40 protein-coding genes and 2 pseudogenes (1 of these 42 running past the window's edge) are annotated in these 57,671 nt (G+C 35.0%); 35 read left to right on the top strand and 7 right to left on the bottom strand.

Annotated elements, in window-relative coordinates; translation table 11 throughout:
* The first annotated feature begins 154 nt into the window (after positions 1-154).
* Complete coding sequence (locus tag VZL98_02705; protein ID WVH63883.1) at positions 155-1,372, top strand: IS256 family transposase; 1,218 nt, start codon at positions 155-157, stop codon at positions 1,370-1,372.
* 591 nt (positions 1,373-1,963) lie between these two features.
* Here VZL98_02705 and VZL98_02710 read toward each other — a convergent pair.
* Positions 1,964-3,151, bottom strand: coding sequence for a glycine C-acetyltransferase (locus VZL98_02710; protein WVH63884.1), 1,188 nt, complete (start codon positions 3,149-3,151; stop codon positions 1,964-1,966).
* Positions 3,152-3,471: 320 nt separating this feature from the next.
* On the opposite strand from VZL98_02710, the gene rodA reads away from it, so the two are divergent.
* Positions 3,472-4,575, top strand: a complete 1,104-nt coding sequence (gene rodA / locus VZL98_02715; protein ID WVH63885.1) for a rod shape-determining protein RodA — start codon at positions 3,472-3,474, stop codon at positions 4,573-4,575.
* Positions 4,576-4,593: 18 nt separating this feature from the next.
* Positions 4,594-5,649, top strand: a complete 1,056-nt coding sequence (locus VZL98_02720) for an asparaginase domain-containing protein (protein WVH63886.1) — start codon at positions 4,594-4,596, stop codon at positions 5,647-5,649.
* Positions 5,650-5,693: 44 nt separating this feature from the next.
* On the opposite strand, the gene VZL98_02725 is transcribed toward VZL98_02720, so the two are convergent.
* From VZL98_02725 to VZL98_02740, 4 genes are all read right to left on the bottom strand, one after another.
* On the bottom strand, positions 5,694-6,041 hold the full coding sequence (locus tag VZL98_02725) for a phage holin family protein (protein WVH63887.1): 348 nt from the start codon (positions 6,039-6,041) through the stop codon (positions 5,694-5,696).
* Between the two features lie 9 nt (positions 6,042-6,050).
* A complete protein-coding gene (locus VZL98_02730) occupies positions 6,051-6,722 on the bottom strand; it encodes a GH25 family lysozyme (GenBank protein WVH63888.1) in 672 nt (223 codons plus the stop codon).
* On the bottom strand, positions 6,712-6,945 hold the full coding sequence (locus tag VZL98_02735; GenBank protein ID WVH63889.1) for a GH25 family lysozyme: 234 nt from the start codon (positions 6,943-6,945) through the stop codon (positions 6,712-6,714). The genes VZL98_02730 and VZL98_02735 overlap by 11 nt, the downstream gene beginning before the upstream one ends.
* A gap of 71 nt (positions 6,946-7,016) precedes the next feature.
* Entirely contained in the window at positions 7,017-7,910 is an 894-nt protein-coding gene (locus VZL98_02740) for a DegV family protein (GenBank protein WVH63890.1), read from the bottom strand.
* Positions 7,911-8,042: 132 nt separating this feature from the next.
* Between VZL98_02740 and VZL98_02745 the strand changes: the two genes are divergently transcribed.
* The 4 genes from VZL98_02745 (at position 8,043) to VZL98_02760 (ending at position 16,885) form a co-directional block, all read left to right on the top strand.
* The gene (locus tag VZL98_02745) at positions 8,043-8,789 is read left to right on the top strand and encodes a ZIP family metal transporter (GenBank protein WVH63891.1); all 747 of its coding nucleotides are present in this window, start codon (positions 8,043-8,045) and stop codon (positions 8,787-8,789) included.
* Between the two features lie 250 nt (positions 8,790-9,039).
* Positions 9,040-10,650 (top strand): hypothetical protein, encoded by a 1,611-nt coding sequence (locus VZL98_02750; protein WVH63892.1) that lies wholly within the window; start codon positions 9,040-9,042, stop codon positions 10,648-10,650.
* 209 nt (positions 10,651-10,859) lie between these two features.
* Entirely contained in the window at positions 10,860-12,377 is a 1,518-nt protein-coding gene (locus VZL98_02755; GenBank protein ID WVH63893.1) for a cell wall-binding repeat-containing protein, read from the top strand.
* Between the two features lie 296 nt (positions 12,378-12,673).
* Positions 12,674-16,885: a leucine-rich repeat protein gene (locus VZL98_02760; protein ID WVH63894.1), complete on the top strand. Its 4,212-nt coding sequence runs from the start codon at positions 12,674-12,676 to the stop codon at positions 16,883-16,885.
* Between the two features lie 202 nt (positions 16,886-17,087).
* On the opposite strand, the gene VZL98_02765 is transcribed toward VZL98_02760, so the two are convergent.
* Positions 17,088-18,119: a P1 family peptidase gene (locus VZL98_02765; GenBank protein WVH63895.1), complete on the bottom strand. Its 1,032-nt coding sequence runs from the start codon at positions 18,117-18,119 to the stop codon at positions 17,088-17,090.
* Between the two features lie 380 nt (positions 18,120-18,499).
* Here VZL98_02765 and VZL98_02770 point away from each other — a divergent pair, with 380 nt between their 5' ends.
* The 18 genes and pseudogenes from VZL98_02770 to VZL98_02855 all read left to right on the top strand — a co-directional run bounded on the left by VZL98_02770 (position 18,500) and on the right by VZL98_02855 (position 37,432).
* A complete protein-coding gene (locus VZL98_02770) occupies positions 18,500-18,751 on the top strand; it encodes a DUF503 domain-containing protein (protein ID WVH63896.1) in 252 nt (83 codons plus the stop codon).
* Between the two features lie 6 nt (positions 18,752-18,757).
* Positions 18,758-19,405, top strand: coding sequence for an endonuclease III (gene nth / locus VZL98_02775; protein ID WVH63897.1), 648 nt, complete (start codon positions 18,758-18,760; stop codon positions 19,403-19,405).
* On the top strand, positions 19,405-20,883 hold the full coding sequence (locus VZL98_02780) for a VanW family protein (GenBank protein WVH63898.1): 1,479 nt from the start codon (positions 19,405-19,407) through the stop codon (positions 20,881-20,883). The genes nth and VZL98_02780 overlap by 1 nt, the downstream gene beginning before the upstream one ends.
* A 130-nt stretch (positions 20,884-21,013) precedes the next feature.
* Complete coding sequence (locus VZL98_02785) at positions 21,014-22,417, top strand: VanW family protein (GenBank protein WVH63899.1); 1,404 nt, start codon at positions 21,014-21,016, stop codon at positions 22,415-22,417.
* Between the two features lie 19 nt (positions 22,418-22,436).
* The gene (locus VZL98_02790; protein ID WVH63900.1) at positions 22,437-23,258 is read left to right on the top strand and encodes a Cof-type HAD-IIB family hydrolase; all 822 of its coding nucleotides are present in this window, start codon (positions 22,437-22,439) and stop codon (positions 23,256-23,258) included.
* Positions 23,255-23,719, top strand: coding sequence for a tRNA (cytidine(34)-2'-O)-methyltransferase (locus tag VZL98_02795; GenBank protein ID WVH63901.1), 465 nt, complete (start codon positions 23,255-23,257; stop codon positions 23,717-23,719). The genes VZL98_02790 and VZL98_02795 overlap by 4 nt, the downstream gene beginning before the upstream one ends.
* A 389-nt stretch (positions 23,720-24,108) precedes the next feature.
* Positions 24,109-25,044, top strand: coding sequence for a thioredoxin-disulfide reductase (gene trxB, locus VZL98_02800; protein WVH63902.1), 936 nt, complete (start codon positions 24,109-24,111; stop codon positions 25,042-25,044).
* 53 nt (positions 25,045-25,097) lie between these two features.
* Complete coding sequence (locus tag VZL98_02805; protein WVH63903.1) at positions 25,098-26,384, top strand: glycine/sarcosine/betaine reductase component B subunit; 1,287 nt, start codon at positions 25,098-25,100, stop codon at positions 26,382-26,384.
* Between the two features lie 42 nt (positions 26,385-26,426).
* Positions 26,427-26,903 (top strand): glycine/sarcosine/betaine reductase complex selenoprotein A, encoded by a 477-nt coding sequence (gene grdA / locus VZL98_02810; GenBank protein ID WVH63904.1) that lies wholly within the window; start codon positions 26,427-26,429, stop codon positions 26,901-26,903.
* Between the two features lie 35 nt (positions 26,904-26,938).
* On the top strand, positions 26,939-28,255 hold the full coding sequence (gene grdB / locus VZL98_02815) for a glycine reductase complex selenoprotein B (protein ID WVH63905.1): 1,317 nt from the start codon (positions 26,939-26,941) through the stop codon (positions 28,253-28,255).
* 89 nt (positions 28,256-28,344) lie between these two features.
* The gene (grdC, locus tag VZL98_02820; GenBank protein ID WVH63906.1) at positions 28,345-29,886 is read left to right on the top strand and encodes a glycine/sarcosine/betaine reductase complex component C subunit beta; all 1,542 of its coding nucleotides are present in this window, start codon (positions 28,345-28,347) and stop codon (positions 29,884-29,886) included.
* Between the two features lie 10 nt (positions 29,887-29,896).
* Positions 29,897-31,060, top strand: coding sequence for a glycine/sarcosine/betaine reductase complex component C subunit alpha (gene grdD, locus VZL98_02825; GenBank protein ID WVH63907.1), 1,164 nt, complete (start codon positions 29,897-29,899; stop codon positions 31,058-31,060).
* Positions 31,061-31,237: 177 nt separating this feature from the next.
* A complete protein-coding gene (locus VZL98_02830; protein WVH63908.1) occupies positions 31,238-33,052 on the top strand; it encodes a glycerophosphodiester phosphodiesterase family protein in 1,815 nt (604 codons plus the stop codon).
* Between the two features lie 268 nt (positions 33,053-33,320).
* Positions 33,321-33,884, top strand: coding sequence for an HD domain-containing protein (locus VZL98_02835; GenBank protein ID WVH63909.1), 564 nt, complete (start codon positions 33,321-33,323; stop codon positions 33,882-33,884).
* Between the two features lie 2 nt (positions 33,885-33,886).
* Positions 33,887-34,657: a hypothetical protein gene (locus VZL98_02840; protein ID WVH63910.1), complete on the top strand. Its 771-nt coding sequence runs from the start codon at positions 33,887-33,889 to the stop codon at positions 34,655-34,657.
* 117 nt (positions 34,658-34,774) lie between these two features.
* Positions 34,775-35,596 (top strand): annotated as a pseudogene (locus tag VZL98_02845) (aldo/keto reductase).
* A gap of 698 nt (positions 35,597-36,294) precedes the next feature.
* On the top strand, positions 36,295-36,912 hold the full coding sequence (gene pcp / locus VZL98_02850; protein ID WVH63911.1) for a pyroglutamyl-peptidase I: 618 nt from the start codon (positions 36,295-36,297) through the stop codon (positions 36,910-36,912).
* A gap of 2 nt (positions 36,913-36,914) precedes the next feature.
* Positions 36,915-37,432, top strand: a pseudogene (locus VZL98_02855) (adenine phosphoribosyltransferase).
* Positions 37,433-37,547: 115 nt separating this feature from the next.
* Here the strand turns inward: VZL98_02855 and VZL98_02860 are convergent.
* Positions 37,548-38,864 (bottom strand): ISL3 family transposase, encoded by a 1,317-nt coding sequence (locus tag VZL98_02860; GenBank protein ID WVH63912.1) that lies wholly within the window; start codon positions 38,862-38,864, stop codon positions 37,548-37,550.
* 485 nt (positions 38,865-39,349) lie between these two features.
* Between VZL98_02860 and VZL98_02865 the strand changes: the two genes are divergently transcribed.
* From VZL98_02865 to VZL98_02910, 10 genes are all read left to right on the top strand, one after another.
* The gene (locus VZL98_02865; protein ID WVH63913.1) at positions 39,350-40,561 is read left to right on the top strand and encodes a ZinT/AdcA family metal-binding protein; all 1,212 of its coding nucleotides are present in this window, start codon (positions 39,350-39,352) and stop codon (positions 40,559-40,561) included.
* Between the two features lie 10 nt (positions 40,562-40,571).
* On the top strand, positions 40,572-41,879 hold the full coding sequence (locus VZL98_02870; GenBank protein ID WVH63914.1) for a zinc ABC transporter substrate-binding protein: 1,308 nt from the start codon (positions 40,572-40,574) through the stop codon (positions 41,877-41,879).
* An 8-nt stretch (positions 41,880-41,887) separates the two neighbouring features.
* Positions 41,888-42,565: a metal ABC transporter ATP-binding protein gene (locus VZL98_02875; GenBank protein WVH63915.1), complete on the top strand. Its 678-nt coding sequence runs from the start codon at positions 41,888-41,890 to the stop codon at positions 42,563-42,565.
* Entirely contained in the window at positions 42,552-43,376 is an 825-nt protein-coding gene (locus tag VZL98_02880; GenBank protein WVH63916.1) for a metal ABC transporter permease, read from the top strand. Before VZL98_02875 ends, VZL98_02880 begins: the two co-directional genes overlap by 14 nt.
* A gap of 172 nt (positions 43,377-43,548) precedes the next feature.
* The gene (locus VZL98_02885; GenBank protein ID WVH63917.1) at positions 43,549-43,746 is read left to right on the top strand and encodes a hypothetical protein; all 198 of its coding nucleotides are present in this window, start codon (positions 43,549-43,551) and stop codon (positions 43,744-43,746) included.
* Positions 43,743-44,555 (top strand): D-alanyl-D-alanine carboxypeptidase, encoded by an 813-nt coding sequence (locus VZL98_02890; GenBank protein ID WVH63918.1) that lies wholly within the window; start codon positions 43,743-43,745, stop codon positions 44,553-44,555. The genes VZL98_02885 and VZL98_02890 overlap by 4 nt, the downstream gene beginning before the upstream one ends.
* A gap of 13 nt (positions 44,556-44,568) precedes the next feature.
* Positions 44,569-45,396: a class I SAM-dependent methyltransferase gene (locus tag VZL98_02895; GenBank protein ID WVH63919.1), complete on the top strand. Its 828-nt coding sequence runs from the start codon at positions 44,569-44,571 to the stop codon at positions 45,394-45,396.
* 13 nt (positions 45,397-45,409) lie between these two features.
* Entirely contained in the window at positions 45,410-46,021 is a 612-nt protein-coding gene (locus VZL98_02900; GenBank protein ID WVH63920.1) for a hypothetical protein, read from the top strand.
* Positions 46,022-46,258: 237 nt separating this feature from the next.
* On the top strand, positions 46,259-47,785 hold the full coding sequence (locus VZL98_02905; protein WVH63921.1) for an IS1182 family transposase: 1,527 nt from the start codon (positions 46,259-46,261) through the stop codon (positions 47,783-47,785).
* 14 nt (positions 47,786-47,799) lie between these two features.
* Positions 47,800-57,671: the 5' portion of an isopeptide-forming domain-containing fimbrial protein gene (locus VZL98_02910; protein ID WVH63922.1), read on the top strand. The gene runs 5,791 nt beyond the window's last position; 9,872 of the gene's 15,663 nt are visible here — the first part of the coding sequence; it begins with the start codon at positions 47,800-47,802; its stop codon lies off the right edge, out of view.

Here is a 57,671-nt window from a genome sequence, read left to right on the forward strand (position 1 = left end):
GTACCATTTTTTAGAACCCTTATCAATGGTCCCCTTCGGTGGCTCCTCTTATTATTTACCTCAGGCTCTGCGAGACTGCGAAAAAAAAGTCTGTAAATATTGAATAGCTTCCTATGATTAGTTAAAATAAAAATAACATAGGAGGCTTTTTAAAATGGCAAGAAGAAAAAAATTAAGTGAAGGAAAAAAAGAAATCATATCTTATCTAATCAATGAGTATGAAATTGAGTCAGCAAAGGACATACATGATGCTATTAAGGATTTACTAGGAGATACTATAGAAAGCATGTTAGAAGCCGAAATGGAGCACCATTTAGGATATGAAACAAACCAAAGAAGTGACAATGAAAACTCTAGAAATGGATACAAAACTAAAAGAATACGATCAAGTATGGGTGAATCTGAAATATCAGTACCTCAAGATAGAGACTCAAGCTTTGAACCTCAAATTGTAAAAAAGAGACAAAAAGACATATCTGAGATAGAAAATAAGGTAATAGGAATGTATGCAAGAGGTTTGAGTACTAGACAAATATCTGAACAAATCTATGATATCTATGGATTTGAAGTTAGTGATGGACTGGTTTCAGACATAACCGACAAAATTCTGCCGGAAATAGAAGACTGGCAAAAAAGACCACTGTCAGAGACTTATCCTGTAGTGTTCATTGATGCTATTCACTTTTCTGTTAAAGAAGAGGGTTTAATATCAAAGAAAGCAGCATATATAATACTCGGAATAAACGAAGATGGGCTTAAAGAAGTATTAGGAATATATGTAGGACAAAACGAAAGTAGTAAATACTGGTTAGGAGTCCTAAATAGCCTAAAAAACAGAGGAGTAAAAGATATCTACATTATCTGTTCAGATGGACTAATAGGTATAGAAGAGTCCATATCAGCGGCATATCCAAAAGCTGAGTGGCAAACCTGTATAGTTCACATGGTAAGAAACACATTAAAATACGTATCGTACAAAGATAGAAAACAATTTGCAAATGATTTAAAAACAATATATCACGCACCTGACGAAGAAGTAGCAAATAAGAATCGTTTGAAAGTAGCTGAAGCATGGGATAAAAAATATCCAGGATCAATGGATAGATGGGAAAGGGAGTGGAATTCAATAACGCCAATCTTTAAGTATTCTAAGGAAGTTAGAAAAATAATATATACTACGAATGCTATAGAGAGTTTAAATAGCTCATACAGACGGTTAAACCGTAATAGATCAGTATTCCCAAGTGCTACGTCACTGATGAAAGCACTATACTTAGCTACAAATATAATTGCAAAGAAATGGAATATTCCATTAAGAAGTTGGGGATCAATAGTAGGAGAATTGAGAATAATGCATGATTTAGAGAACTAACACACTCCGCCACCATTGACAAAGAACCTAAAAAATGGTGCAAGGTAAATACCGAAGGCGAAGCAAAGACTGATAAGTATGTATTTTGCCTTCGTCGGCTTAGTGTACCATTTTTTAGAACCCTTATCAATGGTCCCCTTCGGTGGCTCCTCTTATTATTTACCTCAGGCTCTGCAAAGAAAAAATTGACAATATATCAAGCTTGATATATAAATAAATAATGAGGGCAGTAAAATCCACCCTCATAAACATTAACTAATTATAGGAAATAAATAATTTACAGAGATTATTTCGCACTGCCGGCTCTGCAAAGAAAAAATTGACAATATATCAAGCTTGATATATAAATAAATAATGAGGGCAGTAAAATCCACCCTCATAAACATTAACTAATTATAGGAAATAAATAATTTACAGAGATTATTTCGCACTGCCCCCAAAAATAATGGTGTTTTAAGAAAAATATTGAACTTTGCTAATAGATTTGTCAAAATAGAGCAAACCCTGATTTTTAATCAGGGTTTGTCTTCAGTCTGAGTGGATACAAGTACATTGTACTTGTATCCACTTTTATTATTTTCAAATACGTGCTTAGATTAAGCCCATTTCCTTACCGACTTTTTCAAATACAGCTACAGCTTTGTCAAGTTCTTCATAGCTATGTGCTGCTGATAGCATACATCTTACTCTTCCTGTTCCTAGTGGAACTGTTGGGAATACGATAGCTGAAGTAAATACTCCGTTTTCTTTAAGTTTTCTTGAGAATTCCATCGCATCTGCTTCTTTACCGATGATTACAGGAGTAATAGGTGTTTCACTATTTCCTGTATTGAATCCTAATTTACCAAGTTTTTCTTTGAAGTATTTAGCATTGTCCCAAAGTTTCTTTTGGTATTCATCTGTTTCAAGTAGTATATTTATAGCTTCAGTGGCAGCTGCAGTATCTGCAGGTGTTAACATCGTACTGAAAAGAATTGGTCTTGCTCTATGGCTTAACCATTGGTATGCTGTTTCGTTACATGCAACGTATCCACCGATTACGCCGATTGCTTTTGAAAGAGTTCCGATAACGAAGTCAATTCTTCCATGTAGTCCAAAATGGTCTACTGTTCCTCTTCCGTTTTCGCCAAGTACTCCTGATCCGTGAGCATCATCTACATAGGTCATACAATTGTATTTTTCAGCTAATTCAACAATTTCAGGAAGTTTTGCTAGGTCTCCGTCCATTGAGAAAACACCGTCAGTTATGATCAAGCAGTTTTCATAATTATCTCTATTTTCTTGTAGTACTCTTTCAAGATCAGCCATATCGCTGTGCTTGAAGATCTTCTTATCAGCTCTACTTAATCTAACTCCGTCTATTATTGAAGCGTGGTTAAGTTCATCAGATATAATAAGGTCACCCTTAGCTGTTATAGCTTGAATGGTTCCTGCATTACAGTTGAATCCTGATTGGAATACAAATGCTCTATCTTCTCTCTTGAATTCAGCAAGTTTCTTTTCAAGATTTTCGTGAATATCCATATTACCTATGATTGTTCTTACAGCACCTGCTCCAACTCCATATTTTTCAATAGCATTGATGGCAGCTTTTTTCATTCTTTCGTTTGTAGCAAATCCAAGATAGTTATTAGCTGAAAGGTTTATAACTCCTTCTTTACCGTCTAGTGTAACTTCGGGTTTATTTGGACCACCAAGTACAGGAAGAACTCTGTAAACTCCATCATCCTTTAATTGTTGAACTTGTGCCTGTAAATTCTTTAATTCATGTACGCTCATGAAAGCCTCCTAAGTTTTAGTAATATTGTTTTACGATTTTGTAGGATTTTCTAAAAATCGTTTGATTTATTAGCTAATTGTTATTATATATAAAAATCTTCACTTTGTAAACATTTTAAACAATTATTTACAACTCGTAAATCGCTATTTACACCGTTTTCGTAGTATTCAGTTAACCTGTTAAAGCAATTAAATCTTTACTCTCATCTAAATATTTACACCTTTTTTATAGTCTATAAAACTGGCATAGAGTGACCGGCTCTGTTATAATGAAAGCGATACATAAATTTTTAATTAGCTTCTAAACTTTGGAGGTTACTATGATAAATCTAAGAAAGAAAAACTTTTTGAAATTGGATTTACCGCTATTGGGACTAGTGGTAACTCTTTGTATATTTGGGCTTATAATACTGTATAGCGCAAGCCTCAGTCTAAGTTATAATCCGGTACGATCGCAAATAATTGCAACAATCCTAGGTTTCGTGCTTATTTTGCTAATATTGTTTATAGATTACGACTTTATTAAAGACTTATATATGCCAATTTACCTGGTTTCATTGTTTCTGATGATTCTGGTGACTTTTTTTGGAACCGGAGCTGAAGAATGGGGTGCAGACAACTGGCTAAAACTTGGTCCCATACAGTTTCAACCATCGGAATTCGTAAAGATTGGACTTATTATTTCACTAGCCCGATATATTGAACTCAATATCAAAAATCTAAATAAACCTCTGGTTTTATTAAAAGTACTTTTCGTGGCTCTCTTACCTGTTGCTCTGATAGCTAAGGAAGACTTTGGAACAGCAGGGGTAACGGTTTTTATAATCGGCGTCATGCTTTTCACTGCCGGTATGTCCTATAAATATATAATAGGAATTGTTGCGACAGGACTCATTTCAGCACCAATTGCCTATCCTTTTCTGGACCAATATCAAAAAAATCGAATCTTGGACTTTTTAGATCCGACGAGGGATGTTACCGGTTCAGGTTTCCAGTCTCTTCAAGGTAGGATTGCTATAGGTTCAGGTCTTTGGACCGGTAGGGGACTATTTAAAGGTGTTCAAACACAGAACAATTTCATCCCGGAAAAACAAACCGACTATATATTCCCGGTACTTGCTGAAGAAACCGGATTTATTGGTGCTTTTATATTAATAGTCCTCTATGGACTGATGCTTCATAGATTTATTATTATTGCAAAAAACAGTAAAGATTTATATGGCTCTCTCGTTACAATGGGTGTTGCAGGAATGCTCCTTGCACATATTTTCGAAAATATCGGCATGACCATCGGTATAATGCCGGTTACCGGGATTCCATTGCCTTTTATGAGCCATGGTGGTACATTCCAGCTAATCAACCTGATTGGTATAGGTTTGGTTTTGGCTGTGAGCATAGAAAGACAAAAACTCGATTTTAGTTAATATCTGAAAGGAGCTTTTATGAAGGAAATTTTAGTTATTGAAACAGGTGGTACTTTTGCCACAGGTGCAATGGGTGAAATTAGATCCCTTAATGCGGTAAATGAGAAAAAGGTATACGATTATGAAATAGTTGCAACTAGGATTAAGAAATACAATCATTCATTAACCGTAGAAAGACCTATGTATACTTTGTCCGAAAATATGACCATTGAGAACTTAAATAGTCTTTTGGACTTTCTATATACAGTTAATTTTTCCAAATACGACGGTGTTGTACTTATACATGGTACTGATACTCTTGCCTTTACAGCTAATCTCTTAAGCATGATTTTTGGGAACTGCGGTGTACCCATTGTAATGGTGTCAAGCAATCATCCGCTATCCAATCCTATGGCTAACGGGATTTCAAATTTCCTGGCAGCACTTGACTTTATTGAAAAAGTTGGCACAAAGGGCGTATATGTTGTTTATAGAAATCACTCAGATGTGATGCAAGTACACTTGGGATCAAGGGTAAAACAGATGAACCAAGTTATAGATGCATATGAAAGCTTTAAGAATATCAATTTTGGTGTTATAGCGGACAGTGAATTCTATATTAATTCCTCAAGCTTAAACCCGAAGATTGAAGAAATCAACGCCAATGAATTTAAATACGATAAAAAGATAAAAATGGATAGTAGAGTAGTCCTAATTCATCCATATGTAGGACTGAGATACGATTATTTTAAAATAGATGAGAAAGTCGATGCTATAGTTTGTGGAGTTTATCATTCCGGCACCGTAAACTCACAAGATGTCTATATTGATCAGTCTATAAATGCACTTATTGAAAAAGCAGAAGAGTATGATATCCCTATATTTATCGGTGAGCTCACCTCAGGCGTGGAGAGATATGAGTCCATAGAAAAGATAAAAGATTCATCAGTCGTCTTCCCTGCTTATGACATCTCTCTAGAAAACCTATATATGAAAGTACATGTAGGATTGTCCTTGACCAATGACAATCTCGACCTGTTTGATTATGTAAACTGTGAGAATGTGTTTTTTGAGAAGATAAAAGAAACGAAATAAAAAAAGACGTTGTCTGATTTAAAATCCAGATAACGTCTTTATTATTATCCTCTTAATTTGCTCTGCGGAAGTATTCCTTGAACAATTCCAAGCACGATAGAGCCTATTAGAGATCCGAAAAGTGTAACTCTAAAACCCGGGATGATTTTTCCGGTTACATAAAGTACCACTGCTGAAACTAAAAATGCAGTTAGTCCTCTTTTAGTTGCTTCTCCACTTATATTTAAAATATCACTTAAGAAAGCGTGTAAGAATCCAACTACCAGACCGACAATAAGTGCCGTTTTAATTCCGCCATACATTCTGATTCCCGGTGTAAAAAAGGACACCAGTACTATCGCAACCATTGAAAAAAGCATTCTTACCAATAAGTCTTTAACATTAATATTCATGTAATCCTCCTATGTTTTATCAACTTCCTTCATCACCAATTTAATGGTGTCAAACCTGTCTCTTCCGGATATAACTTTTTTTATCCTCTTATTATTTCCGGTATATGATCCCACGTGCAAGGCACTCCCATAATTTACACCGTTTAAAGCACGGTTTTCATTATAATATAGTGGAACTCCTTTCGCACCCGAGAGTATTTCTGCAGCCATTCTGTCCATAGGATTAGAATAAATGATAAGATCTATATCTATTTCTGAATCCTTCACCTTATTAAATCCATTTAGACCTACACCTTTGATAATCTGAGGATAATCTAAGTAAGATTGGTTTAAATCTACATATCCTTCTATTCCATCTATACTGCCGGTAGAACTGTATTGCCAAATGCCGTAATTTCCGCTATACCCCGGATTATTACACCATTCTGCAAGCCAAACATCATAATCGGATAATCTATCCATAAGCAGATAATTATCAAACCAGTATCTAGAGCTATATATACCCACATAATAGCCTTTCCCTTCAATTATTTCCAGGAAAGTTTTTGCAATCTCGGTTAGCTTTTCACCTTTTAGATGTCCTTGAACTTTATCGTCTTCAATGTCCAAGATTACTGGATATTCAAACTTTTTACCGGCAATCCTGGAGAAAAAGAACTCTGCTTCTTTCTTAGCTTCCATACACAGATCTTGCATAAGAATAATGATAAACACCTCTTGCGATGCCGACATTCCCTGATTCGGCATAGTTGTACTCAAAGTTTTCATCTATACCAGTATTTATGAAATTAGAGCTGCCATCACCATAACTGGACCTGATCATCGCAAATCCTATTCCACTATCTTTAACTTTTTTCCAGTCAATTCTGCCATTCCAAATACTTACATCGATTCCTTTAATCATAAAAATCCTCCTTAAATTTAATCTGAATATAAATTACAAAGAGGATTTTTAATTACTATTGAATTTTCAGCTTAAAAATAATCTATTTCACTGTCAGGATTCGTGCTAAAGCATACACCTAGTATTTCCGGTCCGGTATGAGCTCCTATAACGGGTCCAATGAATGAAATCATAACATCCTCTTCCGCCATTCCTGCATTTTTTACCAGATACTCTTTTAATCTCAGTGCTTCCTCTTCCCAGTCACCATGACAAATAGCTATGGTTTGCTTTGGATTAAACTCACCATCCTTAGATAATCTATTCATATTTTCAAGTATTTTGCTGAATAGCCCTTTACTTCCCCTTGCTTTATCAATGGAATTAAGAGTTCCTTTCTCTTTCTCAAGTCCCAGAATAGGTTTTATATTTAACAGTCCGCCTACTACCTTGGATGCCTTCGAAACCCTGCCGCCTCTGTACAAGTACTCCAAGGTGTCAACTGAATATATATGCTCTTGATAATATCTGAGTTCTTTTGCCTTTTCAACAAGACTTTCAAATTCCATGCCCTTGTCTCTCAGTTTTGCCAATTTAATTGCAAGCATTCCCTCTCCAAAGGTCGCAGATAGTGAATCGACAACTTCTATCTTTGCGTCAGGAAACTTTTCCAACACATCGTTCATGGCAATCACAGCCGTACTATAAGTACCCGATATTCCTGAAGATAGCGGTAAGTATATGACAGGTACTCCCTCACTAGCGTATTTTGTAAATACTTCGATGAGTTTAGAAAGCGTAACTTGCGCGGTCTTATAGACCTTGCCCTCTCTCATTCCATTATATACATCGTCTTTTGTTATATTTACACCATTAAAAAATTCATGTTCTCCATCATTTATCGCTATCGGTAATATGTCCAAATTATACTGCTCGACATACCTTACAGGTACGTCTGCACCATCATCTGTAATTATCTTAATCATTTTTACCTCCAATTTATTATAAAATAATTATATATCACTTTTTAAAAAATTTCAGCAACTCAAGAATATTTTATTTTCTTTAAATTATGAAGTATAATGTTATTGGGTGATGATGTGAGTAATAATCTTATAATGTTTTTATCAATTGGTTTTGCAGGAATTGCAACCGGTCTTGGTGCAATCCCAATTCTTCTTACAGAAAATATCTCCAGAAGACTGCTTGATATTTTACTTGGTTTCGCAGCAGGTATTATGCTTGCGGCTACATCTTTTTCATTGATATTACCAAGTATTGAGTTTGGAGGAAAGGACTTTAAAGCTGTTATGATTACATCTGCAGGAATACTTGCGGGAGGAATCTTTTTAGACTTTATGGATAAGCACTCTCCTCATGTTCACTTGTTAAATAAAAAAGCAGAAGGTGGAGATTCCGGATCACTTCGTAAAATTTGGCTTTTTGTCATAGCAATTGCACTTCATAATTTTCCTGAGGGACTTGCTACCGGAGTAGGTTTCGGATCGGGAGATATAAGTAATGGAGTAACCATAGCAATGGGAATCGGAATACAGAATCTTCCTGAAGGATTGGCGGTTGCTTTAGCATTAAGAAGAGAAAGGTATTCAAAAGGATTTTCTCTCTGGGTAGCTGCACTTACGGGCTTGATTGAACCGGTCGGAGCACTTTTAGGACTCGTTTTAATAAGAACATTCCAGCCTCTGATGGGTTTCATACTGGCTTTTGCTGCAGGTGCAATGTTATTCGTAATATCGGACGAAATCATACCGGAGACTCATTCGGGTGGTTTTGAGAGAGAAGCTACCTATGGAGTGATGGTTGGATTTGTAGTAATGTTAATCCTCGATATCTTATTGGGATAAAAAGATCGCAAATAGTAAAACTATTTGCGATTTTGAAGGTTTACAATATGCAAAAAACCTAGAGTGGTTATCACTTGTCAACCAACAACCAAAAAGTCTAGATCCTATTGCTAGTTGTGAAAACTTAAAGTACTTAGATATAAGAAATAATACGACACTAAAAAGCATAGAAGCTTTAAAGAATCTAAGAAATCTTACTACTCTGGATATGCACGCCATTAAGGTAGGGAATTTGGATGCTCTTTCGAATTTGACTAAATTGGAATCATTGGTAGCTTATTCATGTGCCCTAACCGATATTAGCGGACTAAGTGAATTGGCTAATATGAGATACCTTGATTTAGGTCATAATGATTTAGAAGATATCAGTGCATTATCTAAAATGAATAAACTGGAGTATTTAGATATAAGTAGAAGCATGAAGTATGATTATGTAACCGGCACTAAAAAACCTACAATTAAAAATATTGAAGCATTAAAAGAAGCTGAGAATCTTAAGTTTTTAAGTATGCAATCACATGATATTAGCGATATAACACCGTTAAAAGACATGAGTCAACTAAATACATTATATGCAAATAACAATAAGATCAGTGATTGGTCACCTATTTCGGGTTTGAATATTAAAGATATTTTCTCTGCAGGAAATCCTGTTTTCCATACGGGAGAAGTAAATGAGTATTACTATGATTTCGATAATCCGGACCAAGATACTGAAATCAAATCGAAGGTAGTAGAAATAGAAAAGTTTGAAGATATTGAAGTTTTAAAAGGTACCAACGCACATGATTTTTTGCCTGAAACTGTCGGTGTCAGATTAGAAGATATAGAAGTTACAGAACCTGAAGACCCTGATACTCCAATAGATTTTGAGGGAGAATATGTTAACGATACTGAGATAAGGTTTAAAGTAGTAGATGAAAAAGGTAATTTGATTACAAAAGACTTGAATTTCACTAGATCATCCGATAACCAAGACGGATCAGTACCGGATATGGAATTCGTAGATGGTTACCTAAGTCTAAAAACCCATGGAGTACAGAGGATTATCAGCATAGGTCTTAATTCAGAAGAATACGAGATGGTAAATACTCATAAATACTATGAGAAGTATGAATGGCCAAGCGGGAACACCATAGATTATGTTGAAAAATCCAATAGAAGAGTTAAATTAAGTACAAAAGATGAGGATGGGAATTACATTTTAAATGATGCAGAAAAAGACGTACTTATTATTAATTTGAAGAAAATCGGTGAAACACCTGAGGAACCAGATGAACCTATAGTTGGAGAAGAATATGTTAACGATACTGAGATAAGGTTTAAAGTAGTAGATGAAAAAGGTAATTTGATTACAAAAGACTTGAATTTCACTAGATCATCCGATAACCAAGACGGATCAGTACCGGATATGGAATTCGTAGATGGTTACCTGAGTCTAAAAACCCATGGAGTACAAAGGATTATCAGCATAGGTCTTAACTCAGAAGAATACGAGATGGTAAATACTCATAAATACTATGAGAAGTATGAATGGCCAAGCGGAAATACCATAGATTATGTTGAAAAATCCAATAGAAGAGTTAAATTAAGTACAAAAGATGAGGATGGGAATTACATTTTAAATGATGCAGAAAAAGATGTGCTTATTATTAATTTGAAGAAAATCGGTGAAACACCTGAGGAACCGGATGAACCTATAGTTCCATCGGATAATAAGACTTACGCCAATCCTGAGAATATCGTATTTAAGGTAGTTGATGAACAAGGCGAAATAATTAAGAAGATATTGAGTTTAAACTACAAGGTGATTGCGAAGCTTGTACTGATTATGGATACGAATTTAAAGATGGTTATCTAAAAGTTAGTAATGCTGGAACCACCGGATCTGTTGAAATAAAAGTTGAATCCCAGAAATACGATCTCGTTAATAGACATTCTTACACTGAAGATTATGATTGGTCCGAAGGTAAAGCGTTTAAATATATTTACAAAAACTATAACAGAATACAACTAAAAGAAAAAGATTCTGACGGAAATTATATAATCCCTGAGGATAAAGAAGATTTCTTGATTATTACTCTTAAAGAAAAATCAGTTGATGAATCTAGCTCCATACCTATACATCTGAGCTCTATGAAGAGTTCAGGTAAAATAAGAGAAGAAAATAACAATAATGAATTCACGGAAAGATATCCCGTAACATGGGATGAGGGAACGCCGGAATACACAGCTACGACTGGAGAGTATGTATTTAAAGGAACATTAACTACACCTAAAGGCGTATCGAATCCGGATAATCTTCAAGCTCAGCTTAAAGTTATCATCAAAAAGACTAATGATGAAACGCCTAAAGAAGATATCATTAAGGTCGATAATTCGGATTCTCAGGTTCCTGAAGGTTATGCAGAAGTTATATTTAAAGCGGGAAGTAATGGAAAACTGAATGGTATAAGCAGATTTTTCGTTAAGATAGCGTCAAATGTAAAATTGAGTAGTATAGAAATTCCAAAGATAGTGCCCAATAAAGGTTATGCAATAGCCAAAACTCCATGGAATCCTGATTTAGATGCTGAGCATATTATTAAGCAGAATATTAGCTTTACAGCTCAATATAAAAAGGAATCTACTAATGGAACCGGAATAGGGAATGTAAATGACAGCAATTTAATAGATGACAAGGTGCAAGAACAAAAACCAAGTCGCGGATCTGAAGTAATTGCCGGCAAAGATAGGATTTTAACGGCAATAGAAGTTTCAAATAAATACTTTAGAAGTGCTGAAACAGTAGTTTTAGCAAGGGCTGATATCTATCCTGATGCATTATCGGCAAGTCTTCTTGCCAAGCTGAAATCAGCACCAATGCTACTTAATCCAAATGATAAATTAGATGATTCTGTAAGAAGTGAAATTGAAAGATTGGGTGCAGAGAAGATAATTATTGTTGGTGGATTAAACTCCATTAGTCAAGAAGTTGAAGACGAATTAAAAGCATTAGGGCTAGAGATTGAGAGGTTAAGCGGTTCTGACAGGTATAAGACTTCTGCGGCAATTGCTAAGAAAATTATTGAAATAAAAGGGTCTATCTCCAAAGCAATAATTAGCTCGGGTGAAGATTTTCCTGATGCACTGAGTAGTTCACAATTGGCTGTAAAAGAAGATATGCCTATACTCTTAGTTAAACTAAATGATATAGATGAAGAAGTGATGAGTATTTTAGGAAATGGCTTAAATGAAATTGTAATAGCCGGTGGAGAAAATAGCATCAGTACTTCATTACAATCTAAACTTATAGGGAATGTTACAAGGCTTTCAGGAAAAGATAGATATGAAACTGCAAAGGCAATTGCTGAATATACCTATAGCAGTACTAATAAAGCTTTTATTGCCTCAGGTGAAATATTTGCAGATGCGCTTGTTATTGGATCTGTAACTCACCTTGAAAATGCTCCTATATTGTTAACTAAAGGAACAAATGCTCCAAAAGTCACTTTAGACTACTTAAATGTGAAGGATGTTAAAAAAATTATGATTGTCGGTGGAACCAGCACAATCCGTAATTCAACTATATCAGAATTGGTAAAGTAGAAAGACTTTAATTAATTAGATAAATAAGCGCCTGGCGAGCCAGATTGGTTAGTCAGGCTTTTTATTGGATATTTTAATTATATGCCAGGGGGGATTATAAAGGTTTCTTATTAATAAGTGTATTGCATAAAAATAATTAATTGTTAATACTTATAACAAATGTATATAATTAGGTATGTAAAGAAATCAGTAATTAGCTATATTTGATAGTATTAATATCGCAAGCTAAAAGTAAAAGGGAGGTGAAAACTGGCATTTTAAATACTGATTGATAAAATAATAAATGGAGGGATAAAATGAAGAAGAACTTTTTAGCTCTACTATTATGCGCAATTATGATTTTGAACCCTATTATTGGAACTGCAGATATAATTGTAGAGACTGATACCATATCTGTACAAGGTGTAGATGCAAATGAATTTGAATATAACCCTGAAACACAAACTATTACAGGATATAAGGGAACAGATATTGATATAGAAATACCGGACAGTATCTATGGGACTGTTATTAAACACATAGGCAATGGAGCTTTTGGACGAAAAAGCCTCACATCAGTAATTATACCTAATGGAATCGAAACTATAGGTGACTCTGCATTTGCTAGCAATAATCTGGAAATGCTGGTTTTACCAGAATCCATAGTGAGAATAGGAAGAGCATCTTTTGGTGTCAATGTGAGATTAAAAGAGGTATATCTAAACGAGGGTCTAGAGTATATAGGACAACAAGCTTTCATAAGGAATTCCGCTTTAGTGGGGGCTGTTGAAATCCCTTCTACCGTTCACACTGTGATGACTACGGCTTTTGATAGAACAGGGATTACTACTTTAAAAATCAAAGGAGACAATAATTCTACACCAATTGTCCTAAAGTCTGTTCTATCAAGGACTTTGACCGATGTAGTATTAGAAAATCCATATAAAAAAGTAATAGTTCATTTTAATACTTTTGGTTGTGATGAAAAAACGAATACCATAAATCTAGGAACTGTAGAGACAACGAGCAATAATATTGATGCTTTAAGGACTGAAATAGAGGAAAATATTAAATCAACTATTGCTGCTACTTATGTAAATAAATCAGATAATACAGGAGAAAGCGATATTTTGATTGAGTTTCCTGTAATTTGGGACTATAGTAATGCAGATTTTACTCAGGACGAGTTCGAGATTATAGGACAATCGGAAAAACTATCCAATGATCTTTTTGAAACTATTGAAGGGTATACATCTCCACAACCTGATGCTTGTAAATCTAATAATATTTTTAAACTGAAAGTTAAAGTTCTAAATACGGAAATAGCAAATTGGGATGAAAAGGATTTTAATTATGATACCTTTGAATACAAAGGAAATATGCAAGTTCCAGTGACTAAATGGGGTATTTCGGGGTTATCAGAATCAGGACTTGAGAAACTTAAAACAAATCCGGATATGTTAATTCCTAAGACATTTAGCCTAGACAATGGCGAAGAACCTGAAGAAAAACCAGTTGAAGGCATCATTAATAATGCATTTTCAGATATTAAGATTAATTCCGTTGTATTTCCTCAAACGATAGGAGAATATGACTTTATAATCCAAGATGCTGCCTTTAGAAACTCAGGGTTAAAATCTGTGGTGTTAAGTGAAGGAGTTAAAGCCATAGGATCATATGCATTTTATGGTAATGAGCTTGATGAATTAGTGATTCCATCAACGGTGCTATCGATAGGTAACTCAGCTTTTCAAAACAATAATATTGAATCTCTAATCATTAGTGACGATGTAGATAAAATTCAAATAGATAATTATTCTTTTGCAAATAATAAGCTGAAAGAAGTTAAATTACCTTATTCTATATTTAAATTTTTAAAATATGTATTTAAAGGTAATCCGGGTTTAGAAAAACTTGATTCTGAGGATCTTGAAGAAAATGATCCTGAAGGTACCGGTGTGGTGTACTTATATACTAGAAATAAAGCTCATCTCGGAACTGAAACATATATTGCATTAAGTAAGTATCATAAAATAATAAATACCGCAGAGGGTGTTGATAGATCCACGCTTTGGGAAACGATAAGAAAAGCTAATGCTATAGATTTAAATGATTACAAAGAAGAGGCTGTTAATGAATTTAGTGATGTTTTAATAGCTTCTAAGAAAGTGTTTTTTGATTCCGAATCAACTCAAGATCAGATTGACAATGCAAATAATAGTTTAATGGAAGCTACTGGAAAACTAAGGGCTAGCAGTGCTGACAAAACAGCTTTAAGAGATTTGATTAATAGAGCTGAGGAATTTGTTGAAGAATTGTTTACTGTAGAGAGCTATGAAGATTTGAAAAATGCGGTGGTTGGAGCAAAAGAAGTATCTAAAAATATTGATGCCACTACTGAAGATGTAAATGATGCGATTTCAAAACTTCAAAATGCTATAGATAGATTAGAAATTTCGGAAAACGCGTATTATACAGTTACAGACTTTAGTTATGAAGGTAATACGATTACAGGATTTTCTGAATCAGGCAAGGAAAAGTTTAAAGTTAATAAAGATGTATATCTTCCTGATGAAAATGCCGATGGAACACCGATTGAAATAATTGGTGTTAGAGCATTTAGAATGGACGATCAGTATGTGGAATATGGAACTGATGTTGTAAGCTCACCATATGGAATTAAAAACCTTAGATTGCCAAAAGGTTTAAAAAGAATTGAAGAAGATGCTTTTAGGGTAAATAATCTAGGAAATGTAGAGCTTCCTAAGACTCTTGAATATATAGGAAACTCGGCATTTAACGGAAACCAACTTACGGAAATACTAATACCTGACAACGTTAAAGAACTAGGACTTGGGGCTTTTTCATTGAATTTGCTAAAAAAGGTTACATTATCCAAGAGCTTAACTGAAATAGCCGATGGAGCTTTCTCTAGAAATATTCATTTAAAGAATATAGACTTACATGAAGGATTAACAGTTATTGGAGCTTCATCTTTTATGGGCGCTCCACTGACAGAACTCCATATACCTTCCAGTGTAACAGAGATAAAATCAAGAGCATTCAGTTCACACAGACTTGAAAAATTGAAGGTGCCGGGGACTGTGAAAACTATTGGAAACTATGCTTTTGAACAAAATACTAAATTCAGAACATTGACTGAGGTCGACTTGAGGAATGGAATAGAAGAGATAGGAAACTATGCTTTTAGAAACGGATTGATTATCCAGACAGAACTTCCAAAATCACTAATAAAAATAGGTAACTATTCATTTAGGGGTAATCAAGATAGTAATAAGAATGAAGTAATAGTAAAACTCTATACCTCAAATGAAGAACATCTTAGTTTTAATAATGATAATTCACTAAAAGCACAAGAAGTAATCTACGACCCAAATGTACTCGATAAAAATCTATTGGATGAATTAGGGATTATATTGGAGAAAGCTAAGCTGATAGATAAGAACAAATACACAGCTAAATCTTATGAAGCTTTAAATAATGCAATAAATGAAGCAAATCAAATCTTAGGAGAAAAAACAACTGATGATGATATAAAAGCTGTAATAAACAGTATTAGTGATGCTATAAGCAAATTAGTCGAAAAACCAAAACCTAAACCATCAAAGGATATAGAGGAGGAAGATAAGGACCTGGATAATAGTGCAAAGATTACTCAAATTGCCGGTGAGAACCGATATAAAACAGCAATTGAAATTAGTTCTAAGAGATTTAACAAAGCTGAGAATATTATACTGGTTTCAGGAAAGGATTTTGCAGATGCGTTAACAGCACAGCCCTTAACTCAAGTTTATAATGGACCATTATTACTGAGTTCTTCAGGAGATGTTCAGGAAGATATATTAGCGGAGATACAAAGACTCGGTGCAAAAAATATAATCGTTGTAGGTGGAACTAATTCGGTTACAGAGGAAGAATTAGATAGCTATGATATGGGTATCAAAAGAATAGCTGGTATCGATAGATATGAAACAGCTGAATATGTTGCAAGATTAATTCTAGAGAACTTAGGCAATAAAGACAAGGTAATAATAGCAGATGGTAGAAATTATCCAGATGCACTAAGTATTGCCCCATATGCAACTAAGGAAGGGATACCGATTCTGCTTTCAAAAGGGAATGTTCTATCAGAAGGACAGAGAAGACTAATCGAAGAATACGGAATAAAAGAAGCTATAATTGTTGGCGGAATAAATTCAGTAGGTAATGAAATTGAGAGTTTATTTGAAAAGACAACTAGAATTGCAGGAACAGATAGATATGAAACGGCAGCCAAGATTGCAGGAACATATTTTGCTGATTCCAAAGAAGTCTTTATAGCAAGCGGTGAGAATTATCCTGACGCATTGGTGGTAAGTTATTATGCTTCATATAAGAATGCACCAATTTTACTTTCTGTAAAAGATTATATACCAATGACAACTAAAAATTATATTTTGGATATGCATATTCAAAATATAATATTAGTTGGTGGACAAAATACAATCAATAGCAAAATATATCAATAATATACTTTGGATTGTAAAAATAGAATTTAATTAAATGTTTTAATTCTTAAAACTAATGACCTCTAGTTCTATACCTGTTATGACAATAAAACTTTAAAAGGTCTGAAAATAGATTCAAATCATAAATGAAGTAAATAAATATAAAAGGTGCTGAATTGGCTATATATTGTCCAATGCAGTACCTTTTTAATTGACTATGAAGTTAGAAAATTTTTGACAATATATCCTCGATTGCATAACAAGTATACCCATTTCTACCGGTTACTGTTTCGGAGTTGAAAAGTGAACTTAAGACGCTTTCATAGACTGACTCGCTTACTGCTTGAAAAACTATATCGATTAAATCATCGCTAATTCTTTTTATGTCGATTATTTCCTTTGTTTCATGTAGAATGGTGTTCGCAGTAGAAAAAGAAATAACGAGTTCACCACTTCCGTTAGACACAAAGGAACCAGTCTTGCAAAGACCTACAATCGCTCTTTTTGAAATTCTAAGTAATTGCCTTTCATTTAGTGGAACATCAGTGGCTATAATGACTATTACAGAACCTTTATCGGGTTCGTTGATACTTTGGACCATGTATTTTTCGGATAAATTTTGACCATTAATTATGAGATCTTCATATCTTCCGTGATTGGTAAGGACTAATGTTCCTAATGTATATTCATTCTCGTCGATTTCAAAAATTCTGGAAGATGAACCGATACCACCCTTTAATCCATGACATCTCATACCACGTCCGGCACCGACAGATCCCTCTTCAAAAACTTTCTTTGAATCTTTTATCGCCTCAAAGACATCAGAATTTTTTATGCTAAGACTTCTTATATTATTCAATTTCATATCATTACATTCACAAACGAGAGGATTAACAGTGCCCGTTGTTTCGCCTATTGAAGGGTTTTGTTCCAACATGTATTCTACCAAAGCAGATGCTGCTGTTCCAACGCTTAGGGTATTAGTAAGAATTATCGGTGTTTCAAGAGTTCCGAGTTCATTAATTTGCATTAGGCCGATACTTTTTCCAAAACCGTTTATCACATGAGTTGCTGCCAATAGTTTCTTTTTAAATATATTTTCTTCGCGTGGTATGATTGCGGTTACCCCCGTTTGAATATCACCTGAAGCAAGAGTACAATGTCCGACCTTTATACCCTCTACATCTGAGATAAGGTTTAGATTACCATGTTTAAGCTTTCCTGTATCTATATTCAGTTCTTTAGTAAGTCCCATAATATGCTCCTTTTTATCAAAATAATTAAGAGTTTTCTATCCTACTTGAATTATAGCATATTTGGAATTTTATAAGTCCGTTATTAGAACTATTAAGTTTTATGTTTAAGCAATCTAGTTTTAAATTCTCGTAAAAAATCTAATTAATGTCGAGAAAAATTTATAATAGGTTGAAATAATTTATTTTTTCTCTGAGTAAGCTAAAAAAATTTTAATATAATAATAATGTACTATATATCAAGAAAACTAAATATTTGGGGCGAAAACTTAAAAAAGATTACAATTCAATCTCCAACATTACAATTTTGTGATATAATCATAGGGTATTTTATGTTAGTATAGTAGGTGAAGAATTGTTTTTCGCAAAATATATATATAGAATGAGATTATTTAATTCCAACTCTTTAAAAGATAAGAGGAGCTTAAGGAGCAGTATTATAAAGAAGATTCAGAATAGATATAATATTGCAATAGCTGAAGTGGGAGACCAAGATGTACATAATAGTCTCTTATTAGCATGTGCAAATGTAAGTTATGATCAGGTAAATTTAGAGAAAACATATTATTCGATACTGGATTTTATAGAAACATATGACCTGGAAGTATATGAAACGGATTATTTGGAGTATTGATTATAGATGAAAAGAAAATTAAAGAAAGCTGAAGTAAGTATAGCGCTCAAGATTTTAAGTGAACTATATCCCGATGCAAAAGCGGAACTCAATTACACAACGGAACTGGATTTGCTCGTGGCAACAATTCTATCCGCTCAATGTACGGATGTAAGAGTTAATAAAGTAACTGAGGAACTATTTAAAAAATGCAGAACTCCTCAAGATTATATTGCCATGGGCGAAGAAAAACTCGGTGAAGAAATAAAGAGTTGCGGCTTCTATAATACAAAGAGCAAGAATATAATAGGAGCATGCATGAAGATTATTAGTGAATATGGAGGGGAAGTACCCAATACCATTGAAAAGTTGATGACACTTCCTGGGGTCGGAAGGAAAACTGCAAATGTCGTAGCTTCTAATGTATTTGGAATACAGGCGATTGCCGTAGATACCCATGTTTTTAGAGTTTCTAATAGAATCGGTTTAGTAGCGGCAAGTAATGTTGAAAAAACTGAAGAAGGCTTGATGAAAGTCGTCCCTCATGACGAATGGACTGTAACGCATCATAGGCTTATTTTTCATGGAAGAAGAGTATGTAAGGCAAGAAATCCACTTTGTGGAGAATGTAGATTAAATGAAATTTGTATAGATTATCGTTCTAGGAGGAAATGATGAGGGGTATACTAAATAAAACAACCGGAACAATTTCATTATTATTATCAATGATCATGTTTATAACCGGTTGTGCCGGAGCGTTAGGGGCTCAATCAGCACAAAGTAGAATGAGTGATTCTCAATTATTGAATTCACTGGCTTTCTATGAAGGGGTAAGCATAGACGGCAAAGAATTCGCTGGTAAAGCAAGGCTTGTTGCTGTTGAGGAATTGAAAGCTGAAAAAGAACCGATACTGGATTCGTCTAAAATAAAGTTCAATTATAATGACAAATCATTTGAATACAGTTTAAGAGATCTTGGGTTTTATTACGATTACGACGGAGCTACCAAGAAAGCTTTTGGATACGGTAGAGACGGCAGTGATGAACAGAAACTGGAAATGATTAGAGATTTAACTAAAAATCCTGTAAATGTTGACCTTGAGATGTTACAAGACAATGAGAAGTTAAATGCCGTAATAGATGCAATCCATAATGAAATTAAAATAGATGCCGTTGATGGTGGATACAGCTATGATTCAGAGTCGGGAAAAGTTGTTGCAAAAAAAGGTGAACCAGGACTAGGTGTAGATAGAGAAAAGATAAGTGAAATGATTCTCAGTTCGTCAAAGTCGCTGGAAGCAATTACTGTTCCGACAAGTCCTATAGAAGTTAACCCACATCATGAAGAATTAGCAGCAAGGGTCAACGGGGTCATAGGAGCTGCGTCTTCTACTTTTAATCCTTGGTTCTGGGAAAGAGTTACAAATATAGAGGTATCTACTGATGCACTAAATGGAATAGTCGTTGCACCGGGAGAAGTCTTTAGTGTTAATGACTGTATAGGTGATACGACATATGATAAAGGATACCAAAAGTCTATAGTTATAGTAGGAACTAAAGAAGTCCCGGGTATGGGCGGCGGAGTATGTCAAACCTCTACGACATTGTACCAAGCTGTTCTTAAAGCCGATTTGGAAATTGTAGAAAGGCAGTCCCATACATTAAATCTAAGCTATTATGATGGAGGGCTTGATGCAGCTATTGAATATGGGCTGGCTGACTTGGTATTTAAAAATAATTATGATTTTCCTATTCTAATAAAGGGGTATTATTCTGAAGGACAAGTTAATTTTGAAATTTGGGGCGATACAAATGTTAAGAATTATGAAGTCAGTCTATTTTCTGAACTACAATACAATATTCCATATAGCACAGAATACGTACATGACGATACATTGGCTCCCGGTACTAGCAAAACGAAAACAGCGGGCGTAACCGGATCATACTATGAAGCATACCGTAAGAATGAATCGACAGGTGAAGTCGAGCATATTGGAGGAACTTATTATCCGGCCGTTAATGAAGTAATTCTGAAAGGACCTGATGCACCGGAACCTGCACCCGCGGAACCTGAGCCTGCACCTGCACCTGACCCGGCACCTGAGGAACCATCGGAACCGGAAGAAACGACAGAATCGTCTGATAATGATTAAAGAGAGCCTAGGCTCTCTTTTTATTTAAATAACAGTAAAAATAGCTATATAATCGGAAAAGTCATCTTGTAAATATTTACAAAATATGTTAGGATTTAACTATAGAATTTCATTTTTCAAGGGGGAAACAATGAAAAAATACGGAAAGATGAGTTATATTGTCATCATCTTAATATTTGTATTGATAGGGACGGGTTGTCTACCGATACAAGCAATTCCAAATGGAACAAATGCGGCAGTGGCATCGTCCGAAAAGTTAAAACAAAGCGACTTAAATGATTGGCAGCTTATACATTCTCTTAATATTTACGAAGGTGTAACAATTAATGGACAAGATGTTTCGAATAACAATAGATTAAATGTAATTGAATTACTAAAGAAAGAAAATGATTCAAAATTAGACAGTACAATTCTCGATTTTGAGTTCGAGAATTTCAAATACTCTTATACTTTAAGAGAACTGGGTTATGATTTTGATTATGAAAAGGCTTCTACCGAGGCTTACAAACTTGGAAGAGGTATTGATGATGAACAGGAGAGATTGGCAAAAATCAGTGAATTAAAAGAAAATCCTGTCGATATTGAGATGACATATACTACTAATCCAGAACTGTTCAATGAAAAAATGGAACAGATTTATAATGATATATATGTTGAAGTTGTGAACGGAAAGTTTGAGTATGATTCTGAAAACGATAAAGTAGTAGCAAAAGAAGGAAAAGACGGTCGAGAAGTAGATAGAGAAGCTCTGGCAAAAAGTATAAATGAAAAACTGAATACCGGTGGTAAAATTGAGATTCCGGTGACTGCTATTAAAGTGGATCCAGCGTATATTGCCAAAGCAGATAGAGTCAATGGCGTAATCGGTTCAGCAGAGTCGTATTTTAACGGACATTATTGGTCAAGAGCAAAAAATGTTGAGGTATCTACAAGATATCTTAATGGTGTGGTTATAGGACCGGGAGAGACATTCAGTGTCAATAACTACTTGGGAGATACGACTCCGGATAAAGGATATGAGATGGCCGTCGTAATAGTTGGCGATGAAGAAGTACCGGGATATGGCGGTGGAGTATGCCAAACATCAACTGCTCTTTATCAAGCAGCACTTAGAGCTGACCTTCAAATAGTCAACCGCTCAGGACATACAATGAAAATGCCTTATGCAGCCGGTGGCTTGGATGCAACTGTAGACTATGGTTTAGCGGATTTTGCATTTAGAAATCAATTTGACTTCCCGATATTAATCAAAACATATCATGAGTTTGGAAGAATTTATTTTGAAATTTGGGGAGATTCTACAGTTAAAAATTATGAAGTAAGCATTTATAATGAGTATTTATACTCAATACCTTATAGCACTAACTATATACATGACAGTTCACTAGAAAAAGGTCAAGAAGTTGTGAAAACAGAAGGAGTTACAGGTGAAGCATATGCCGCTTATAGAAGAAATGAAGCAACCGGAAATGTTGAAGAACTGGGAATAACGGTTTATCGTGCTATTAATAAAGTAGTTAGAAGAAATCAATAATAAAAAAACTGGAGAATTCATGAAAATAAAAGCTTTTGCAACAGATTTAGATGGAACATTACTATATAAAAATGAAATCTCACAATCGAATTTAAAGGCTATCGAGTCGCTTAAAGAAAGCGGTGTGATACCTATATTTGTAACGGGCAGAATTTATACTTCAGCTCTTTACTATGCAAAAAAGCATGGTCTAAACATACCCATTATTGGATGTAATGGAGCTGTGGTTGCGAATGTCGAAGGTGAAATAATTAGTTATAATCCGATTGAAGATGAAGTCAGTATGAAGATTGCGGAATTATGTAATAAAAATAATTTATACTATCATTTTTATGATTTAAATACTTTTTACTCTAGGGTTATGAGAGCAAATAGAATTAAACATTTGACCAAGAGTATGGACGAGGATATCTTATTTCAAGTTGATATGATGTTTTCAGATAATGCAATATATAGAGCCATTGAAAGAGGAGAAGGTATAGCAAAATTCGTTATCAATGTTTCCGAAGAAAAAGTGGAAGAGCTCTTTAGCAGTTTGGATTTAAGTAAAATAGAGATAACGAAATCAGGTCCACATTCAATAGAGATAATGAAGTCAGGTATCACAAAATATAAAGGGCTGGAAATATTGGCAGATTATTATGATTTAAACATAAATCAGATTGCGGCAATAGGTGATTACGATAATGACATACCTATGATTGAAAATGCAGGATACGGAATTGCTATGGATAATGCTCTTGAGAGCGTTAAAGAACATGCAGATTACATCACGCTTAGCAATGTAGATGATGGTGTATCTGCCGCAATAAAACACTTATATGAAGAGGGTTTAATATGATAAATATATGTTTACATCAACCCGAGATGCCTTCTAATACCGGCAATATAGGTAGATCTTGTTTGCTAACAGGTTCAAGACTGCATTTAATCAGACCATATGCTTTTAAATTGGATGACAAGTCCCTCAAAAGAGCAGGTATGGACTATTGGAAAGATATTGATTTGGTTATCCATGACAGCTATGAAGAATTTCGTATATATACAGAAGGAAAGAGAGTCCTCTATTCAACTACAAAAGCTCATAAATATTATAATCAAGTTAAATTTGAGGACGGAGATTTTATTGTCTTTGGATGTGAGTCAAGTGGTTTACCCGAAGAAGTATTGAATTCCGGGGACGGAGAATGTATTAAGATTCCGATGATTAATAATACAGACAGAAGTTTAAACCTGGCTAATTCTGCTAATATAATACTTTTTGAAGCTTTAAGACAACTTGATTTTCCAGGTATGGATTGATATATTTAATATGAGTATATCTGATGATATAATATTATATAATGTAAACATTATGTTAGGATAAAATATAATTTAATTTAAATGTCTTTAGAGTTAATAAGCCTTTTAGGCTTGGAAGCAAAGTTAAAGGCTAAAATAACCATATTTAAATTTGGGAATGTATTTCAATTAAATACAGTCAATACTTTACAATTTGTGTAAATAGATGTATAATGAATGGCGAACGACAAGATTATGACATGACGATATACATTCACACTTTACTGTACGACAATGAGGTGAAAAGATATTAAAATATCGTTATTTATAATAAATGTTAATAAACGCCGAGTTAGGGTATAATAATAAGTGGAAGAATGTTACTTTATAATAAACTGTGGAGGCGTTTAATGATATATGATATGATTATTATAGGAGCTGCACCGGCTGGTTTAACTGCAGCTCTTTATGGAGCCAGACAGGGAAGTTCAGTACTGGTCATTGAAAAAGACACACCCGGAGGTCAAGCAGCCAGCACCAATCTAATAGAAAATTATCCGGGATCTGTTGAAGGCATTACCGGTCCGCAATTAGTTGATTTGATGGTTGCGCAAGCTAAATCTTTTGGTGCCGAATTAATTACAGACAGTATCGAAAGCATAGAGCTTAGAGAAGAGATTAAGACAATCAAAACTGCTAAGGCCGAGTATAAGTCAAGAAGCGTTATCATCGCTACAGGAGCCTCACCCAGAAAACTAAATGTTGAAGGTGAGAAGGAGTTTACCGGCAAAGGCGTTGGATACTGTGCAACTTGCGATGCACCTTTTTTCCAAGGATTAGATATTTATGTAATCGGAGGAGGTAATTCTGCTGTTGACGAAGCGATATATTTAACTAAATTCGGCAGAAGAGTTACTATTATTCATAGAAGAGATAAGTTAACTGCGGATGCAGTAAGTCAAGAAGCAGTTTTTAATAATGATAAAATCGATGTAATTTGGGATAGTGAGGTTGTCAAGTTAGAGGGTAGCGGACTTGTAAACTCCATGACAATTAAGAATTTAAAAACCGGTGAGACTAGGACCATCACAGCTGATCCGGATCATGGTACATTTGGAGTTTTCGTGTTTATAGGAAATATACCGCAAACCGAACTATTTAAAGATATATTAGAGTTGGATTCAGGTTATATAGTTACTGATGAAGATATGAGAACTGAAATACCCGGCGTATATGCTGCAGGTGATGTTAGAAAGAAAACACTGAGACAAGTTATTACAGCAGCGGCGGACGGGGCTATAGCCGCATTTGTGGCAGGAAAAGACCTTGAAAATTCAAGGCATTAAATTTGCTTTTAATATGGTTTCCATATTAAATAAAATATTTAGGAGGTGAGTCTATGCGTCTAGAGTTAGGAAATATCCTAATTAAAGATGTTCAATTTGGTAATGAAACCAAGGTTGAAGATCATGTGCTTTATGTTAATAAGGAAGAGTTAATCGAACTTATTAAACAAGACGAGCATATAACTGAAGTAGACGTAGATTTAGCTAGACCTGGTGAAAGTGTTAGAATTACACCGGTAAAGGACGTCATAGAACCACGTGTTAAGGTTGAAGGACCTGGATGTATTTTCCCTGGAATCCTTGGCAAACCTGATATGGTTGGTTCAGGAAAAACTCACGTTTTGAAAGGTGCAGCTGTTATGACGGTTGGTAAAATCGTTGGATTCCAAGAAGGAATCGTAGATATGTGTGGTCCGGGAGCGGAGTTTACACCATTCTCTAAGCTGAACAATGTTGTTATAAACGTTGAGAGACAAGAGGGTCTTGAGCCTCATGCTCATGAGCATGCGGTTAGAATGGCAGGACTTAGAGCGGCAGCTTACTTAGGAGAAGCAGCAAGAAATGTTACTCCTGATGAAGTTGAAGTATACGAGACTAAGCCATTATTTGAACAAGCTGAAGAGCTTAAAGACCTACCAAAAGTAGCATACGTACAAATGATTCAAACTCAAGGATTACTACATGATACTTATGTATACGGTGTAGATGGAAAGCAAATTATTCCTACAATCCTTTATCCAACAGAGTCAATGGACGGAGCAGTAGTAAGTGGTAACTGTGTATCTGCATGTGATAAGAATACAACTTACCATCAAATTAACAACCCGGTTGTTAAAGCACTATTCGAAAAACACGGTAAAGAAATCAACTTCGTTGGAACTATCGTAACTAACGAAAACGTGTACTTGGCAGATAAAGAAAGATCTTCTAATATGACTGCAAAATTAGCTGAATTCTTAGGACTTGATGGAGCAATTGTTTCTCAAGAAGGTTTCGGTAACCCTGATACTGACCTAATAATGAACGCTAAGAAACTGGCAGGTAAAGGTATTAAGACAGTTATAATAACTGACGAATACGCTGGAAGAGACGGCGCGAGCCAGTCATTAGCAGACGCAGATCCATCAGCAGATGCTGTTGTAACAGGCGGAAATGCTAATGAAATTATAGTTCTTCCAAAACTTGATAAAGTTATCGGAACTTTAGATTATACTGATATCATAGCAGGTGGTTTTGACGGATCATTAAGAGAAGACGGAACTATCATGGTAGAGATTCAAGCTATCACAGGAGCAACAAATGAGCTTGGATTCAACAAGATGTCAGCTACAGGATACTAAAATATAAAAAATAAAATTTAAACTATGAAAGGAGACGCAGAAATGACAATTTTTCAAGAAGGCAGAAAAGTTATCATCATCGGCGATAGAGACGGTGTACCAGGTCCAGCCATCGAAGAATGTGTAAAGACAACTCCTGCTGAAGTAGTTTTCTCAGCAACAGAGTGTTTCGTCTGAACCGCTGCAGGGGCAATGGATCTTGAAAATCAAAGAAGGGTAAAAGAATTAGCAGAAAAGCACGGAGCAGAGAACATAGTAGTTGTTCTAGGTGGTGCAGAAGCTGAATCAACAACACTTGCAGCAGAAACTGTAACAGCAGGTGACCCAACTTATGCAGGAGCATTGTCAGGAGTCCAGTTGGGACTAAGAGCATATCACGCAGTAGAACCAGCATTCAAAGAAGAAGTTGACGCTGATGTTTATGACGAGCAAATCGGAATGATGGAAATGGTTCTTGATGTAGACGAAATAGCTGAAGCTATCGAAGAAATTAGAAAAGAATACACTAAGTTTGATTAATATAAATAATAAAATATTGGAGAGGGGGGAATTGAATGGGTAAATTGAGAATAGTTCATTATATTAACCAGTTCTTTGCCGGAATCGGTGGGGAAGAAATGGCGCATGTTGAACCTGAGGTTAGAGAAGAAGTAATCGGACCGGGTCTCGCTATCCAAGCTGGATTCAAAGATGAAGGCGAAATAGTTGCAACTGTAATATGTGGTGACTCATATTTCGGAGAAAACATGGATGAAGCGAAAGCTAAAATCCTTGAAATGGTTAAAAAGTATGAACCTGATTTATTCATTGCAGGACCTGCTTTTAATGCCGGACGTTATGGAGTTGCAGCGGGTTCAATCACCGAAGCAGTTCAAAACGAACTAGGCATCCCGGCTATAACTGGAATGTACGTAGAAAATCCAGGTGCCGATATGTTTAAGAAGTCTGTATATATAGTTTCTACTAAGAACAGTGCAGCAGGTATGAGAGATGCTATGACAAAACTTATACCACTTGCTAAGAAACTTGTTAATAAAGAAGAAATTGGTGGACCGGAAGAAGAAGGATATATCGAGAGAGGTATTCGTAAGAATATCTGGACTGATAAAGTTGGAGCAGAAAGAGCTGCTGACATGCTTATGAAAAAACTTAAAGGCGAGGAGTTCGTAACTGAATATCCAATGCCAAGTTTTGATAGAGTTGAAGCTAATCCTGCTATCAAAGATATAACTAAAGCTACTATAGCTATAGTTTCTTCAGGTGGACCTGTACCAGCAGGTAACCCGGATCATATCGAATCTTCATCAGCATCTAAATATGGTAAATACGATATTGAAGGTGTAGATGACCTAGTTGAAGGCGAATGGGAAACAGCACATGGTGGATATGACCCAACATATGCTAACCAAGACCTTGACAGAGTTATTCCGGTAGACGTTCTTAGAGCATACGAAAAAGAAGGAAAAATCGGAAAACTTCATAGATACTTCTATTCTACAGTTGGAAACGGAACTGCAGTTGCAAGCTCTAAAGCATTTGCAGAAGAGTTCTCTAAAGAACTTAAAGCCGATGGCGTAGATGCAGTTATATTAACCTCAACCTGAGGTACCTGTACACGTTGCGGTGCAACAATGTATAAAGAAGTAGAAAGAGCCGGAATTCCGGTTGTACACGTTTGTACAGTTACTCCTATCTCATTAACAGTCGGAGCTAACAGAATAGTTCCTGCAGTAGCTATTCCTCATCCATTAGGAAATCCTAAACTAAATAAAGATGAAGAATACCACTTAAGAGAAAAAATTGTTGATGAAGCTCTTAGAGCACTTCAAACTGAAGTAGAAGAGCAAACTGTATTTAACTCAGTATTTTAATAAACTATAAATAAAAGGGTGATTAATTAAAGTATCACCCTTTTATTAAAGTATAATGTATTTAAATTTTAATGGAGGTGTTTAGTTAAATGACAGAGCCGGTATTAAGAGGTGCTTCTTATGTTCTCGTTCATACACCTGATATGATCTTGAGAAATGGTACTACGCAAACAACAGAGATGGTAGTTAACCCCAATTCGGAGTACCTAAAAGAACTTCCAAAGCATTTAAGAAGTTTTGATCAAGTAGTAAATTATCTTCCTAACCAAGTTTATATTGGTAGTGAAAGACCTGAAAAACTAAAAGAGGTACCACAACCTTGGACTGATGAAGACAAGTATTTAAAAGGTGCTGATAAAACTGGTAAGCTAGGGGAAATTCTACCACAAGAAGAATTCATTGGATTAATTAAAATATGTGACGTATTTGATTTAGTTCATTTAAATGAAGAATTTACAGCAGAAGTTAAAGCAAAATTAGAAAATCACCCACTAATCGGTGACGATCTAATTGCTAGACTTGGCAATGGTGATGATCAAGCTACACTTGACAAATATATGGCTGATCATGCTGAAGGACTATATAACAACGATGTGCTAGTAGGTTGCGTTAAGAGAGCTCATGATGTAGACGTTAACCTATCTGCTCATGTTATATTCGAAAACCTGGTTTCTAAGGCATCAGGATTATTAGCAGCTTTAAATCTTATAGATAAAAACGGATTAAATCCGGAAGATATTGAATACGTTATCGAGTGTTCAGAAGAAGCTTGTGGAGACATGAACCAAAGAGGTGGAGGAAACTTCGCTAAAGCTATAGCTGAACTTGCAGGATTTGTTAATGCATCCGGATCAGATGTTAGAGGATTCTGTGCTGCACCAACTCATGCACTTATCTCAGCTGCATCACTTGTTGGAGCAGGAACATTCAAAAATGTTGTAATCATAGCCGGTGGTTCTACTGCTAAACTTGGTATGAACGGTAAAGACCATGTTAAGAAAGGTCTTCCTGTTATAGAAGACGTAGTAGGCGGATTTGCAGCATTAATTAGTGAAAATGATGGAAAACATCCAATTCTAAGAACTGATGCTGTTGGTAGACATACAGTAGGAACAGGTTCTTCACCACAAGCGGTAATGAGCTCATTAGTTACAGATCCACTTGAGAGAGTTGGACTTACTGTTAAAGATGTTGACAGATATTCAGTAGAGATGCAAAACCCTGATATCACTAAACCGGCAGGAGCAGGAGATGTTCCAACTGCAAATATGAAGATGATTGGTGCATTAGGAGTTATGAAAAAGCAACTTGAAAAACCGGAAATGCCTGCATTTATTGCTGAATACGGTATGGAAGGTTGGGCACCAACCCAAGGACATATTCCTTCTGGAGTACCTTATCTTGGATTTGCAATTGAAGATTTAACAACCGGACAATACAATAGAGCACAAATCGTAGGAAAAGGTTCATTATTCTTAGGAAGAATGACTAACCTATTTGATGGTGTTTCTATAGTTATCGAAAGAAACTCTGGCGATGTTTCTGAAGGCGGCGGAGTATCTAAAGAAGAAGTTAAGAAATTAGTTGCAGAGGCTATGAGAGATTTTGCATCGAGTCTAATCGAAGGGTAGAGGTGATAAAATGACTGACGTTAAAAAGATGATTGGTCAAGTCTTTGAAGACATCGCTACGGGATTAGAAACAGGTGCTTTTGGATCAAGAGCAGTTGTTGCGGTTACTACACTTGGAAGTGAACACGGCATTGAAAACGTAGTTAGAGGTGCTGAGGAAGCTCAGAGAAGAGACAACACCATAGAAGTAGTCCTAATCGGACCAAAAGTTGACTCAAATCTTAGACAATATGTAGTTGAAACAGATGAAGAAGGCTACAAAGTGATGGAAGAACTACTTGACAGTGGTGAAATCGGAGCTTGTGTAACAATGCATTATACCTTCCCAATCGGAGTATCTACTGTTGGAAGAGTAGTAACACCTGCATTGGCAAAAGAAATGATAATAGCTACCACAACCGGAACTTCATCAGCTCACAGAGTTGAGGGAATGGTGAAAAACGGTATCTATGGAATTATAGCAGCAAAAGCTATAGGAATAGAAAATCCAACACTTGGAATCCTTAATGTTGACGGTGCTGTTCAAGTTGAAAGAGCATTTAAACAACTTAAAGAAAATGGCTATGATATCAACTTTGCAACATCAAATAGATCTGACGGCGGAGTATTAATGAGAGGAAATGACTTGTTACAAGGAGTTCCAGATGTTATGGTAAATGATACTCTAACAGGAAACATCCTTATGAAAGTATTCTCATCATTCACAACAGGCGGTGGATTTGAAGCTCATGGTTATGGATATGGTCCAGGAATAGGTGAAGACTATGACAGAACTGTACTAATAATCTCTAGGGCATCGGGATATCCTGTTATAGCTAATGCACTTAGCTATGCCGGAGACCTTGTTAAAGGTAATGTAAACAAAGTTGCTAAAGATGAATTTGCAAAAGCAAACAAAGCAGGACTAAAAGAGATACTTCAAGGACTTGCAGAATCTAAGAAGAAAGATTCTGCTGAGGATGAAGAAGTTACAGCACCACCTAAAGAGCTGGTAACTGCACAAATTTCTGGTATAGATATACTGGAACTTGAGGATGCAGTAAGAGCACTTTGGAAGAAAGGTTACTATGCTGAGAGCGGCATGGGATGTACAGGACCGATAGTGCTTGTAAACGAAGAAAAATTCGGCATGTGCTACGATATATTGAAAAACGAAGGATATGTAAACGAATAATATATTAAGAGAGAAGTCTATGATTTCTCTCTTTTTTATTTTAAGTAGAATTATGAGTATATGTAATGGTTCAAATCAGCTAGAAGTCTACCATTATATGGAGGACTCTAAGGCTTGAGTTATTTAGTTTAAGATACTATAATCTATACTAATGAAAGCTAAAGTTGGAGGTGAGACATGTTTAGAAAGTTTAACTTAGCTAATGTACAATTTCTCTTAAAAAGAAAATACAGCATAATCGATATTAAAAGTTTACTGGTATTAATAAAGACCAATCTAAGTGCTTTTATATTCTGTCAACTCCTAATTATATATTCATTTTTAATATTCAATATTTTTAGAAGATTTTTGGTGAATATCTTAAAAAATCAAATTGGCGTAAATTTATTAGTACAGGATAATTTCTTAGAAATACTTAAACATCCCTTAGCAATCTTAGTTTTGATCCTATTTTTTATAATTCAATTGTTTTTTGTGTTTTTTGGAATAATCGGTAATTATCGTATATATGCAGCCAGCTTAAGAGGTGAAAAAATTGGTATTCCTAAACTTATTAAAGAAGTAATATTTACTTATGTTAAATTATTTAGTCCAAATCGTATTGCTATTATTCCGATACTGATTTTTACGATGCTTTTAAGTTATATATCATTTTATACGAGTTCTATAGAAAATTTTAAAATACCTGAATTTATTACTGATTGGATTGCAGAAAAGAAGTATTTCGAATATGCATTTACAGCTTTTAGAATATACATGACCTATATATGGTTTAGAGTACTTTTTGTTATAACCGGGATGCTTTTATTTAACAGGACATTTAAGGAAGCAGTACAATTTGTTAGAGAAGTATTTGCAATTCGCAAAAAGAAATACTTGGTATTTATAATATCTATAATGGCTATTATTTTCTTTTTAAAAACTTTTATTTACTATATTCTTCTATCAGCAGCTTTTATTTTTAGTAAGGTTTTTAATGTTGATTTAGTTTTAAGCCTCTACTCTATGAATTGGAGAGCACTAATATATATACAATCAATAACCGATGTACTACAAATAGGATTACTGGTAGTAGGTTATTGTAAGTTTTTTGAAATTGAAACGACTCAAATAAGATTTCATGAAAGTAAAGTTCGTAAAAGGTCGGTAGCTTTTTCGATGATTATAGCAGTTCTATTAATCGAACTGTTTCATCTAAACTACAATACAAATCAATTGCTGGTCTTTCAAAACCTAAGACCTAAAATAATTGCCCATAGAGCCGGAGCTACATTTGGTCCTGAAAACTCATTGAAGGCTCTTGAAATAACTAGAAATAGCAAGGTAGCCTCTGCAGTAGAAATAGATGTGCAACTTACAAAAGACAGAGAAGTGATACTAAATCATGACAGTACACTGCAAAGAATTACAGGGAACGGCTCTCGTGCGATAGACTTAAATCTTTCAGAAATAAAGAAATTAAAAACCAGAGGAGAAGGCGGTTTCTTTTATGAAGACAGTATTCCGACACTTGGAGAGTTTTTGGATAAAGTAGGCAGTCTCGAAATTATGATTGAATTAAAATCGGATAATGAATATGTTGAAGAACTGCTAGATAAGACGATGGAGATTGTGAAAGATAAAAAACTTGAAGATAAAATCATCATATCTTCAATGAACAGAAAGGTGTTGGAAATAAGTAAAGCAAAGAACCCTAAAGTAAAAACAGCACTAATTTCGGCAATATTACTAGGTGCAGATTTTGAGCAGGAATATATAGATATATACAGTATTGAAGCTGCAGGATTAAACCATGAATTAGTTAATAATGCTCATGAAAAAGGAAAAGAAATCTATGTCTGGACTATCAATACTGCAAAGGGGGTAAAACAGGTATTAAAATTTCTACCTGATGGTATAGTAACGGATAATGTATTCTATGTAGATTATGCTATTTATAATTTGGAGGACAGCATACCGTTTCAAAGCGATATATTCAGAATGTTTATATAAGGTAGACGATGTAGAAGATTATTAGATTGAAATTATAACTATCGGTTACAATTTTAATTTTAGGGTGAGAAGTACAAAATATATCAATACGCCTATGTTTTTAACGGTCTTAGAAACAGGTGTGGAAGTATCTTTTATTACAGCACTAAGAAATATAGAAACCTTTGGAATATGAAAAGTTAATCAAAAACTCGAAGTTAGCTTCATCATTAGACAAGTTTGAAATATTTAGATATAATTATCATTAGTAAATATAAAGGAGGCATTTATGCTACCTAGTAGAGAGTTCTCTTTCAATTTGTTAAAAGAATATAATGAAGACCCATATCATATATCACATGCACTTGCTGTAGAGTCTGTGATGGCATACTTTGCAGAGTTAAATGGAGAAGATATTGATAAGTGGTCACTTGTAGGTCTTTTACATGATTTAGATTATGGCAGATATCCTGACCATCACTGTATAGCAGTTGTAGATATTTTAAAGGAAAATGGATATCCCAAGGATTTCATATCTTCTATAACTTCTCATTGTTACAGGGGTGTCAGCGAAAAATTTAAAAAGCCGGAGCATATAATGGAGAAGATACTGTTCACTATAGATGAATTATGCGGACTTATTCATGCTGCAGCTCTTATGAGACCATCGAAATCTGTAATGGATATGAATGTCAAATCAGTTAAGAAAAAATTCAAATCAAAAGGATTTGCGCAAGGTGTTTCCAGGGAAATAATCAATGAGGGAATGGAAGTATTAGGCTGGGATTTGGATTATACTATAGAACATACTCTAAAAGGAATGCAGAGAGTTCACGAAGAGATAGGATTATAATTATGAAAATTTTTAAAATACTTACTATAATGATATTATTTCTGTTTATTACTGCTTGTGGTTCCAATATAAACACATTCGAACCTAGTACCGGTAATAAAGAGAAAAAAGAATCTGAATTTAAAGAGAAAAACGAAAGCAATAAACCCGAAGAAAAGCCGGTTGAAAAACCGATAGAAGAAAAGCAAGAACAAAAAACAGTCACAAACGAGAATCCGAAACCAAATGAAAAACCGGTAGAGGAGAAAAAGGAAGTTAAAGAACCTGAAGTCAAAGAGATTGTCGTAGAAGAAAAAATAACTGATGTAGATACTAAACCAGATCATAATCAAAAATTTTTCAAGGATCCAATATACGATGTAAAAAATTCCAATTCGGAACATTCTGATATTTTGGATGTTGAATACTATGGCAATAATGACATAAATGAAGAAAATCTTAGGAACTATAATATAAATAGGTCAGTAATAGATGAGAATGGACAGTCTATGGTATTTATCCCTAAGATATATGGCGGAAAATTTAGAATTCACCATATAGACTATGATCCTGAAAAACATGGTTTTAATCTTGGAGAACAACTTATGGAAGTTGAGTTGAAACAGGATGATATTGTATTAATTAAAATGTATATACCTGAAACTATTCCTCAAATCATTATTACTTATGAGAAAGATGGAGAATTTTTCGTGCAGACCATCCCAAGAATGAATGGGGTATCGGGCGCTGTACGTTTGGATAAAGGATTCAAAATCATAGATAAACAGCATTAAAAATTTCAGCTCTCATTTTGGGAGCTGTTTTAGGTATAACAAATACTATATCCTTGACAGTAAAAACTAAATCTCATATGATTTAATTGAAACAAAAAATAAAAATGAAGGTGTGATATGGATAAATTAATATTAGGAACATGGCTTATAGGTGAAAATCAAGTAAGCTTTAATAGTGAAATTAATGCTATACAATATGCCATTGATAGTGGCATAACTCATATAGACACTGCTGAGATTTATGGAGATGGAAAGTCTGAAAGCTTGATTGGTGAAGCTATCAAGGATTATGAACGCGAAAAATTAACCATAATTTCAAAAGTTCATCCCCAAAACTGTAATAAGGTAAATATCTACAAATCTGTAGAGGATAGTTTAAAGAGATTAAAAATAGATTATTTAGACTACTATTTACTACATTGGATAATTGAAGACATAGATTTTAAAGATACTATTTTTTTAATGGAAGATTTAAAACGACAGAAACTTATAAGAAACTGGGGAGTATCAAACTTTGATACTGATGATATGAAAAAACTATTGTCTATACCTGGTGGAGAAAATTGTAAAACCAATCAAGTTCTATTTAATTTGGCATATAGAGGTATCGAATTCGATTTGCTACCTTATTTAAATAGCGTAAATATCCCTGTAATGGCTTATTGTGCCTTAGCACATGGGCTTACTCTATACAGTGGTTTAAATTAAAATATGGCACTTAAAAAAATTGCAGAAAAACACGGAAAAACCGTACATCAAATTATGTTTAATTTTGTTGTAAGTACACCCGGAGTTCATGGAATAGCAAAATCTGTAACCAAAAAGCATCTGGATGAAATTGTTGATGCTCTTGATATAAAGTTAGATGAGGATGACTACTATCTACTCAATCAAGAATTTCCGGCTCCGACAAAAAAAGTTCCATTGGAGACAGTTTAATCGATTAACACATTGAACTCGAAATAAAACCGCTTGTAAAAGTAATGAGAAAGCCATAACTTTTTAGCTTTCTTGTTTAAAAGTAAAAAACCCGAGAAAACATGAAAATTTTATCGGGTTTTTCCTTTTTAATGAAGAGCATTGAGTTTTTCATACTCAGTTTTATAATTATCTTAATGTTTACTGCGAGTGTCCTATTTATCCTTATATCTTCATAACGAATAATTCTTAAGAAAATTCCGGAAACTCGTTGTAAAGTCCTATTACTTTTATAAAAGTTTGATAAAAGAGTGAGCATCGATGCAGCCTAAGTCGAAAACTCAACTTAAATAAAATTTGCTGATTTTATCCATGATGTTGAATAAGCTATATAATTCGTTTGATTTTAGTAGATATTTAGGGAATATTCGAAAATAGTCTATTCTCCAACTATACAACTGAAGATAACTATTAGCTAAGACTTGATAATGATACAATAAAAACAGAGAAACTACTTCCTTGCGACGGATTTGTAAAATGAGAGATACGAGTTTTAATAAAACTAAAAAACCGAAAATTATGTAAATTAAACAAATAGATTGCCAGTTCTGAACAGTTTAAATGCAATAATCATCTATCCATTCATTGTATTGCAAACGCTTTGACAAGTTCACAGTTTTGTTGCATACTATAGTTTAGGTAGTATTAAAGGAGATTTTATGAAAATACTGATAACCGGATTTACTCCGTTTGGAAATGAAAACATCAATCCATCATGGGAAGCAGTTAAGATTTTAAAAGCGGGAATTAATGATGAGAATATATTTATCAAACAAATACCTACCGTCTTTCGAGAAGCAGCTGAAGTAGTTATGGAAGAAGCAGACAAGGTTGACGCAGATGCGATTGTAGCTGTAGGACAAGCAGGTGGGAGAGCTTCTGTAACTGTAGAATTCATAGGCATTAACTGGAAGAAAACCGGTATTCCGGATAATGCAGGTAATATTCCTAAAGGTGAAAAGATAAAATCTGATGGTGAGGACGGATACATTTCAAACCTACCTGTTTTTGACATAGTAGATAATATAAAGAAATCAGGAGTACCTGCCCATGTATCTTATACTGCAGGAACTTATGTATGTAATGAATTACTTTATACTTTGATGTATAATATTAAGGGGAATAACAAATCCCGATTGGCAGGATTTATTCATTTACCATTTATCCCCGAACAAGTGATTAATAAGGGGGAGGATATCCCTTCAATGGGAATCGACCATATGGTAAATGCACTTAAGATTACTATAGAGACAATAAAAGAACAAGGTGGGATATAGAGATGAATTTAAAAGACTATATACAGGTAATTGAAGATTTTCCAAAGAAAGGTATAAGCTTTAAGAATATTACCACATTACTTAGAGACAAAGATGCATTTCAAGAAACAGTCAATAGGATGGTAGAAAATATTAAAGATTTGGAAGTAGACTATATTATCGGTCCTGAAGCCAGAGGGTTTTTATTTGGAGCTGCAGTGGCTTATGCATTAAATGTCGGTTTTATACCGGTAAGAAAAAAGGGAAGCTTCCCGGGAACACTGTTGAGTTTCAGTATCAGCTAGAATACGGGATGGACAGTCTGGAAATACAAGAAGGAGCCTTTGAAGAAGGAGCCAAAGTGGCGATAGTGGATGATCTTTTGGCAACCGGTGGAACAGTCAATGCAACCGCTAAACTCGTTGAAAAAATGGGTGGAGAAGTAATGGCGATGGAGTTTTTAATTGAATTAACCGACTTAAAAGGAAAAGAAAAAAATAAAGAATATAAAGTTGACTCTTTAATTCAATACAATATTTAATAATTTTAATCTAAGAGGTGCATTGTTATCAATGCACCTCTTTCTACGAAACAAGATAAATAATGGTTCTTTGTCAAATAGTGTTGGTATATAAATTAATCACAAACTATTAATGTCAGGCAGCGTTAGCTGCCTGACGTTTTTTTACACTTACAGTGTCTTTTGGTACTATCATTTTCTTGCAAATTAATATTCGATTCCTAAAATGATAGTACGACCTGTATCCGAAAGCAACTCTTTTTAAACACTTAATAAAATTATTAATACCTTCTAAACATCCATTTGTAACATTGACTTCTAAGCAATTTTTTACGTACTCAAAGTCCTTTAAAAGCGTGTTAATACTAGTTTTCATAGCATCTGATACCTCATCTGAATAATATTCTAAATGTGCCTTTAAGGAGGCAATATCTCCGTTTTCTACATCCTTTAAAAGAATCTGATAACAATCATAAGTATTTAGAAGTGTTTTGTTGACACTAATACTATCCATAACCACATCTCTAGCACTTTTCCATCTTTCAAAATGTATCCACTTTCTAAAACCTGTAGAATTGAGCTTTAAATAAGGCTTTTGTATCAGCTTCCAATACCTTTTTAACCTTTTGTATTCCATTGAATACTTAGAAAAACTATTCATAACTTCTATTCTTGTTTTGTTCAATGCTCTAGATAAGTGGTTAACTATATGGAACTTATCAAATACTATCTTAGCATTAGGGAAAAGATCAGAAATTAGACTAATGTATGGCTGATACATATCTATACATATACTTTTAACCGATTCTCTAGCACATTCACTAAACCTAGAAAAATAGCGCTTAAGATAGTGTAATTGCCTGTTTTCAACAATATCGATAATATCATGAGTAATAGCATCACAGAAAATAAAGCTCATAGATCCTTTAGCAGTTTTTGTGGATTTAAACTCATCAAAACATAAATGTTCTGGTAAAAACTGATAATTAGGCTTAAACTGTTCAAAAGCTTGATCTACACATTTAGACACCGTAGAATGAGAAACATAATGTAAATTAGCAATATCTTTTTCACTTACTTTCATGGTCAAATTAGTTGTAATATGAGCTTTTACTCTATTAGAAATAAAACAATTCTTTTTAACAATATCAGTTTCAGCTATAAAAGTAGAATTACATTCCTTACATAAAAATCTCTGCTTTTTAAGTCTCAAGAAAGTAGGTTCGCCATTAAAAGGAAGAAGTTTAATATCAGAAGACTTAGTGCCGTGTTTAATAATGCTTGGGCTATGCACGTTACCACAAACGGGACAAACAGAAGCATTATAGGTAAGCCGGCCAAAAATCAAATTGTAAGAGATATTCTTCTTTTTAATCTTCTCGACATTTTCAAAAATCTCAATATTTTCATCTTTTAAATCTAATAAATTTAAGATATAATTACTAATAGACATAGTGGCCTCCTTATTTTTTTGTTGTAGTGATTAAATTATAAAGGAAATTGGTCACTATGTCTTTATATTTTTTAAAAGAAAATAGTGCCAGCAAAGAAACTAATATTTCTTCACCAACACTATAAATTATAGAGCCTAAATAATCTATAGCTTTGTCGGTATAAATAGTAAATATATACTTATACTGTTTTTTACTCTGGACTGTCTATTTTAGAAAGATATAATTAGATAATTAGCTATTAATTTTAAATTACATTTATTGAAAGTTTATTTAAGTGAACTTTGTTCATGGATTTGTTTCATATTATACTTGACACCAAACAAGAACATGGTATAATCATATCAGTTAGCTAACACTAACCTATAGTTAGAATATACTAACCAAAGACTGTATTGTTGAGTTTACTCCGGTTGTCTCCCTTACAAACCAACAACAACTAGCTGATTTACTCAACAATACAGTCAAAACAACATGAGGAGGAAATATGAATTTCAAAAGACTATGTATTATATTGGGTACTTTAATATTAAGTGCTGCACTTCTGCTTACAGGTTGTAAAACAAAGACCGAGCAAAAACCTGCAGAAGACAAGAAAGTTGAAGAGAAAAAAGAAGATAAGGCTGATACAAGTAGTGAGGAAGTCTCGCTGAATGATTGGGAGGGTGTTTGGAATAATTACTTATCATACTTTGACGATCCTGCTATGGAAGCTACTTTGAAAGAGGTTGCTGAAAAACAAGGAAAATCTATAGAAGATTTAAAAAAAGCTCAAGAGGAATCATATAAGGCGGATTTCAAAGCTATTGAGTTCAAAGATGGCAAAATCATGTACTATGATAACTTTAAAGATAAAGGCGGAAAAGTTATAGAAGAAGCTGAGTATGCTTATAAAAACACACATAAAGCAAAACATGGTAATCATGAGTTTTCATGGTATGAGTTTGAAGCAAAAGGGGACGCTAAGCACAAAGTCTTATTACTTATGGATGTTCATGGAGAAGAATCTTTAACGCATTTTCATATGAGATATGGTGAAGATGTCAAGACTATACTTGCTCAAGAAAAATGGTATCCAACACTTGTAAAAGAAACGACCACTGTCGACCAGATCGTAAGTTCTGTAAAAGCCGCAGCTGATCACGATCACGATCACGATCATGACCACGACCACGATCACGACCATGATCATGATCACGACCACGATGTTAGTATGAGTGAGTGGGAAGGTTCTTGGAACAATATGGGAGCTTATTTAGAGCGTGAAGAATTACAAGATGCCTTTAAGAAGCTTGGAGAAAAAGATGGAAAATCTGCTGATGAAGCTAAAGCAGCATATATTGAAAAGAGAAAATGTGACTTTGACGGTATGGTTGTTAAGGGAGACAAAGTAACATTGTTGGATGGTTTTGAAAATGAAAATGGAAAAGAAATAGAATCAGTTGAGTATGAATTCCTTGAAACCCATAAAGTTAAACATGGAAATCACGATTTAGAATGGCATGCATTTAAAGCTAAAGGAGATGCAAAGTATCCTATTATGCTAATGATGCCTGTACATGGAGAAGAGAGTTTAACACATTTCCATATGAGATATGGTGACGACGTTAAAACATTATTGGAAAAAGATGGTTGGTATCCGACATTTGTAAAACCAAACACCACAAATGAACAACTGGTAGAAGAAATTACGGAATAGGTTATGTATTATGAGAAAAAAGTTAATCAGTATTTTCTTACTTTGCTCTCTACTTACAAATATTTTATGCGGATGTACTAAAGAAGAGGTAAAAAACGATGGTAAACCCATCGTTTACACCTCTTTTTATCCTGTATACGACTTGGTAAAACAGATAGCAGGGGATACTGTCGAGCTTAAGACATTTATGCATTTGGACAAGGATCCTCATCTATGGGAACCGACTCCAAAAGATATGAGAGGATTAGCTAAAGCAGATTTGTTGATTGTAAACGGAGCAAATTTAGAGAAATGGCTAGACCAGGTTAGAGAAAATTTACCAAATCTAGAGATTATAGTACTATCTGATTCTGTAGATTTAATTACCTACAAAGGTGCAGCTGCAATAGGTGACTTTCAATATATGTGTGAGTATAATTTTAAAACTGATAAAAAATACAGGATAGATTTTGGACACACTCATGAAGATATAATGAGAGTTACTTTTATAAATAATTCCGAGGACTTGAGTCAAAAGGAACTTATTGAAAAAGGCAAGAAAACAATGGAACAAAAAGGAAATGTAGTTGCACAAAAGTCTAATATCGAGATTGTAGAAGGTGAAGTATACGCAATAGAGATGGGGCATGAAAGTGGAGAAGTTACATTCAATGTGCCTGAAGATGGAAACTGGGTCTTTGTAGCTGACCGCGTTTCTGAAAGCTTGCTCCCCTATGATTTGACGGATGAAAACAAAGAGAAACTGGATGTAAAAGTTCTATTAAGCGGATCTACATCGGGTATGGATAAGATAACTTATGACCCACATTCATGGATGTCCATAGTTAATGCAAAAAAATACTTGAATACCATACATGATGAATTTTTGAAGAGGTATAGCAAGAATTCTAAACTCTATAGAAAAAACAAATTAAAAGCAGTAGATGCTCTAACAGACTTAGAGTTTGAATACAAAGAAAAATTTAAAGATATAAAAAATAGAGAGTTTGTAGTCACACATTATGCATATGCATATCTTTCCAGAGACTTCGATCTCGTTCAATTCCCATTACAGGGATTGGTATCCACTGAGTCGCCCAGTTTAAAGACGATTAGAAAAGCCATAGATTATTGCCAATACTGGGGAATCAATACTATATTTTATGAAGAAGGAATGGACAGTAAAGAAGCAAAAGCACTTGCGGAAGAAATTGGTGGAAAAGCTGAAGCTTTAAATTCTATGGAGTATATGAAGCCTGATGTTCAAGATAATATAATAGATTATACAAGTGTGTTGAAATCTAACCTAGAGAAATTATATGACTCTTTCAGAAAGTAGGTGGAGTTTTGAATCATGTATTAATTGAAAACCTAAATTTTAAATATACTTCAGAAAAAGTCATTGAAAACTTAAGTATGAGTATAGAAGAAGGACAAATTGTCTCTATTTCCGGTGAAAATGGATCAGGTAAAACTACGCTACTTAAGCTAATGCTGGGGCAATTAAAACCTGATTCCGGCAGAGTAGCGATATTGGGAAAAGAGATTTCAAAAATAAATAGTTTTAGAGAAATAGGATATGTACCTCAAATTCAAATTACAAATCAAATGGCCTTTCCAATTACAGTATTAGAACTTGTAGTTCTAAACCTATATGAAGATTTTGGGTTCTTTAAAATCCCTAAAAAGAAACATAAAGATAAGGCTATAAAACTTCTTAAAAGTTTGAGTTTAGGTCAATATATAAATACACCTTTAAATGAGCTTTCCGGAGGTTTACGACAAAGAGCCATGATAGCAAGAGCTATGATAAACAATCCTAAGATATTGGTGCTTGATGAGCCAACATCCGGGGTGGATAAAGACAGTAAGAAACAATTCTTGGAATTAGTTTCAGAGATGAATAAAAAACATTTACTGACGACTGTCATAGTAACGCATGAGATAGATCTTATTGAAGAAATGCTTAAGATAGATAAAATATACAAAATGGACAATGGAGGAATCTTAGATGTTACAATTTGATTTTATGAGAAGAGCCCTGTTAGCCGGATTTCTACTATCGATAATGATTCCTTCAATAGGAGTAGTCATGGTCAATAGAAGAACCTCAATGATAGGTGATGCCTTATCCCATACTTCACTTGCAGGTGTCGGCTTGGGATTGATATTTGGGTTTGATCCTATCATCGGTGCGATCTTCGTTTGTATTTTATCGGCATTTTCGATAGAGGGAATCCGTCAGAGATTGCCACAATACGGAGACTTGGCCACAGCTATAATCATGAGTACGGGTCTTGGTATTGCTGCGATTTTGTCTGACTTTGCTCCCGGAGGGAATACTTTTGAATCTTATCTTTTCGGAAGTATATCATCGGTAACTTCGTCAGATTTGAGAAATGTAATCATAGTATTTATCCCGTTTATAATTGCCTCTATAGTATATTATGGTGCATTACTTGATATTTCAATCGATACTAACCTGGCCAGACTGGCAGGAGTTAAAGTTAAGACTATAAATGCAGTATTCACATTGTTAACGGCAGTTACAGTAGCACTGGCTGCTAAAATAGTGGGAGCACTTCTCGTAGCCTCTCTCATAGTTCTACCCGTTGCAACTGCTTTAATAATAAGTAGGAGTTACAAGACTACTTATATCATATCGATTGTCCTAGGAGTAATTTATACCGTAGTAGGCATTATAATGTCTTATAATTTTGACATTAGACCCGGTGGAGCAATAGTAATAAATGCCGTAGTAGGTATGCTTATTATGATGGTCTATGGAAAAATAAATAAAGCTCCTACAAAAAGGATATACTTGGAAGAGCAATGAAGTAAAAAGTAGGATGCAGTAAACCGGAAGAATACGGATCGCTCATTTTTGGAATTTAATATAGTTTTTAATAATGCGTCGTTTTAAAACGATGCATTATTTTACATATCAGTTAAAGATTCTCTTAAACATAGATGTATAATATTATGTTATAATAATCTCGGAGGAAGATATGGATAAAAGAAGGAGATTAAGGAGAATACAATTACAAAGAAAGAGAAGACGAAAAAATCTTTTCGTTCTTTCGATTTTAATCACATTGTTTTTGTTTATTGGAATCTATAAAGCACTTAGTTCACCTAAAGATAAAATACCGAAAACAGATAAAAATCAAAATATAATTGAGAATAATTTAGAAAAAAAGAAGTGAAAAAAGTAGAAACCAAAGGTATTGAATCGGACTTAATTACAGATAATACTGTTGCCGTCTATGATTTAAACAAGGATGTTCTCTTATACGAAAACAACTTGGAAAAACAGGTTTTGCCTGCAAGTTTATCGAAACTTTTCGTTGTAGATTATGCTTTAACATTATTAAATCCAAATGATACTGTCAATATTACAGATGAGATTAATCTGGTAAAACCTGATTCGTCAATGGCTCATATAGAGCAAGGAAGTATGCAGGTTTCAGAATTGGTACGAGGAGTATTAATACCTTCGGGTAATGACGCAGCATATGCATTGGCAGCTGCCGGTGGTAGGGTTTTAAATAATGATATAGAGATTTCAGGTGAAGAAGCTGTATCAGTATTTATGAAAGGACTTAATGATTATCTAAAGTCTGAAGGTTATAAAGACACCATAATAGACATACCTAGTGGATATAGCGATAACAGCTTCACTACTTTTGCCGACTTATTAAAAGTCAGCAAAAAGATTTTGAGAAATGGTCTTATATCTGAGATTGTATCCCAATCTGAACACTACCATACTACAGAATCAGGCAATGAACTGCACTGGATAAATACAAATGAGTTTTTACTACCTTATTCCGATTATTATAATGAAAATGTGAAAGGGATAAAAACGGGTTCACTTGATACAGTCTACAATCTTATTACAAGGTATAAAAAAGATAAGGGTGATTATTTAATCTTTGTACTCGGCGCAGCATCGTCAAGTGAAAGATTTAATGAAACTAATACGATAATGCAAAGTCTTGATAAAAATGATTAAAAGGTGTGAGATAATGAAAGAAGAGTATATAGACATTTTAAGTAAAGAAAAAAAGTCTTCCAATCCCGCCAAGAATTGGAATAATAGGGCTAAAGAATTCTACCGTTATACCAAAGAAGCAAAAAGCAATGAGGTTTTGGATTTTCTAAATTCAAAAATGGAATTTACAGGAAAAAAGATTCTCGACATAGGATGCGGAGCAGGTAGGTTTTTGTTGCCCTTTGTAAAAGCGGGAGCTCATGTTACCGGTATTGACATTGCTCAGGATATGATTTATTACACCGAAAAAATATTGCTTGAATCGAATATACCTAAAGACAGTTACGAACTATTAAAAGCTGACTGGAAAGATATAGATTTGGATGCCAGACGATGGAATTCTAAGTTCGACTTAGTTTTTGCGTCTATGAGTCCTGGAGTAAGTGATTGGGAGTCAATAGAAAAGTTGGTAGTAGCGTCTAAGGGACATGTTTTTATCTCATCTTTTGCCTATAGGCATGAGAGCGTACTTTTAGAATTACAAAACCACTTGGAAAGTTATCGTGAAAATGACTGGGGCGAGAGATTTAGAGCGATGATCAATCTTCTGCTTCTTAATGGATTTCTACCGGATGTTAAATTTACTAGAAAAGTAGGTTCCATGGAGTTTGAGGTTGAGGACTTAATTAACCGGTACAAACACAGATTTATAAACTCTGATCCTACGGGAGAAAAAACTGAAGAACTTAGAGGTTTGGTTGATAAAATTGGGAGTGAAAGTAATTACACCATGTATACTGACAGAGTAATTGGAATGTTTTTATTTTCAGTTAATGATAAAATAGACAAGAATACTAAATAAAAAGAGGTGAAATATGTATTTACTAAAATTTGTACAATATGACAGAGAGATTGAAGTTGGCTTATTTGAAGCTGAAGAAGAAATTTTTGAGTTTTTAGGAAAAATACCATATTACTCAAAAACAGTTGATATTATCGATGAGGAACAATACGATAGTCACTCACTAAAACTGGAAGAAATACCGGAATACGACGAGATAGTTTATAATAACTACAGATTTATACTTACTAAATTTATGTTTAACGAGGACGACAGGATAGATGTTGACTGGGTTAGACTACAAAATTTTTCTGTAAAATCTGATAGTCAAGAACCTGTTTATTCAGAAGGCAGCACCAGAGTGGATGCCTATATAGTTCCCAATGATGAGGCAAAGACTTATATTGAAGATAGAGAAGAATTGGCTAGACAACTGATAAGTAAATTCTCTGAAAAAGGTATGAAGACTGAAAGATGCTTTAGAAATTCCGAGGATGGCGAAGCCATATGCTCATATGATGAAAATGGAAATATAAACAATATGGTATATCTGGATCCGTCAGCTATCAATGGAATGAAAAAAGGTAAAATAGAGGAGATTATTTCCGGTGAGTATAACTATGATTGGTCGGAAGAGTCAGAATAATATTAAGGAAAATTAATAATTACAAACAAATCTTAGGCATCTATTAATACATGAATTCGTTTGCAAATTGAATCTTTATAAGTAATAAATCAAAGACTGTTGAAAAACAGTCTCAGACTGTTGACAAAGCATAGCTAAAAAAAATTTCTAGCTGTGCTTTTTTTGTTCTAAAAATGCCATATTATGTGTAATTTAAGCCGTTTTGGGTATATATAACACTAAGAGAGAAGTGTTAATATGCTATTTAAAAATTCTAAAAACAAAGTTGATCAAGTTCAAATGATTTCAATAGATCAAATGGTTCCCGAAGATCATATACTTAGAAAAATAGATAAATACATTAAATTTGATTTCATATATGAATTAGTTGAAGATTTGTACTGTCTTGATAACGGACGACCTAGTATAGATCCCGTTGTTTTGCTTAAGATTACCTTAATCCAATACCTTTTCAACATAAAAAGCATGAGACAAACAATTAAAGATATTGAAGTAAATCTTGCTTACAGATGGTTTTTAGGTTTTGATTTTTACGATAAAATACCTCATTTCACAACTTTTAGTCAAAACTACAGAAGAAGATTTAAAGAGACAAACATATTTGAAGATATTTTTCAAAACATACTACTACAAGCCATTGAAGAAGGCTTAGTTGATATAAATATCCAATTTGTTGACTCAACACATGTTAAAGCACATGCCAATAGGTATAAGGTTGTTAAAGTAAAAGTGAAAAAAGAGGTAAAATACTATCAAAAAAAGTTAGAAAAAGAAATAAACGAAGATAGAAAAAAACATGATAAAAAGCCATTTGATCCTAAAGATAAAGATGAAGAACTAAAAGAAGTAACAAAAAGCACAACAGATCCTGAAGCAGGACTATTCCATAAAGGTGAACATAAAGAAGTATTTGCATACAGCGTACAGACATCATGTGATAAAAATGGATGGATATTAGGTTTTAAATCATATCCTGGAAACTTACACGATGGAACAACATTTAAAGATTTCTTTGATGAAAAGTTAAAACGATTGAACCCTAAAAAACTAGTTATGGATGCAGGCTACAAATTCCCGGCAATAGCGAAAGAACTGTTTGATGATGGAGTATTTCCAGTATTTCCATACACCAGGCAAAAAACAAAACCAAAACTAGAAAACCCATTCTACAAAAGAGATTTTGTGTATGACGAATACTACAACTGTTACCTTTGTCCAGCAAATGAAGTATTAGAATACTCAACCACAAATAGAGAAGGATATAGGCAGTACAAGAGCAACCCAAAGATCTGTGTAAACTGTGGGTACCTAGGAAGGTGTACAAGTAGTAAAAAACACCAAAAGATAATAACTAGACATATCTGGCAAGATTATCTTGATATCTCAGAAGAATACCGGTATACATATAAAGGGAAAGCAGAGTATAAAAAGAGAAAAGAAACAATAGAAAGGCAATTTGGGAGTGCAAAGGAATATCATGGATTTAGATATACCAATATGGTAGGTATAAAGAAAATGGATATGAAAGCAGCACTTACTTTTGCGACCCTAAATATGAAAAAGTTAGCAATAATCTTAAGTAAAAGAGATAAAAAGCCACCCAAAAATAATGGTGTTTTAAGAAAAATATTGAACTTTGCTAATAGATTTGTCAAAATAGAGCAAACCCTGATTTTTAATCAGGGTTTGTCTTCAGTCTGCAAATTGCTAAATCGGCAGTTTCAGGGCAAACGGATATATGGTATTCAGAGGAGCTTCAATTAGCGGCACGAGACGAAGTGTATCGCTATAGAATCAAAATGGCAATGCCCAATGATACTACGGGATACGAAACTATAGTAGTAAGTGACAAATTGGACGGAACTATAGAAATATCTGATCTGGACAATCTATCAGTTTATTATATTAACGATGCAGATGAAAAGGTTGTTGTCAATGGTGATAATTTTACTAAAGCATACGATTCATTAACAAATGATTTAACAGTGACCATTTCCGAACCTTCAAGGTCAGATCAGCTGTTTGAACCCATGGCGAGTAAAAGTCTCTATGTAGAGTTTTCTGTAAAAATAAGAGAGGATGCAAATCTTGCAGGTAAATATGATGCTGGTTTTAACCGAATACAGATACCGAATATATCAACTGTTCAATTAAATAGACGTCCTAAATTGACTACCAATGAGGTGAAAGCATATGTGCCCCTTTCTTCGGTAGATCTTACCAAGGTAGATGGTGTTGATACAGGTACTGTACTATCCGGGGCTGAGTTTACTCTTAAGGACAATACCAATACTTCAAGTCCCGTGCGTACTTTAATAACCGATGAAACGGGAAAAATAAAGGCAGATCAGTTAATACCGGGACATAAGTATTCCTTAACAGAGTCAAAAGCTCCCTCGGGATACATTTTAGATCCCTTAAATTCATGGACTTTGACAGTTGGTACAACCGGAGCTGTAACAGTAGAAGGTCCTATAGGAAGTGTAGTTAATGGAGCAATAACAGCAAAAAATATTAAGCCAAGCACGCCTACAATTGAAAAGTGGCTAAAGGGAGCCAGTCAAAGTGATTTTAGTCAACCGACAAATGATGCCCCTTATATACTTCCGCAAAATGATGAGATAATAACTTATCAGGTTAAAGTTCCCATTGGAAGCGTAGCCGGATATTCTAAACTGGAAATTTCAGATATCGTGGATGAGCTTTTATTCCCGGTGCCGAATACCCTTAAAGTATTTATAGAAAATGAGCCTACAGCACCAATTAGCTATCAGTACGAGATGGTTGGAAGAACCATGACCGTAACTAAAACCGGAGAGTTCGACCAAGTTGCAGGAAAAACCATTGTCATTGAAATACAATCATATGTTAACCCGGATATTAGCAAGGTTTTTGAAAGCAAGCTAGATGGCAAGGTACCCAATACGGCAAGCATAAAGCTGAATGACGGACCTAAGGTGGACAGCAATACCGTTGTGGTGCAGCTCACTAGAGGGAAAGTCAGCCTGAAAAAGACAATATCAGACACAAATGGAGATAACCCGGTGGATTTAACAGCCGGATTAACTGCAGGGTTTACACTATATAAAGTTGAGGGAACGGCAGATCCCATATCAAGTCCTGCTGAAACAGACGACATACCTATTAAAGCTATTACAATTAGTGGAGCCAATGCTGTGGAAGTTGGAAATTTACAGCCGGGAGATTATTATTTTCTGGAGACTTCAGCTCCCAACGGCTATTTAAAACAAGACGGTATGATTCCCGCCGGTGGATTTAGAATAGAAGCCACGGGAGGAGATGCCGGGATTACCGGAAACCCATTACAACCATATGTGACAGACAATAGATTGGCAGAAAACCCGACAATAGAAAAGAAAGTAAAAGGCGATAATCGCCCTGAATATTCATCAGAAACTTACCAAATTGGCATAGGAGAAGTTTGGAAATATGCCATTGATACAAAAATTCCAGTTTCTGCAACGGAAACGGATTATACTGTCATTGACGATATTCCAACTCACTTTGAAATACAGGAAGTCAAGGTATTTTCCAAAGATTCTAATGATCCAGATTGGCCTGCTAGTGAATATGATACGGCTAAGAACTTTTTGTCAGGAGGAGGTTGGAATAACCCCAATAGAGTACAATTTATACTTCCGGCTGCAAATGTTGTGGACTACCAAGGCAAAGACATACGACTAGAGGTGTCGGTAAGAGTCAAGCCGGGAACCAATCTATTGGAGGCCGGTGTAGTCCTACAAGATGGAACAATTCCAAATACAGTATCATTAGAATATGTAACAACAAAAATATACTCCACTGTAAGTATTAAGCCCACTATATTAAGGGATGTTGAGTTTACAAAGTTTTTAGGAACTGAAAAAATGAGTGGAGCGACTTTTAAGCTTTTCAAAGTTAATGAAAGCGGTTCCGTAGGAGATGCTGTCCTTGACCCGTTTACTGGAAGGCCATATGCTTCCACATCTGATTTTGAAGGTAAAGTAGTCTTTAAAAATATTCCCGTTGGGGAATATTGGATGGTAGAAACGCCACCGGCAAATACGGTGCCCATATATAGCAAAATTAAAGTTATAGTATATGGTGTAGGAGCACCTAAGTTTATTGTATTTAGAAATGAAAATGGCTTTGATATAGATAATGAAAAAGTCTATAACAATGAGCTGTTGACTTTTAATGGAGTAAAAACTTGGGTGGACAATGAAAATAGCCATGGAACAAGACCGGAAAGCATTATAGTTAAGCTATATAGAAAACTTGGGGACAATGGTCAACCGGAGCTTATTGAAACAAAAGAAGTGCTATCCCCTTGGACATATGAGTTCAAGAGTGAGGACGGGAAACCTCAACTTTTGAAATATGATCCTATTAGCAAGCTGCCTTATATCTACTATATTGAAGAGGATACAATTCCTAATTACAGTACCGTGATTAATGGATTTAATATCACCAATACTCTAGATGAAATAAGCTTCCGAATCATAAAACGTGATGGGAATAAGGTAGCTTCAGGAGATTCAAATCCTGAAATTATAGGGACGACCTTTATCCTGGAAGACCCCAAGGGAGAAAAACAAGAAGTTACATCTATGGACTTGGGCATAATAGAATTTACGGGAGTGAAGAAAGGGCTGACCTATAGACTTTATGAAAAACAGAATGATTTTTCAAAAGACTATATTTACAATTCGGGAGTGGTACTAGTTAATATCGACTCATCAGGAACTCCTAGATTTGTGCCGAATAAGTTTCCTTTAATAGATCCTGATAATGAAACAGGAACGGACAACTCAGGTTATCTATTCCTAAACTATTTAAAACCTGAACCTGAAAAGAAAATAAAATCAGGAGATCAGCTGCTAGATGAGCACACGCTGCCTACTCACTTTGAGCCGGTGACATACCAAATAAAAGTGCCGGTAAAAGGAGTTGGAGACATCAATGTATTAGAAGTTACAGATACTATTGATCCAGCTATGCAAATAATTCCGGGAACTGCAAAGGTTTTAGTTGGAACTGAGGATAAAAGTGAAATTTTCAACATTGTCACAACTGATAGCTCCAGAAAGATAAACTATCGCATAGAGAGAGTATCCGGAAATATGGCACAGATTGAGAACAAAGATCTAATCTTTGAGTTCCAAGCAAAAATTATCTTAACTCCGGAAACCTTTATAAAGGTGCATTCGAATTTAACTGTGCCTAATAAAGCGATAATTAACATAAACGATAGACCTGAAAATAGAATAGAAACCAATACGGTGAATATTAAAACTCAGTTTACAAATCTTAAACTGACGAAGAAAGTGGCAACTCAAAGCGGAGCCCCGGAGAATATGCCTTTGGGACAAAGCGCTACATTCATCCTGTCTAAGGTTTCGGATGGAGACTTTCCGGATAGAACCTACACTACCAATTCGGATGGTGTAATTGAAATGAAAAACTTAGACACGGGACGCTATGTGCTTAATGAGATAAAAGCTCCGGAGGGATACGTTCCCGTAGAACCTATTCTTTTCGAAGTGCGGAATGAATCAGATGGCATGAAGGTATATATTCGAGATGAGCAAGGTGACTTTACGGAGCTCGTAACTAATAATGATTTGGGTGATATCATCGACCCATTACCTGAGCTGCCTAGTATTAACAAGATGGCAAAAGAAAAAGATGTAGCCATGACAACAGAAGGTGGAGACTATAAGCATTACAATATGACCACCTGGAATGAAACCTTTGACTTTGTAGTGGATATTGAAATACCTGCAAATGTCAATGGATATCATCTCATCTCATTTGCCGATACATTGCCTGTAGGCTTAGATGTAGCCCCACCATATACGGCAGATGTTAAAGTGGGAATAGGTAAGGGAAGTGGATTTGAAGCTGAAGCAGATCAAAGTCCTTATGGCTTGCTTCGAGACAGTACATCTGTAAGCCAATCAACCTCAACTCAGCAATATGTAGTCGAGATGAAAACAGACAATGAACCTCTTATTAACAGCTTGGCGGGTAAAACCATAAGATTTACCTTCCCTGCAGCGATTAATAGTAAATTTAACTCCATAAGCCAGTTGACATTAACAGAAGGAAACTTTGTTAATACAGGAATTTTAAAAGTCAATGGAGAAATCACCATAGAAAGCACTGCCACTGTAAAACCTGTGGAACAATATGGCTTAGTGCTGAAAAAAATAGCAGACTTCAAAATTGATAATGCAGAAGTGCCATTAATAGATGCCACATTTATATTGGGACAATACCAACGGTATGACGGCGAAGGTAATTTAATAGAATCCGGCCCTGAACTTCCTGCGGGAATAAAATTGGATTATACCACAGCTGCTGATGGCTTGATCACTATAGATCAGCGTTTGGAGAAAGGGAAATATATATTCCATGAAAAATACTATCCAAATGGCTATGTGGATAGTGACGGAAATCTTCATAAAATGAACTTTGTGTCCAAATATGATTTATACATTCTGGATATTGGGGCAGATATTGGCAATAATAAAGTCGGAGTTATTATTTCCGGCGTGAACAAAGCTACCGATGATTTAGAAGTGGTATACTCCGGGGCGGCACCGACAGTTGATAACCCGGCAAGAATTGTAAATAAGCAGCTGGTATATGTTCCCATAACAAAAGTTTGGGACGATGAAAATAATAAGAATAATCTTCGACCGGAAGAATTAACCTTTACAGTACAAAGGGCCATTGTAAACGGTCGGCCTGATAAATTGGATCCTAAGACAGGTATGTTAAAGCCGGATGAAGGTGATGTGGCTAATACGCTTGACGCAGAATTTAACCAAAATGCACTAACAGATAGTGGACTACATGCTACTGTAAGGACTGGTTTACTTCCAATTCACTTTGAGAACATCAATCTACATCGCTATACCGATGACGGCAAACTCTATAACTACTATGTCATAGAGACAGCGCCTGAAGGGTATACTGCCAGCTATGATACAGTGGCATCAGATCCAAGCTTTGGAGAACTGGCTACAAGAGAAACAGTACGAATCACCAATACATTAAACAGTTCCAAAAACTTTAGTTTAATAAAAGTTGATGATTCTAACCCTGCAGCTCCATTAAAAGGTGCGCAGTTTAACCTAAGCTATGTAGACAAAAACGGTCAATCAATAGTAATAACTAAAACTTCGGATGATAATGGTTTAATTGACCTGAACAATATGATATCCGATACAGTCTATAAATTAAAAGAGATTAAAGCGTCGGATGGATATCAAGTGAATAAGACGGAATATACGATTATAGTCAGTTCGGAAGGCGTGCCTACGGTATATAGTAACTATGTATCGGAGGGACACACTGACAATGTAGTTGTGGGAGCGCCGCAGTTTACAGTGATACCTGCAACAGAAACAGAGCTTGTAAAATATACACTGACAATAACGGATAAAAAACTTGTGATTCCTAAACCTGTTAAGAAGATTAACGGAGAGGACAGCTTTAACTTGCCAAGTCTATCAACGGAATTCGAGTACACGGTAGAAGTACCGGTAGGAAGCGTGGAAGGTATGACCAGCTTTGTGATAGAAGATACGGTTCATGATTTGCTGGCAATAGTTGCTGGAACAGCCAGTGTAACGGCAGATGGTAGAACAGTAAGCAATGATACTAACCTGGTTATAGAAGGGAAGAAAATTACCTTTACCATGAGCAGCGATTTTGAGGCAATTGCAAATCGTACTGTTAAACTTAGCTTCAAAGCAAAAGTGGCAGATGGAGTTACACTGAAACAGCTAAGAGATTTTGTAGCAGAGCCTGAAAACAATGCAGGTATTCCAAATGAAGCGACATTAAAGATTAACGATAAACCGGCAACTTCTAATAAGGCATATCTAGTACCGGGAGAACCGGGAACGCCACCAGCAATAGATAAAAAAGTAAATGATGCTGCACACTATGATTTAAAAGAAACAGATGAAGTATTTAACTATAAAGTGACTGCAACAGTACCTGCAAATGTACTGGGATATAATTCCCTAGTCATTAAAGACACCATGGCAAAAGTACTGGAACTTAGTGGGGGAGTGAAACTTACTGTCGTAAGCTCAGATGGTAGCATAAAACCATTGGTAGAAGGCACGGACTATAATTTGACAAATACAACAGATTCCAATGGAAACGCTGTAATAACAGCAAGATTTGTAGACGATTTTGACTACACAAGCCTGGCAGATAAAAAGGTAGTAATGGAATTTGCAGCAAAGATAAAAGAAGGATTAAGCTCGGCAGATCTTGATGTATATCAAGAAGGAAGCTTGTTTAAGGCTATAAAAGTTCCAAACAGTGTAGTTATCGAGTTCAACGGAGAACCTGGAACAGAAGCCAAAGTAACTATAACTCCACCGACTGAGCCGACAGTAGATAAGAAGGTAAATGGGGTAGAAGAATATAGTCTGACTAATATAACAGAAACCTTCACATATCAAGTGACGGAAAAAGTCCCACTAAATGTAGCAAGTATAAGAAAAATTGAATTAAAAGACCAATTACCTGAAGTTTTAGATATAGTTGGAAATCCGGCTATAATAGTGGATGGTTTTGCAGATACCAATATAAGCGTAGTAGTTATAGATAATTTAGTGACATTAACACTGGATAGCACAAATCTATCAAACTATGCAGGAAAGACAATAGAACTTAGAATTCAAGCTAAAGTAAAAGCCAATGCCAACCTAGATGATTATTTAGTAGAAGGAAAACTACCAAATACCGTAGAACTATATCTAAATGATGTAAAGAAATCAGAATCCACGGCAAGAGTACTTCCAAAACAATATCCTATTAGCTTAAAGAAAATGTTGGAAGGTACAAATCAGTGGCCGGCAGGAGAAACAGCAGAATTTAGATTAGAGAAACAAGTCGGTCTAAATTGGGTAGTTGTCAAAGATAATATTGTTATTAATTCTGATAACTTTAACACAGAAGTGGCTTTGGGCAGTTTTGGTGAAGGGCAGTATAGACTTGTGGAGATAAAAGCTCCAAATGGATATTCTGAAATTCAACCAATGGAGTTTGTAGCAAGAACAGAAGACGTTATAAAACTTGAAGTAACCAATCCGAAAATGCCTTCTATTACGAAAGTTGTGGATAAAGGGCATATGGATAACTTCTCAGATACACGAGAGTTCACCATAACAGTGCCTGCATTCTGGACAGTAAACCTTACAAATCTAGTTGTGGAAGATGAAATTGACAGCTTCTTTAAACTGGACGGAGTAATTAAGACAACTGTAGATGGAATAGAAGAACCTGGAATTGCAGCAACTGCCACCGGAAATAAAATCACTTTAACTGTAGATACGACAGAAAATTTATTGAAACTTTCTGAAAAAGAAATAGTGATAAAGTATAGCGTTAAACTGAAAGATGGCTTTAAGTATGAAGATCTGCCGGCCGAATATAAGACAAGCGGAATTCCTAATAAGGCAGACTTAACCATTAACAATAAGCCGAAAGTTAGTATAGAAGAAGTAAGAGTTAAGGTTCCGGTAGGAGCAGCAACACTTACAAAGACAGCCGATGGACAGGCCCTACCGGCAGGAACATCAGCAAGCTTTGAACTGTATAGAGGAACAGCTCCTAGTGGAGCGAGTTTAGGAGTTTATACAACGGTTAAAAACGGCGAAGGTAAAGACATTATCAATGTAAACAATCTGGAGCCGGGCAGCTACTACTTTGTAGAAATAGTTGCACCACAAGGCTATGTGCTTAATACAACGCCTAGAGTATTCACAATAGCGGTAGATGCTAATGGAGTGGCAGAGACCACTGCGGGAGATAATTTCGCCGGATTAACAGTTGACAATACGCAATCCGAGATTCCTACTCCTAATAAAAAAGTAAATGAACTAGACCATCTTGACCTTACAGAGTTTTCCGATACCTTTGAGTATAAAGTAAGCGTACCTGTTGCAAAGGTAGATGGATGGAGTGAATTTTCGTTTACAGACCAAGTTGATGGAAGTTTATTACCTTCCAATATTAAGGGGACCATACAGAACACCGATGGAACAGGAGATCCGACGGTTTACAATCTTGGAGACAGCGTAGAGGGTGGAGTATTCACTCACGATGTAGCCAATAACCTAATCAGCTTTAGATTCACGCAAATGGATAAGGTACAAGCACTAGTAGGTAAGACCGTAATCCTAACATTTGATGCAAAAATTAACGTTACTCCGTCAGAATTCCTAGCTGCACATCCTAATGCTATAGTAGGTAATACAGCGACATTAAATGTCGGAAACTTAAGCTCCACTTCTAACGAAGTAACTGTAACTCCTCCTGGAGAGCAGCCACCAATCGTGAAAGACGTGGAAGGAAAAGAGAGTCTAAACCTAGGTAGTTTAGAACAAGAATTCAAATTCAATGTCAAAGTACAAGTACCGACAAATATTCAAGGATATACTAAATTGGAAATTACAGACACCTTAGAAAATGTATTAGAAGCGGTGGCAACAGAAGTCCAAGTAGCAGGAGTTAAGAATCAGGCACTTACAGATAAAGTAGTTGTAACAGAACAAGAAGTAAAACTGGCACTGGATGAAAACTACGACTACAGTCAATTAGCAGGAAAACTGGTAAACCTGGTAATCACAGCTAAGATAAAAGAAGGAGCCGATATCAGCAGCTTCCTAAACAGCGGAGGTATTCCAAATACTGCAAAACTGACCTTTAACGATAAACCGGAAGTGGATTCAAACGAAGTTAAAGTAATCCCGCCGGGAGAAGGACCTTCAGTTAAGAAAGAAGTATTAAATGCAGCAGGAGACAATCCGGATAAAAATCTACTAGCTCTTGGAACAAAATCAGAAAGCTACAGATACCAGATAAGCAGTGAAATACCTGCAAATGTATCCGGATATCAAAACATCACCATCGAAGATACACTGGAAGATGTGCTAAAGGCACCGGCAGTAGGGGAAATAAAAGTATTGGTCGGTACCGAAAACAAGACAACAGACTTTGTAAGCTATATAAGTGTAGTAGGACAGACCGTGAAACTGGAACTGAGTAAGTCTGGAGGATTTGACTTTACAAACATTTCAGGAAAGACAATTACCTTAGAAATTCCTGTAAATATTAAAGCAGACGCAAATTTAAGTGCATATGTAAGTAGTGAGGTACCGAATAGAGCCACATTGACCTTTAATGGAGTACCAAAAATATCCAATGAAGTCAAAGTAGTGCCGCCGGGAGAAACCCCAACACCTCAAAAAGATGTCAACGGTGCATTTTTGGCTACCATAACTGATAAAACAGAAAGCTTCACTTATCATCTAAGCTACGATATACCGAATAATCTAACAGGTATAACGAATATAAGCTTGACAGATAAATTGGAAAGCGTATTGGAAACTAGCTTGGATAAGATAACAGTAAAGGTAGATGGAGTTAACTATACAGGAGGAACTAAGACTTATGATGATACGACCAATACCGTACGCTTTAGCCTAAATGCAAGTGAATTGGAAGCGCAAAAAGGTCAAACAGTAGTGGTAAGTATCGAAGCAAACATTAAGTCAGATGCAGACCTAACAGGATATACAGACCTTAGCATTCCGAACAAAGCAACGATTATGCTAAA

This window comes from Peptoniphilaceae bacterium AMB_02 (genome assembly GCA_036321625.1).
Lineage (GTDB): Bacteria > Bacillota > Clostridia > Tissierellales > Peptoniphilaceae > Microaceticoccus > Microaceticoccus formicicus.

What these genes read in the sequence shown, in the direction of transcription:
- VZL98_02705 (WVH63883.1), top strand. Translation starts at nt 155, where the DNA reads ATGGCAAGAAGAAAAAAATTAAGTGAAGGAAAAAAAGAAATCATATCT.
- VZL98_02710 (WVH63884.1), bottom strand. Translation starts at nt 3,151, where the DNA reads ATGAGCGTACATGAATTAAAGAATTTACAGGCACAAGTTCAACAATTA.
- rodA (WVH63885.1), top strand. Translation starts at nt 3,472, where the DNA reads ATGATAAATCTAAGAAAGAAAAACTTTTTGAAATTGGATTTACCGCTA.
- VZL98_02720 (WVH63886.1), top strand. Translation starts at nt 4,594, where the DNA reads ATGAAGGAAATTTTAGTTATTGAAACAGGTGGTACTTTTGCCACAGGT.
- VZL98_02725 (WVH63887.1), bottom strand. Translation starts at nt 6,041, where the DNA reads ATGAATATTAATGTTAAAGACTTATTGGTAAGAATGCTTTTTTCAATG.
- VZL98_02730 (WVH63888.1), bottom strand. Translation starts at nt 6,722, where the DNA reads ATGGAAGCTAAGAAAGAAGCAGAGTTCTTTTTCTCCAGGATTGCCGGT.
- VZL98_02735 (WVH63889.1), bottom strand. Translation starts at nt 6,945, where the DNA reads ATGATTAAAGGAATCGATGTAAGTATTTGGAATGGCAGAATTGACTGG.
- VZL98_02740 (WVH63890.1), bottom strand. Translation starts at nt 7,910, where the DNA reads ATGATTAAGATAATTACAGATGATGGTGCAGACGTACCTGTAAGGTAT.
- VZL98_02745 (WVH63891.1), top strand. Translation starts at nt 8,043, where the DNA reads ATGTTTTTATCAATTGGTTTTGCAGGAATTGCAACCGGTCTTGGTGCA.
- VZL98_02760 (WVH63894.1), top strand. Translation starts at nt 12,674, where the DNA reads ATGAAGAAGAACTTTTTAGCTCTACTATTATGCGCAATTATGATTTTG.
- VZL98_02765 (WVH63895.1), bottom strand. Translation starts at nt 18,119, where the DNA reads ATGGGACTTACTAAAGAACTGAATATAGATACAGGAAAGCTTAAACAT.
- VZL98_02770 (WVH63896.1), top strand. Translation starts at nt 18,500, where the DNA reads ATGAGATTATTTAATTCCAACTCTTTAAAAGATAAGAGGAGCTTAAGG.
- nth (WVH63897.1), top strand. Translation starts at nt 18,758, where the DNA reads ATGAAAAGAAAATTAAAGAAAGCTGAAGTAAGTATAGCGCTCAAGATT.
- VZL98_02780 (WVH63898.1), top strand. Translation starts at nt 19,405, where the DNA reads ATGAGGGGTATACTAAATAAAACAACCGGAACAATTTCATTATTATTA.
- VZL98_02785 (WVH63899.1), top strand. Translation starts at nt 21,014, where the DNA reads ATGAAAAAATACGGAAAGATGAGTTATATTGTCATCATCTTAATATTT.
- VZL98_02790 (WVH63900.1), top strand. Translation starts at nt 22,437, where the DNA reads ATGAAAATAAAAGCTTTTGCAACAGATTTAGATGGAACATTACTATAT.
- VZL98_02795 (WVH63901.1), top strand. Translation starts at nt 23,255, where the DNA reads ATGATAAATATATGTTTACATCAACCCGAGATGCCTTCTAATACCGGC.
- trxB (WVH63902.1), top strand. Translation starts at nt 24,109, where the DNA reads ATGATATATGATATGATTATTATAGGAGCTGCACCGGCTGGTTTAACT.
- VZL98_02805 (WVH63903.1), top strand. Translation starts at nt 25,098, where the DNA reads ATGCGTCTAGAGTTAGGAAATATCCTAATTAAAGATGTTCAATTTGGT.
- grdC (WVH63906.1), top strand. Translation starts at nt 28,345, where the DNA reads ATGACAGAGCCGGTATTAAGAGGTGCTTCTTATGTTCTCGTTCATACA.
- grdD (WVH63907.1), top strand. Translation starts at nt 29,897, where the DNA reads ATGACTGACGTTAAAAAGATGATTGGTCAAGTCTTTGAAGACATCGCT.
- VZL98_02830 (WVH63908.1), top strand. Translation starts at nt 31,238, where the DNA reads ATGTTTAGAAAGTTTAACTTAGCTAATGTACAATTTCTCTTAAAAAGA.
- VZL98_02835 (WVH63909.1), top strand. Translation starts at nt 33,321, where the DNA reads ATGCTACCTAGTAGAGAGTTCTCTTTCAATTTGTTAAAAGAATATAAT.
- VZL98_02840 (WVH63910.1), top strand. Translation starts at nt 33,887, where the DNA reads ATGAAAATTTTTAAAATACTTACTATAATGATATTATTTCTGTTTATT.
- pcp (WVH63911.1), top strand. Translation starts at nt 36,295, where the DNA reads ATGAAAATACTGATAACCGGATTTACTCCGTTTGGAAATGAAAACATC.
- VZL98_02860 (WVH63912.1), bottom strand. Translation starts at nt 38,864, where the DNA reads ATGTCTATTAGTAATTATATCTTAAATTTATTAGATTTAAAAGATGAA.
- VZL98_02865 (WVH63913.1), top strand. Translation starts at nt 39,350, where the DNA reads ATGAATTTCAAAAGACTATGTATTATATTGGGTACTTTAATATTAAGT.
- VZL98_02870 (WVH63914.1), top strand. Translation starts at nt 40,572, where the DNA reads ATGAGAAAAAAGTTAATCAGTATTTTCTTACTTTGCTCTCTACTTACA.
- VZL98_02880 (WVH63916.1), top strand. Translation starts at nt 42,552, where the DNA reads ATGTTACAATTTGATTTTATGAGAAGAGCCCTGTTAGCCGGATTTCTA.
- VZL98_02885 (WVH63917.1), top strand. Translation starts at nt 43,549, where the DNA reads ATGGATAAAAGAAGGAGATTAAGGAGAATACAATTACAAAGAAAGAGA.
- VZL98_02895 (WVH63919.1), top strand. Translation starts at nt 44,569, where the DNA reads ATGAAAGAAGAGTATATAGACATTTTAAGTAAAGAAAAAAAGTCTTCC.
- VZL98_02900 (WVH63920.1), top strand. Translation starts at nt 45,410, where the DNA reads ATGTATTTACTAAAATTTGTACAATATGACAGAGAGATTGAAGTTGGC.
- VZL98_02905 (WVH63921.1), top strand. Translation starts at nt 46,259, where the DNA reads ATGCTATTTAAAAATTCTAAAAACAAAGTTGATCAAGTTCAAATGATT.